Source organism: Streptomyces sp. NPDC001970, assembly GCF_053594115.1.
This window is the reverse complement of the sequence record NZ_JBSFDW010000041.1, coordinates 1-54,042: the sequence shown is the minus strand read 5'-3', so window position 1 is coordinate 54,042 and position 54,042 is coordinate 1. Positions and strand designations below refer to the sequence as shown.

General features: G+C 69.0%; 58 protein-coding genes and 10 pseudogenes. 32 read left to right on the top strand and 36 right to left on the bottom strand.

Annotation, left to right across the window (positions count from 1 at the left end):
* Positions 1-193: 193 nt before the first annotated feature.
* The 8 genes and pseudogenes from ACWCP0_RS35000 to ACWCP0_RS34965 form a co-directional block, all read right to left on the bottom strand.
* On the bottom strand, positions 194-817 hold the full coding sequence (locus ACWCP0_RS35000) for a TetR/AcrR family transcriptional regulator (protein WP_451082779.1): 624 nt from the start codon (positions 815-817) through the stop codon (positions 194-196).
* Positions 818-875: 58 nt separating this feature from the next.
* Positions 876-988 (bottom strand): annotated as a pseudogene (locus ACWCP0_RS34995) (oxidoreductase); the annotation flags it as partial.
* Positions 989-1,632: 644 nt separating this feature from the next.
* Positions 1,633-2,265 (bottom strand): hypothetical protein, encoded by a 633-nt coding sequence (locus ACWCP0_RS34990; RefSeq protein WP_451082778.1) that lies wholly within the window; start codon positions 2,263-2,265, stop codon positions 1,633-1,635.
* Between the two features lie 323 nt (positions 2,266-2,588).
* Complete coding sequence (locus tag ACWCP0_RS34985; RefSeq protein ID WP_451082777.1) at positions 2,589-3,011, bottom strand: nuclear transport factor 2 family protein; 423 nt, start codon at positions 3,009-3,011, stop codon at positions 2,589-2,591.
* Between the two features lie 511 nt (positions 3,012-3,522).
* Positions 3,523-4,182, bottom strand: a complete 660-nt coding sequence (locus ACWCP0_RS34980) for an alpha/beta hydrolase (RefSeq protein WP_451082776.1) — start codon at positions 4,180-4,182, stop codon at positions 3,523-3,525.
* A gap of 431 nt (positions 4,183-4,613) precedes the next feature.
* Positions 4,614-5,144 (bottom strand): AMP-binding enzyme, encoded by a 531-nt coding sequence (locus ACWCP0_RS34975; RefSeq protein WP_451082797.1) that lies wholly within the window; start codon positions 5,142-5,144, stop codon positions 4,614-4,616.
* The gene (locus ACWCP0_RS34970; RefSeq protein ID WP_451082796.1) at positions 5,144-5,530 is read right to left on the bottom strand and encodes an AMP-binding protein; all 387 of its coding nucleotides are present in this window, start codon (positions 5,528-5,530) and stop codon (positions 5,144-5,146) included. The genes ACWCP0_RS34975 and ACWCP0_RS34970 overlap by 1 nt, the downstream gene beginning before the upstream one ends.
* Positions 5,531-5,614: 84 nt before the next feature.
* A complete protein-coding gene (locus ACWCP0_RS34965; protein ID WP_451082775.1) occupies positions 5,615-6,850 on the bottom strand; it encodes an acyl-CoA dehydrogenase family protein in 1,236 nt (411 codons plus the stop codon).
* 110 nt (positions 6,851-6,960) lie between these two features.
* Between ACWCP0_RS34965 and ACWCP0_RS34960 the strand changes: the two genes are divergently transcribed.
* The 6 genes and pseudogenes from ACWCP0_RS34960 (at position 6,961) to ACWCP0_RS34935 (ending at position 11,330) form a co-directional block, all read left to right on the top strand.
* The gene (locus ACWCP0_RS34960) at positions 6,961-8,058 is read left to right on the top strand and encodes an acyl-CoA dehydrogenase family protein (RefSeq protein ID WP_451082774.1); all 1,098 of its coding nucleotides are present in this window, start codon (positions 6,961-6,963) and stop codon (positions 8,056-8,058) included.
* Positions 8,059-8,239: 181 nt separating this feature from the next.
* Positions 8,240-8,764, top strand: a complete 525-nt coding sequence (locus ACWCP0_RS34955) for an SRPBCC family protein (RefSeq protein WP_451082773.1) — start codon at positions 8,240-8,242, stop codon at positions 8,762-8,764.
* On the top strand, positions 8,764-9,825 hold the full coding sequence (locus ACWCP0_RS34950) for an LLM class flavin-dependent oxidoreductase (RefSeq protein ID WP_451082772.1): 1,062 nt from the start codon (positions 8,764-8,766) through the stop codon (positions 9,823-9,825). The genes ACWCP0_RS34955 and ACWCP0_RS34950 overlap by 1 nt, the downstream gene beginning before the upstream one ends.
* A gap of 141 nt (positions 9,826-9,966) precedes the next feature.
* Positions 9,967-10,110, top strand: a pseudogene (locus ACWCP0_RS34945) (hypothetical protein); the annotation flags it as partial.
* Between the two features lie 67 nt (positions 10,111-10,177).
* Positions 10,178-10,324: a hypothetical protein gene (locus ACWCP0_RS34940; RefSeq protein WP_451082800.1), complete on the top strand. Its 147-nt coding sequence runs from the start codon at positions 10,178-10,180 to the stop codon at positions 10,322-10,324.
* A gap of 508 nt (positions 10,325-10,832) precedes the next feature.
* Complete coding sequence (locus tag ACWCP0_RS34935) at positions 10,833-11,330, top strand: winged helix-turn-helix transcriptional regulator (RefSeq protein ID WP_451082771.1); 498 nt, start codon at positions 10,833-10,835, stop codon at positions 11,328-11,330.
* 95 nt (positions 11,331-11,425) lie between these two features.
* Here ACWCP0_RS34935 and ACWCP0_RS34930 read toward each other — a convergent pair whose 3' ends face one another.
* The 3 genes from ACWCP0_RS34930 to ACWCP0_RS34920 form a co-directional block, all read right to left on the bottom strand.
* Positions 11,426-11,560 (bottom strand): hypothetical protein, encoded by a 135-nt coding sequence (locus ACWCP0_RS34930; RefSeq protein WP_451082770.1) that lies wholly within the window; start codon positions 11,558-11,560, stop codon positions 11,426-11,428.
* Between the two features lie 466 nt (positions 11,561-12,026).
* A complete protein-coding gene (locus ACWCP0_RS34925) occupies positions 12,027-12,542 on the bottom strand; it encodes a tetratricopeptide repeat protein (protein ID WP_451082769.1) in 516 nt (171 codons plus the stop codon).
* A 105-nt stretch (positions 12,543-12,647) separates the two neighbouring features.
* Entirely contained in the window at positions 12,648-12,905 is a 258-nt protein-coding gene (locus ACWCP0_RS34920; protein WP_451082768.1) for a hypothetical protein, read from the bottom strand.
* A 1,328-nt stretch (positions 12,906-14,233) separates the two neighbouring features.
* Here ACWCP0_RS34920 and ACWCP0_RS34915 point away from each other — a divergent pair.
* Positions 14,234-15,376, top strand: coding sequence for a phosphatidylinositol-specific phospholipase C1-like protein (locus ACWCP0_RS34915; protein WP_451082767.1), 1,143 nt, complete (start codon positions 14,234-14,236; stop codon positions 15,374-15,376).
* A 189-nt stretch (positions 15,377-15,565) separates the two neighbouring features.
* On the opposite strand, the pseudogene ACWCP0_RS34910 reads toward ACWCP0_RS34915, so the two are convergent.
* A pseudogene (locus ACWCP0_RS34910) lies at positions 15,566-15,755 on the bottom strand (tetratricopeptide repeat protein); the annotation flags it as partial.
* A gap of 317 nt (positions 15,756-16,072) precedes the next feature.
* Here ACWCP0_RS34910 and ACWCP0_RS34905 point away from each other — a divergent pair.
* Positions 16,073-16,654 carry a hypothetical protein gene (locus ACWCP0_RS34905; protein ID WP_451082766.1) on the top strand — a complete coding sequence of 194 codons (582 nt, stop codon included), beginning with the start codon at positions 16,073-16,075 and terminating at the stop codon, positions 16,652-16,654.
* A gap of 249 nt (positions 16,655-16,903) precedes the next feature.
* On the opposite strand, the gene ACWCP0_RS34900 is transcribed toward ACWCP0_RS34905, so the two are convergent.
* Positions 16,904-17,392, bottom strand: a complete 489-nt coding sequence (locus ACWCP0_RS34900; protein ID WP_451082765.1) for a hypothetical protein — start codon at positions 17,390-17,392, stop codon at positions 16,904-16,906.
* A 61-nt stretch (positions 17,393-17,453) separates the two neighbouring features.
* Positions 17,454-17,579: pseudogene (locus ACWCP0_RS34895) on the bottom strand (DUF6191 domain-containing protein); the annotation flags it as partial.
* Between the two features lie 772 nt (positions 17,580-18,351).
* Between ACWCP0_RS34895 and ACWCP0_RS34890 the strand changes: the two are divergent.
* From ACWCP0_RS34890 to ACWCP0_RS34880, 3 genes are all read left to right on the top strand, one after another.
* Positions 18,352-18,678 carry a WhiB family transcriptional regulator gene (locus ACWCP0_RS34890; protein WP_451082764.1) on the top strand — a complete coding sequence of 109 codons (327 nt, stop codon included), beginning with the start codon at positions 18,352-18,354 and terminating at the stop codon, positions 18,676-18,678.
* 219 nt (positions 18,679-18,897) lie between these two features.
* Positions 18,898-19,200 (top strand): ArsR/SmtB family transcription factor, encoded by a 303-nt coding sequence (locus tag ACWCP0_RS34885; RefSeq protein WP_451082763.1) that lies wholly within the window; start codon positions 18,898-18,900, stop codon positions 19,198-19,200.
* A complete protein-coding gene (locus ACWCP0_RS34880) occupies positions 19,197-19,589 on the top strand; it encodes a VOC family protein (RefSeq protein ID WP_451082762.1) in 393 nt (130 codons plus the stop codon). Before ACWCP0_RS34885 ends, ACWCP0_RS34880 begins: the two co-directional genes overlap by 4 nt.
* Before the next feature lie 39 nt (positions 19,590-19,628).
* On the opposite strand, the pseudogene ACWCP0_RS34875 reads toward ACWCP0_RS34880, so the two are convergent.
* The 6 genes and pseudogenes from ACWCP0_RS34875 to ACWCP0_RS34850 form a co-directional block, all read right to left on the bottom strand.
* Positions 19,629-19,832 (bottom strand): annotated as a pseudogene (locus ACWCP0_RS34875) (IS630 family transposase); the annotation flags it as partial.
* A gap of 444 nt (positions 19,833-20,276) precedes the next feature.
* Positions 20,277-21,908, bottom strand: coding sequence for an IS200/IS605 family accessory protein TnpB-related protein (locus ACWCP0_RS34870; RefSeq protein ID WP_451082761.1), 1,632 nt, complete (start codon positions 21,906-21,908; stop codon positions 20,277-20,279).
* Positions 21,901-22,476 (bottom strand): IS607 family transposase, encoded by a 576-nt coding sequence (locus ACWCP0_RS34865; protein WP_451082760.1) that lies wholly within the window; start codon positions 22,474-22,476, stop codon positions 21,901-21,903. Before ACWCP0_RS34865 ends, ACWCP0_RS34870 begins: the two co-directional genes overlap by 8 nt.
* A gap of 161 nt (positions 22,477-22,637) precedes the next feature.
* A complete protein-coding gene (locus tag ACWCP0_RS34860; RefSeq protein WP_451082759.1) occupies positions 22,638-22,778 on the bottom strand; it encodes a hypothetical protein in 141 nt (46 codons plus the stop codon).
* Between the two features lie 977 nt (positions 22,779-23,755).
* A pseudogene (locus ACWCP0_RS34855) lies at positions 23,756-23,909 on the bottom strand (transposase); the annotation flags it as partial.
* A gap of 3 nt (positions 23,910-23,912) precedes the next feature.
* The gene (locus tag ACWCP0_RS34850) at positions 23,913-24,407 is read right to left on the bottom strand and encodes a PaaI family thioesterase (protein WP_451082758.1); all 495 of its coding nucleotides are present in this window, start codon (positions 24,405-24,407) and stop codon (positions 23,913-23,915) included.
* Positions 24,408-24,500: 93 nt separating this feature from the next.
* On the opposite strand from ACWCP0_RS34850, the gene ACWCP0_RS34845 reads away from it, so the two are divergent.
* On the top strand, positions 24,501-24,968 hold the full coding sequence (locus ACWCP0_RS34845) for a winged helix-turn-helix transcriptional regulator (protein ID WP_385427318.1): 468 nt from the start codon (positions 24,501-24,503) through the stop codon (positions 24,966-24,968).
* 1,002 nt (positions 24,969-25,970) lie between these two features.
* Positions 25,971-26,582, top strand: a complete 612-nt coding sequence (locus tag ACWCP0_RS34840; RefSeq protein ID WP_451082757.1) for a dihydrofolate reductase family protein — start codon at positions 25,971-25,973, stop codon at positions 26,580-26,582.
* A gap of 67 nt (positions 26,583-26,649) precedes the next feature.
* On the opposite strand, the gene ACWCP0_RS34835 is transcribed toward ACWCP0_RS34840, so the two are convergent.
* Positions 26,650-26,856, bottom strand: coding sequence for an STAS domain-containing protein (locus ACWCP0_RS34835; protein WP_451082795.1), 207 nt, complete (start codon positions 26,854-26,856; stop codon positions 26,650-26,652).
* Positions 26,857-27,088: 232 nt separating this feature from the next.
* Here ACWCP0_RS34835 and ACWCP0_RS34830 point away from each other — a divergent pair, with 232 nt between their 5' ends.
* Positions 27,089-27,382, top strand: coding sequence for a YhjD/YihY/BrkB family envelope integrity protein (locus tag ACWCP0_RS34830; RefSeq protein WP_451082756.1), 294 nt, complete (start codon positions 27,089-27,091; stop codon positions 27,380-27,382).
* 5 nt (positions 27,383-27,387) lie between these two features.
* On the opposite strand, the gene ACWCP0_RS34825 is transcribed toward ACWCP0_RS34830, so the two are convergent.
* Positions 27,388-28,044 carry a pyridoxamine 5'-phosphate oxidase family protein gene (locus ACWCP0_RS34825; protein WP_451082755.1) on the bottom strand — a complete coding sequence of 219 codons (657 nt, stop codon included), beginning with the start codon at positions 28,042-28,044 and terminating at the stop codon, positions 27,388-27,390.
* A gap of 255 nt (positions 28,045-28,299) precedes the next feature.
* Here ACWCP0_RS34825 and ACWCP0_RS34820 point away from each other — a divergent pair, with 255 nt between their 5' ends.
* The 3 genes from ACWCP0_RS34820 to ACWCP0_RS34810 all read left to right on the top strand — a co-directional run bounded on the left by ACWCP0_RS34820 (position 28,300) and on the right by ACWCP0_RS34810 (position 29,609).
* Positions 28,300-28,572 carry a DUF5133 domain-containing protein gene (locus tag ACWCP0_RS34820; RefSeq protein WP_451082754.1) on the top strand — a complete coding sequence of 91 codons (273 nt, stop codon included), beginning with the start codon at positions 28,300-28,302 and terminating at the stop codon, positions 28,570-28,572.
* A gap of 615 nt (positions 28,573-29,187) precedes the next feature.
* The gene (locus tag ACWCP0_RS34815; protein ID WP_451082753.1) at positions 29,188-29,388 is read left to right on the top strand and encodes a hypothetical protein; all 201 of its coding nucleotides are present in this window, start codon (positions 29,188-29,190) and stop codon (positions 29,386-29,388) included.
* A gap of 14 nt (positions 29,389-29,402) precedes the next feature.
* Entirely contained in the window at positions 29,403-29,609 is a 207-nt protein-coding gene (locus ACWCP0_RS34810; protein ID WP_451082752.1) for a YbdD/YjiX family protein, read from the top strand.
* 148 nt (positions 29,610-29,757) lie between these two features.
* Here the strand turns inward: ACWCP0_RS34810 and ACWCP0_RS34805 are convergent, their stop codons facing one another.
* A complete protein-coding gene (locus ACWCP0_RS34805) occupies positions 29,758-30,042 on the bottom strand; it encodes a hypothetical protein (RefSeq protein WP_451082751.1) in 285 nt (94 codons plus the stop codon).
* 421 nt (positions 30,043-30,463) lie between these two features.
* Here ACWCP0_RS34805 and ACWCP0_RS34800 point away from each other — a divergent pair, with 421 nt between their 5' ends.
* Positions 30,464-30,787 carry a hypothetical protein gene (locus tag ACWCP0_RS34800; RefSeq protein ID WP_451082750.1) on the top strand — a complete coding sequence of 108 codons (324 nt, stop codon included), beginning with the start codon at positions 30,464-30,466 and terminating at the stop codon, positions 30,785-30,787.
* Between the two features lie 547 nt (positions 30,788-31,334).
* On the opposite strand, the gene ACWCP0_RS34795 is transcribed toward ACWCP0_RS34800, so the two are convergent.
* On the bottom strand, positions 31,335-32,903 hold the full coding sequence (locus ACWCP0_RS34795) for a glycoside hydrolase family 10 protein (protein ID WP_451082749.1): 1,569 nt from the start codon (positions 32,901-32,903) through the stop codon (positions 31,335-31,337).
* A 71-nt stretch (positions 32,904-32,974) separates the two neighbouring features.
* Complete coding sequence (locus ACWCP0_RS34790) at positions 32,975-33,715, bottom strand: peptidoglycan recognition protein family protein (protein WP_451082748.1); 741 nt, start codon at positions 33,713-33,715, stop codon at positions 32,975-32,977.
* Between the two features lie 440 nt (positions 33,716-34,155).
* Here ACWCP0_RS34790 and ACWCP0_RS34785 point away from each other — a divergent pair, with 440 nt between their 5' ends.
* From ACWCP0_RS34785 to ACWCP0_RS34770, 4 genes and pseudogenes are all read left to right on the top strand, one after another.
* A complete protein-coding gene (locus tag ACWCP0_RS34785; RefSeq protein WP_451082747.1) occupies positions 34,156-34,953 on the top strand; it encodes an aquaporin in 798 nt (265 codons plus the stop codon).
* Positions 34,954-34,997: 44 nt separating this feature from the next.
* Positions 34,998-35,198, top strand: a complete 201-nt coding sequence (locus tag ACWCP0_RS34780; RefSeq protein WP_451082746.1) for a PAS domain S-box protein — start codon at positions 34,998-35,000, stop codon at positions 35,196-35,198.
* A gap of 28 nt (positions 35,199-35,226) precedes the next feature.
* Positions 35,227-35,360 (top strand): annotated as a pseudogene (locus tag ACWCP0_RS34775) (IS110 family transposase); the annotation flags it as partial.
* Positions 35,361-35,532: 172 nt separating this feature from the next.
* Positions 35,533-36,069: a hypothetical protein gene (locus ACWCP0_RS34770; protein ID WP_451082745.1), complete on the top strand. Its 537-nt coding sequence runs from the start codon at positions 35,533-35,535 to the stop codon at positions 36,067-36,069.
* A gap of 171 nt (positions 36,070-36,240) precedes the next feature.
* On the opposite strand, the gene ACWCP0_RS34765 is transcribed toward ACWCP0_RS34770, so the two are convergent.
* Positions 36,241-36,582 carry a hypothetical protein gene (locus tag ACWCP0_RS34765; protein WP_451082744.1) on the bottom strand — a complete coding sequence of 114 codons (342 nt, stop codon included), beginning with the start codon at positions 36,580-36,582 and terminating at the stop codon, positions 36,241-36,243.
* Positions 36,583-36,999: 417 nt separating this feature from the next.
* Here ACWCP0_RS34765 and ACWCP0_RS34760 point away from each other — a divergent pair, with 417 nt between their 5' ends.
* From ACWCP0_RS34760 to ACWCP0_RS34735, 6 genes are all read left to right on the top strand, one after another.
* Entirely contained in the window at positions 37,000-37,683 is a 684-nt protein-coding gene (locus ACWCP0_RS34760; protein ID WP_451082743.1) for a hydrolase, read from the top strand.
* A gap of 158 nt (positions 37,684-37,841) precedes the next feature.
* Positions 37,842-38,552, top strand: coding sequence for a YoaK family protein (locus ACWCP0_RS34755; RefSeq protein ID WP_451082742.1), 711 nt, complete (start codon positions 37,842-37,844; stop codon positions 38,550-38,552).
* Between the two features lie 99 nt (positions 38,553-38,651).
* Positions 38,652-40,538, top strand: a complete 1,887-nt coding sequence (locus tag ACWCP0_RS34750) for an amidohydrolase (protein ID WP_451082741.1) — start codon at positions 38,652-38,654, stop codon at positions 40,536-40,538.
* A gap of 283 nt (positions 40,539-40,821) precedes the next feature.
* Positions 40,822-40,995 (top strand): hypothetical protein, encoded by a 174-nt coding sequence (locus ACWCP0_RS34745; protein ID WP_451082740.1) that lies wholly within the window; start codon positions 40,822-40,824, stop codon positions 40,993-40,995.
* A 92-nt stretch (positions 40,996-41,087) separates the two neighbouring features.
* Entirely contained in the window at positions 41,088-41,876 is a 789-nt protein-coding gene (locus ACWCP0_RS34740; RefSeq protein WP_451082739.1) for an MIP/aquaporin family protein, read from the top strand.
* Between the two features lie 78 nt (positions 41,877-41,954).
* Entirely contained in the window at positions 41,955-42,479 is a 525-nt protein-coding gene (locus ACWCP0_RS34735) for a hypothetical protein (protein WP_451082738.1), read from the top strand.
* 42 nt (positions 42,480-42,521) lie between these two features.
* Here ACWCP0_RS34735 and ACWCP0_RS34730 read toward each other — a convergent pair whose 3' ends face one another.
* The 3 genes from ACWCP0_RS34730 to ACWCP0_RS34720 all read right to left on the bottom strand — a co-directional run bounded on the left by ACWCP0_RS34730 (position 42,522) and on the right by ACWCP0_RS34720 (position 45,742).
* Positions 42,522-43,550: a S66 family peptidase gene (locus tag ACWCP0_RS34730; protein ID WP_451082737.1), complete on the bottom strand. Its 1,029-nt coding sequence runs from the start codon at positions 43,548-43,550 to the stop codon at positions 42,522-42,524.
* A 176-nt stretch (positions 43,551-43,726) separates the two neighbouring features.
* Positions 43,727-44,536 carry an SMI1/KNR4 family protein gene (locus ACWCP0_RS34725; protein ID WP_451082736.1) on the bottom strand — a complete coding sequence of 270 codons (810 nt, stop codon included), beginning with the start codon at positions 44,534-44,536 and terminating at the stop codon, positions 43,727-43,729.
* Between the two features lie 186 nt (positions 44,537-44,722).
* Positions 44,723-45,742 (bottom strand): hypothetical protein, encoded by a 1,020-nt coding sequence (locus ACWCP0_RS34720; RefSeq protein WP_451082735.1) that lies wholly within the window; start codon positions 45,740-45,742, stop codon positions 44,723-44,725.
* A gap of 307 nt (positions 45,743-46,049) precedes the next feature.
* Here ACWCP0_RS34720 and ACWCP0_RS34715 point away from each other — a divergent pair, with 307 nt between their 5' ends.
* Entirely contained in the window at positions 46,050-46,823 is a 774-nt protein-coding gene (locus tag ACWCP0_RS34715) for a YrhB domain-containing protein (RefSeq protein WP_451082734.1), read from the top strand.
* On the opposite strand, the gene ACWCP0_RS34710 is transcribed toward ACWCP0_RS34715, so the two are convergent.
* A complete protein-coding gene (locus ACWCP0_RS34710; RefSeq protein ID WP_451082733.1) occupies positions 46,814-47,362 on the bottom strand; it encodes a hypothetical protein in 549 nt (182 codons plus the stop codon). The genes ACWCP0_RS34715 and ACWCP0_RS34710 overlap by 10 nt on opposite strands.
* A 599-nt stretch (positions 47,363-47,961) precedes the next feature.
* On the opposite strand from ACWCP0_RS34710, the pseudogene ACWCP0_RS34705 reads away from it, so the two are divergent.
* Both ACWCP0_RS34705 and ACWCP0_RS34700 read left to right on the top strand, forming a co-directional pair.
* Positions 47,962-48,192, top strand: a pseudogene (locus tag ACWCP0_RS34705) (IS110 family transposase); the annotation flags it as partial.
* A pseudogene (locus tag ACWCP0_RS34700) lies at positions 48,168-48,654 on the top strand (Tn3 family transposase). The pseudogenes ACWCP0_RS34705 and ACWCP0_RS34700, both read left to right, overlap by 25 nt.
* A gap of 93 nt (positions 48,655-48,747) precedes the next feature.
* Here the strand turns inward: ACWCP0_RS34700 and ACWCP0_RS34695 are convergent.
* Genes ACWCP0_RS34695 through ACWCP0_RS34685 form a run of 3 tightly spaced genes read right to left on the bottom strand, consistent with a single transcriptional unit; the run spans position 48,748 to position 51,049 of the window.
* Complete coding sequence (locus ACWCP0_RS34695; protein ID WP_451082732.1) at positions 48,748-49,755, bottom strand: transporter; 1,008 nt, start codon at positions 49,753-49,755, stop codon at positions 48,748-48,750.
* Positions 49,752-50,648 carry an ABC transporter ATP-binding protein gene (locus ACWCP0_RS34690; RefSeq protein WP_451082731.1) on the bottom strand — a complete coding sequence of 299 codons (897 nt, stop codon included), beginning with the start codon at positions 50,646-50,648 and terminating at the stop codon, positions 49,752-49,754. The genes ACWCP0_RS34695 and ACWCP0_RS34690 overlap by 4 nt, the downstream gene beginning before the upstream one ends.
* Positions 50,645-51,049: a GntR family transcriptional regulator gene (locus ACWCP0_RS34685; RefSeq protein ID WP_451082730.1), complete on the bottom strand. Its 405-nt coding sequence runs from the start codon at positions 51,047-51,049 to the stop codon at positions 50,645-50,647. The genes ACWCP0_RS34690 and ACWCP0_RS34685 overlap by 4 nt, the downstream gene beginning before the upstream one ends.
* A 163-nt stretch (positions 51,050-51,212) precedes the next feature.
* Here ACWCP0_RS34685 and ACWCP0_RS34680 point away from each other — a divergent pair, with 163 nt between their 5' ends.
* Positions 51,213-52,034 carry a recombinase family protein gene (locus ACWCP0_RS34680; protein WP_451082729.1) on the top strand — a complete coding sequence of 274 codons (822 nt, stop codon included), beginning with the start codon at positions 51,213-51,215 and terminating at the stop codon, positions 52,032-52,034.
* Positions 52,035-52,244: 210 nt separating this feature from the next.
* Here ACWCP0_RS34680 and ACWCP0_RS34675 read toward each other — a convergent pair whose 3' ends face one another.
* From ACWCP0_RS34675 to ACWCP0_RS34665, 3 genes and pseudogenes are all read right to left on the bottom strand, one after another.
* Entirely contained in the window at positions 52,245-52,862 is a 618-nt protein-coding gene (locus ACWCP0_RS34675; RefSeq protein ID WP_451082728.1) for a TOPRIM nucleotidyl transferase/hydrolase domain-containing protein, read from the bottom strand.
* Positions 52,863-52,914: 52 nt separating this feature from the next.
* Positions 52,915-53,166, bottom strand: a pseudogene (locus ACWCP0_RS34670) (transposase); the annotation flags it as partial.
* Positions 53,167-53,177: 11 nt separating this feature from the next.
* Positions 53,178-53,384, bottom strand: a complete 207-nt coding sequence (locus ACWCP0_RS34665; protein ID WP_451082727.1) for a hypothetical protein — start codon at positions 53,382-53,384, stop codon at positions 53,178-53,180.
* Between the last annotated feature and the right edge of the window lie 658 nt (positions 53,385-54,042).

Here is a 54,042-nt window from a genome sequence, read left to right as displayed (position 1 = left end):
CATCGACACCGGACTCGGACTGGCGGGCACCGCCTGGATCGGCGCAGCCTTCGCAGTAACCGCCATGGGCAGCACGCTGCTGGACCGCCACCTCGCCCGGCGCCACCAGACCGTTCTTCGCGGATGGTCCACCCGGTCAACAATCGGAGGGCGCGGACGCAGTCGGCAGCCGACCCGGGCGCTTCGACGGTGGTCAGACCTCCGAACGAGGTGGGTCCGCCCTCGGAATCAGGGCCACGGCGGATCGCGCCGCCTGCTCGAGCGTCGCCGCGTCGACATCCGCCTTGGCGATGGAATCGATGCCCCTGATGACGCTCAGCAGCAGATACCCCAGAGCCGAGGAGTCGACATGGTCGGCCACTTCCCCTGCGTCCTGGGCGTCGCGGATCGCGGCCGCGAGGACGCCGGCGAGGTCGTCGAACGCGCGGCGGGCCGTCTGCGCCACCTCCTCGTCCTCACCGGCGCGGTCCGCGGTGACCTTGGTGAGGAAGCATCCGCGGTGGGGCGACTCGCCCGCGAAGGCGCTGGCGAGGGAGACGAGGTAGCGCTCGAGTCGCGCCATCGGCGAGGGAAGCACCGCTTCCGGGCCGCCCTGCAACTGCTCGCGGGCCTGGGCGACGAGGTCCTGGCAGTAGTCGGAGAAGACACGCACGTACAGGTCGTGCTTGTTGCCGAACGCCTTGTAGATGCTGCCCTTGCCCAGCCCGGTTGCTTCCATGAGGTCATAGGTGGACGTGCCGGCAAATCCGGTCGTCCAGAACCGGTCGCGTACGACATTCAGTACAGCGGCCTCGTCGAAGCCTCGCTTTCTTCCCATGCCCCAAGGGTACGCCATTGTGGTCCGTCTGGACCACAACGACTGGTGACCCGCTCACGACGCACGGCCCCGTCAGCTGCATCGCACCGTAGCCGAGCCGGATGACGGGCAGTTCGCCGCCGAGGCGGTAGACCCGGAGGCGTCGGCGGGGCGTGCGGTTTCCTGTGCCATGGTCTGTACTCCCTCATTGAATGAATGCCCGGCGCGAGTGCTTGCGCGGACCGGTCGGTGGGGCGGCGCTGGCCGGCATGGGAGCGATCCGGTGGTCGGACTCACGCGCACCTGGGAGCAGCGCGAGCCGGCCCCGTTTTGATCGTCTTGGGGTTGACCCGTGGATGAGCTGTTCGGGCGGGGCGAGGAACGCGATCGGCTGACGGCATTCCCTTCCCTGAGGAGCCCTCATCGCCGAAACGAAATGTCGCGACGAGTTCACCTGACAAGGGGTCGCCACGGTAAAGCGCCGGCTTCACGGAAAAGAATCCGGCTGCCTGGACGGGGGAATTAACGGGGACCGCCACTCGGAGCAACCTATGTGGCACGGTCCGCCGCAGGCGCGTATACGCCAGCTCGGACATGAGATCTCGCGGACAGCCCAATCGGGTGCGGCAACCACAAAAGGGCGTCGCGAGCCGTCGCCATGAGACGGGTCTTGGGGTCAGCGCGGCCAGGCCGGGGGCAATGTCGTTCTTCCCGTCGGGCGCCGCTCAGCCCCTCCCCCTCCCCCGCCGCCGCCGAGGGAACACGTGCCAGGTTGGCGATGAACGGCTGCCCGTGGGCGACGGCGACGCTGGCGCGGGGGTGTACTCGTGTCGTGGTCAGGTAACGGAAACCTCGGCGAGGTCGATGGTGACAAGGATTGGTTCCGGCAAGGCGCGCGCATCTTCCTGAATGGGCACGACGTACCGGTGGGTGGGAAAGACCAGTCCCGACGCTGTTACGTGCCTGTCCGTGAAGTGCGCGGCCGGGGTGCCGCCGAGTACGTCGGCTGCGTAGTCATGGCGTCGCAGCAGCCCGGCGGTGTTGTAATAGAAGACCTGTTCCGTGGCGTGCGTGGCTATGTCATTGGGGAATCTGGCCCGCAGCCGTCGCCAGTCTTCGCCGGCCTCCTGCCACGCTTCCAGTTCCTCCACCACGACGCCGGGGCGCGTCAGCAGGTAGGGGGCCGTGAGGTAATTCCACAGTGCGTAGCCCGCGAAGTACAGCACATGGAGCTCGTCCCAGGGGGTGTCCGGGCCGTGGCCGGCGAAGGCTTCACGTGGAGTGGTCCGCTCGGCCACGACCTCGCCGTCCCGCCTCTCGATCGCGACACGGTCGGGCGTGAACACGCCGCGCAGCCCCAAGCCGGTGAAGCCCTCGAAGACCACGCGCTGCTGCTGCACGTCAACGGTGATGTCGACCGCAGCAAGGATTCCCTCCTGTCCGCGGAGGGTCCACAGGAGCCCGCCCACGGATCCCTTGGCATGGACGGTTCTTGCTTCTTGCCACCGCTGGAGGCCGCCATGGGCCTCGAGAACAAGATCCAATAGGTTCGTCATGGGTAGGCCTCCGTGGTGAATGACGCCGCCTGTGTGTCGATGTTCCCGCGCCGTTCGCCTGTGGCGCGCGTTCGGCGTCAGGCGGCGGGAGCCTCCGCAGAAGCAGCGTGGACGCCGCGCCCCGTCGGCATCAGGTTGGCGTGCCGTGGGGTCGGCGGGGTCCGGCCGGGGTCTGCGTCGGGTCTTCGCGTCGGGCGCCGCCGCGGAGTGCGTGCCCGAGCCGTCGCGTCGCCCGGTCAGGCCTGCCGGTCGGCCGAGCCGGCCTGCGGGTTGGTGAACATGGGATTGCCTGCCACGGTGTCCTCCACGGCCACCTCGTCCTGCAGGACGTCCCAGTGCTCCACCACCAGGCCGTCTTCGAAGCGGAAGATGTCGATCCCGAGGAGGGGCTTGCCGGGCCCGCCGGAGTACCGGCCGTGGACCATGACCAGGTCTCCCTCGGCGATGATCGCTCCCGGCTCGTAGCGGGTGTCGTCGGGCATGTCGGCGACGAACCCGCGCAGCCCGGCCTTGGCCGGCGGGATGAACGGGTTGTGCTGCACGTAGTCCGGGTGCAGGTACCGGTCCAGCGCGGTGAAGTCCTTGGAGCTGAACGCGGTCGTCAGGACTTCGAGGATGACGGCCTTGTTCCGCTCCGTCTGGGTCTGAGTCTGGTGCATCGGAATCCTCCACTAGGTTTGTTGACCGATTGGACCACTACAGAAACACGATGTGGTCCAATTAGTCAACAAATCGCCATGCTGGATCTCGGCGCATCACGGTCTCAGGCAGCCTCCGGAAAAGTGAAGATCCACATGAGGTCAGGAAGCGGGAGTTCGATCGTTCGCCCCGGCCCGGTCCTCCCGGTCTGTCTGGTCACCCCCCGTGCCGAGCTGCTCGAGCGCGGGATCGACCGGCATGTCTCGAGCAGGACATCGACACCGCCGCGGTGGGGCCGCGCGATGTTCGGCATGCTCTCCGCCCTCGCGAGTTCCATCGCGAACCCATCGTGGCTGGACGGCCTCGCGGCAGCCCGAGCCCGCAGCCAAGTGGGCGGCCGACGCCCCTCGTAAGTGACTCGCACACGCACTCCGCAGGCGGGACGCGGAGCGGTCCACCCGGCGCCCGGCATCCCAGGAAACTCCGGCTGAATCGATCAGACTCCCCAGCATCGCAATGGGGCTGGCGCTATCAAGCTCCGTGAGGCGTCCGAGTACCGGCCTGCTCGCCGATCCATGCCTCGGCGAAGCGTGTCCATGTCGATGCCTCTCCAGCCCCATGGGCAAGGCCCAGGCTGTGGGGACCGTGGGGGAAGACGTGCACCGTGTGGGGCACATTGTCGGCGGCCAACGCCGCAGCCAGGCGATAGGTGTGCTCCGGCGGAACGTAAGAATCCTCCGCCGTGTGCCAGAGGAAGAACGGAGGAGCCGACGAAGTGACCAGCGCGTCGAGCGAGGTCGAACGACGCAACTCCGGCGACGCGTCCGCACCCAGCAGAATGAGCTGAGAAGGGCGGTACGTCTCGGTCTCCATCGACGTGATCGCGTAGCCGAGGACAGCGAACTGAACCGATGTCCGCTCGTCAGCGTTCGGAGCGAGGGCTGCCAGGCCCGCGAGGTGCCCACCGGCCGAGAAGCCCACGACCCCGATCGTGTCGGCCCCCTTGTCCCGTAGGCGCCGGATCTCGGTCTGAAGTGCCGCGAGCGGCGCTGGATGCCGTGTGTTGAGCGGATACCGGAAAACGCTCGCCTCCAAGCCCAATCCTTCGAGCCAATCGACGATCGGCTGGGCCTCGTGCTCGGCGTGCACCTCGTAGCCGCCTCCTGGCAACACGATCACATGCACAGACATCTCATCGTCCTCTTTCATTGACCGGGCAAACCGCTCGGACACACGGACCGAGTGAGCCTATCCACGGCTCACATGAAGCCGTCACAGTGACACGGTCGCACCCTGAGGCAGCGGTGACGCGGGACCACAAGTCCTTGCCGAGAAGTGCACCACGTGGCTGACGGTTTCGTCATAGGCGTGGGCGTGACCCCGATGCCCCACCCGCCGGACACCGCCTCGGTCAAGGTGGCCACGTGCGTTCGGCCAGCGAGGGATCGCCGGATGCTTCGGCGTGCCCGGTGCGCTCGGCTCGCACGGCGCCAGGTGTCTGACGAGCCGTTCGGCCAGGGAGACGGTGGCGCCGCCGGCCGGACCGGGTCTTCGCGAAGGCATCGTCCGCGGAGTCGAAGGGACCGGGTTTCGGCCCCCATTGTCGCGCCCTTCGCCGCCCGTCACATCGCCGACTCCCGTCGACGCAGGTCCTTGCGCAGTATCTTGCCGGCCGGGGACTTCGGGATCTGGTCCAGGAACTCGACCAGCCGGACCTTCTTGTACGGCGCGACCCGGGCCGCGACGAACGCCTGGACCTCCTCGGCATCCAGACCGGGGTGGGTGGCGCGGCGCACGACGAACGCCTTGGGCACTTCCCCTCCATCGTGGTGCACCCCTACCACAGCGGCGTCGGCGATCCCGCCGTGGGTGAGCAGCACGGCCTCCAACTCGGCGGGGGCGACCTGGTGACCCCGGTATTTGATCAGCTCCTTGAGCCGGTCCACGACGTGGAAGACGCCGTCGGCATCAACGGTCACCATGTCGCCGGTGTGCAGGAAGCCGTCGGCGTCGACGGTGGCGGCGGTCGCCTGGGGGTTGTTGAGATGGCCGCGCATGATGTTGGGGCCGCGGCACCACAGCTCGCCCTGACCTCCGGGCGCGGTGTCTTCTCCGTTGACGGGGTCCACCACTCGGGCTTCCAGGTCGGGCATCAGCACGCCGACCGATCCCCGGTCTCCTCCACCCGGACCTTGTCCTCGGCCACCGCTGCGCGCGCCCGGTGCAGGGAGTCGGCGGAGGCGAACAGTACCCGGGCGCCGGAATCGCGGAGTTGATGGGCCAGTTCGGCCGGCGTGTAGAGCGCATTGGCCGGTGAGCAGACGGCGCCGGCGCTCAGCACACCATGGAAGACCGCGGGGTAGTCCGGGCAGTTGGGGGAGAAGATGACGGCCACGTCGTAACGGCCCAGACCGCGCTCGGCCAAACCGGCCGCGCCCCGGCCGATTGCGGCGGTCAACTGACCGTAGGTGTAGCCGCGATGGGAGGTGTCGATGACGGCAGGGCGGTCGGCGTCATCGGTGCCGGGTTCGGAGAACAGGAACTCCGGCAGGGCAGACCTCCGGGATGGCGATGTCCGGGTAGGGACTGCGGATGATCACCGATACTCCTCGGCTCTCGGCAGTCAGCGTGCGGCAGTGGGCGCAGGTCGGGGCTCCTTCGGCAGGCCGAGCACCAGCTCCCCGACGATGCCGCGTTGGATCTGGGAGGAGCCGGCGTAGATCGTGCCGGCGCGGGCGTTGAGGTAGACGCTGGTCCAGGACGCGGACGAGTTCGGCGCGCCGGGGTCGTCGGTGTGGAACCAGTTCGGCGAGGGCCGCCCGGTCGGGGTCAGGGCGTCCAGGCCGAGGACGTCCACGGCCAGCTCGGTGGCCCGCTGGTGGTACTCGCTCCAGAGCAGCTTGAACGCGGCGGCGGCGGGGCCGGGTTCCTCTCCGGCGATCAGTGTGGCGGCGGTGCGCAGCCCATGGCAGCGCAGTTGCTCGACTTGGACATGGCACCAGGCGATCCGGCGGCGGATGTCGGGGTCGCGGTGCAGCCCGCGTTCGCGGACCAGTTCGATCAGCCGTTCCAGCTCGTTGCGGAAGCGGATCGGCGCCTTGAGCGCGGTCGCGCCGCGCTCGAAGCCCAGCAGCGTCATCGCAACCGTCCAGCCGCGGTCGACCTCTCCCACGACCAGGCCGAGTTCGGTCGTCGCGTTGTCGAAGAAGATCTCGTTGAAGTCCGCCTCGCCGGTGAGGTTGCGGATCGGGCGGATGTCGATGCCGGGTTGGTCCAAGGGGACCAGGAGCATGCTGATGCCGCGGTGCGCCGGGGCGTCGGGGTTGGTCCGGGCCAGGACGAACGTCCAGTTCGCCTTGTGTGCGCCGGAGGACCACAGCTTCTGCCCGTTCAGTACCCACTGGTCGCCGTGCGGTTCGGCCCGCAGGGAGAGCGAGGCCAGGTCCGAGCCGGCGCCCGGCTCGGAGAAGCTCTGCGCGAAGACATACTCACCGGAGGCAATCCTTGGCAGAAACCGGCGCAGCAGGGTCGGGTCGCTCCAGCGCAGCATGGTGTTGCCCAGCATGGTGATGCCGAACTCGTCGTTGTCCGAGCCGGAAGGAATGCCGGCTGCGGTCAGCTCCTCAATGACGACGGCCAGTTCCGCCGGTCCGAGGCCGGCGCCGCCGTACTCCCGCGGCCAAGCCGGGGCAACCCAGCCGCGCTCGGCGAGCGCGGCCCGCGTCTTCTCCTGGAACGTCTCGCGCTCGATCGGGTCGAGGGCGCCGATGCCCTGCCAGTCCGGCGGGACCAGGTCCGCCACGAATGCCTGCACCGAAGCGCGGAAGCGCTCGGCCGGCTCGCTGCCCTGCGGTTCCACCAAGACCTCCTGGTGTCTTCGGTAAGCGAATGAGCAGAACAGTTGCGTAGATAGACTCACTAGTCAATGCTGGGCGCCGTGGATTTCCCCCCGACGTGAGGAGGACCCCGATGCGCTTCGCGCCAACCGACGAACAGCTCGAACTGGGCCGAACCGCAGAACGGTTGCTCGCCGCCCACGCCCGCAGGAACACCCTTCCTCCGCCTTGGGGCGCCATCCCCCAGACCCTCAACCGTGAGCTACGGGACTCGCTCGCCGAACTCGGACTGCTCGGCCTGGGCGTGCCCGAGAGACTGGGCGGCTCGGGTGGCGGTGTTGCGGACCTGTGTGTGCTGGCCGAGCGGGTGGGGTCGGCCCTGCCAACCCTCCCGTTCGCCGCCACCGCGACCGTCGCCGCAGTGCTGGCCGAGCACCCCGACAGTCCCGGCACGCGGGCCGCGCTGGCCGGCGTCGTGGACGGCTCCACCGTCGCCGTACCGGCCTGGGAGACCTTCCCCGCCGACATGGTGCCCGGCCGGGGGGCGGGCTCGCTGACGCTGAACGGCGCGGCGGTGAACGGCGTGCTGGCAGCGGTGCCGTTCGGCCTCGACGCCGAACTGCTGCTGGCCTTCGCCGACGAGGGCAGCGCCCCGGCGCGGCCGGTCCTCGTGGAACTCGCCGAACCGACCACCGCGCGGACCTCCGTGGAGTCGCTGGACGTCACCGAGCCGATGGCGAGCCTGCAGCTGACCGGCGCGCCCGCCGTACCGCTCGGCGCGCACACGGTCGCCCGCCTGCTCACCGTGCTGGCAGCCGAGCTCATCGGCACCGGACGACGCGCGCTGGAGGGTGCCGTTGAGTATGCCGGGCAGCGTCGGCAGTTCGGCCGGCCGATCGGATCGTTCCAGGCCATCAAGCACGTACTCGCGGACCGGTCCGTCCAGCTCGACGCCGCCTGGATGCTCGTCCAGGGGGCGGCCCACGCCGTCGACGGCGAGCGTGCCGACGCCGACGTGGCGGCTCGTACCGCGCTCGCGGCGGCGGCCGACGCGGTCGAGGCGGTAACGGCCGACGCCCTGCAGACCCATGGGGGCATCGGCTTCACCTGGGAGCACCGGTCCCACGTACTGCTCAGGCGCGCCCGTGCGCGGCGCTCACTTCTGGGCTCGCCGGCCCACCGGCTCGACGTACTCGCCGACCGTCTCCTCGGATCGGCATATCTGTCCTGACGTCGGCCTAACGGGCTGTCACATCGCGGCGGACGGCCTGCGCCTGCGTAGTTCGTGGGCTGCGGCAGTCTCCCGGTAGCGCCGCAGCCCACGCTTGACTCATAAGTCTATCTACACAACTTTACCGTTCAGACCCTTCTATACGGGGATCTTCACTACTGAATGAGGAGGCTGCCGGGCCATGGAGTGGACGGGCGCGCGCTACGCGGACAAGCCGACGGTCGAGGTGCCGATCTGGATCGCCGCCCCGCCGGAACGGGTATGGGGGCTGGTGACCGACATCGAGCTGATGCCTCGCCTGAGCGCGGAGTTGCAGTCGGTGGAGTGGCTGGACGGGGGAACACGACCCGCGCCGGGGGCCCGCTTCATGGGCCGGAGCAGGCACGAGGCGCTGGGTGAGTGGGCCACCACCTCCCACGTTGTGGAGTACGAGCCGCCCAGGGTGTTCACCTGGGCGGTTGAGGACCCCAAGCAACCCGCGGCGCTCTGGCGATTCACCCTCGAACCCAAGGACGGCGGGACGCTGTTGCGGCAGTGGATGCAGCTGGGACCGGGCCGCTCCGGTCTTTCCGTCGCCATCGACCGCATGCCGGAGAAGGAACAGAAGATCGTCTTCGTGCGGATGCGGGAGTTCGAGACCAACATCAGCGCCACACTCACGGCGATCAAGAAGCTTGCGGAAGAGTCCGGAAAGGCGAGTGTGTGATGCGTACGTCGACCACGATCGAGGCATCCGGGGGCAGCTGGCCGGAGACGGTGGACTTCGTCATCGAGGCGGAGAAGCTGGGCCTGAACATCTGCTGGGTGGCGGAGGCTTGGGGCTCCGAGGCACCGTCGCCGCTGGGGTATCTCGCCGCACGGACGGAGCGCATGCTGCTCGGCTCCGGGATCATCCAGCTCGCCACCCGCACGCCGATGGCCATCGCCCGAGCGGCGATCACCCTGTCGCAGATCTCCCAGGGGCGCTTCCTGCTCGGACTCGGCCCATCCGGCCCGCAGGTGATCGAAGGACTGCACGGCGTACCCTTCGACCGGCCGTTGTCACGGATGCGGGAGACCGTCGAGATCGTGCGGCAGGCCGCCGCGGGTGAGAAGGTCTTCCACGCCGGGCGGGAGTTCCAGATCCCGCTGCCCGGTGGGGATGCCAAACCCATGCGCCTGTCGATGCGCGCCGAGCACGACATCCCGATCTACCTGGCGACCCTCTCGCCGAAGATGCTGCAACTGACCGGCGAGATCGCCGACGGCTGGCTCGGCACCAGCTTCGTGCCCGAGGGCGCCAAAGAGGCCTACTTCGACCACCTGGACGCGGGCCTCACCGCTTCCGGCCGCTCACGCGCAGACTTCGACATTTGCCAGGGCGCCGAGGTGGCCTTCGCCGAGGACGAGGACGCACTGCGGGCGATGGTGGCCGGCCGGAAGAAGGAACTGGCCTTCAGCCTGGGCGGCATGGGCTCCGCGAGCACCAACTTCTACAACAACGCATACAGCCGCCAGGGCTGGACCGATGTCGCCGCCGAGGTCCGCGAGCGCTGGCAGGCCGGCGACCGGGACGGCGCGGCCGAACTGGTCACCGACGAGATGGTCCTGGGCACCACGCTCATCGGCACCGAGGACATGGTGCGGGACCGGCTGCGGGTGTGGCGCGACGCCGGCGTCGACACCGTTCGCTTCTACCCCGCCGGCGAGACGCTGGACGCCCGGCTCACCACCCTGGGCCGGGCCCTCGACCTGGTCCGCGCCATGGAGCGCGAGCCGGGCCGGTAACCCGAGCGCTCGAAGACGCCGCCCGTCAGGCCGGCGCTCGAGCCGGACCGGGCGCGGCACGGCGGCGGCCGGTGCCCAGGACCTGGCGCATCGTGGGTTGCTCTCCTTCAGCACCTTCGGCATCACAGCGGCGAACCCACGGTGCCGCCTCCTGCCGCAACCCGGTTTCTCCCCTTGTCGTCCCCATGCTCAAGGAGCAGATTGACCAGCTACAAGGTCGCCGGCGTCGGTGGCACAGGCAGGGGCCCGGCCTACCGTTTCGCCAAGGCCGGTCACACGGTCGTCATCGGGTCGCGATCGCCGGAACGGGCAGAGCAGACGGCGACCGACATCGCCAGGCGGGTCGGCGACGTTGTCCCAGATCAGCGGAGCGGACAACGCCAACGCGGCCGGCTCTGCCGACGCAGTGCTGCTCACGGTGCCGTACGACGGCCACGCGGAGCTGGTCGCGTCGCTGGGCGCCCAACCTGCGGGCAAGGTGGTGCTCGTATCTGCGTGAACCCGCTCGGCTTCGACAAGCGGGGTCTCTACGGCCCGAACGTCGGCGATGGCAGCACTACCGAGAAGACGCAACGGATGGCGCCGGCGCCCGACCGATGGGTGCGTTCACCACCTGTCCGCCCTCAGTCTCCGGAGCGAGATGGAGCTGCTCGGCTACGAAGACGTCCTGGTCCGCAGCGACGACGTGCCGGCAAAGACCATCGCCATCGATCTGACGCTCGATCACCGGTCGCGATGGCATCGACGCCGGCGCGCTTCGGCCGGCCCGGAAGCTGGAACCACTCACCGCCGTGCTGATCAGCATCAACAAACGGCACAAGGTCCGGTCCGGCACTCGCATCCCCGGCCTGGGGCACGCTGGATGACCACCGACACGGGCACCGGAAGCACGACCACCGTTGCGTGTCGCCGCGGCGGCAACCACCACTGCGGCTACCTAGCGCTCGGCTTGCGGTTCCACAGGTCCGAAATGCTGAGTCCTATGGTGAGACCTATATGCTGAGGTCATGAGGCGGACCTCTTTCGCGAACTGGCCGTGCTCAGTCGCGCGCACCATGGACATGCTCGGGGACTGGTGGACGCCGCTGGTCCTGCGGGAGGCCTTCTATGGGATCAAGCGGTTCGACGCGTTCCAGCAGGAGCTCGGCATCGCTCGCAACACCTTGGCCGACCGTCTCCGCCGCCTGGTCGATGAGGGCCTCATGGAGAAGCAGGCCTACCAGCACGAGCCGGTGCGCTACGACTACGTGCTCACGGAGAAGGGGCGCGACTTCTTCGGCGTGTTGGCTGCCATGAACACCTGGGGCAACCGCTGGCTCAGCGGTGAGCAGGGACCGCCGGTGGTCTTCCACCACGACCGCTGCGGTCACCAGAGCGACGCCGAGGTCGTTTGCGCCTCTTGCAAGGAACCGATGACAGCCGAAGACACCCACCCGCGCCTCGGCCCTGGCTATCCCCAGCACCTCGCCGAGCGCCCGGACATCCAGAGCCGCTTCACCGCCTGAGAGGGGCCCAGGACCTCATCGACGCCGAGGCGGCCGCGCGCGTCTGGGTGCGTTCCCTGGCAGACCGCGCGTCTTTTCACGGCGGAGCGCCTCGCTCAGGGTGCGGGCTCGTAGACGACGGTTGTGGTCAGGCAGGCCTCGGCGAACTGGGTCAGCACGGCCGCCTCGTCGGTCCCGACGGTCAGGCCCCATCGCTCTTGGTGCCGGCCCACTCCGGCAGATAGCGGCACGTCACTTCCGGGCTCGGCAGCTACTCTGCCGGGTCTTTGTCGGCCTTGCCGCGGTTCGATGCGGCCGTCACCGCGACCAGCGATTTTGGCCTGCCCCGCCACCGCGCAGGGCAGACGACGAACCGCCCCGACGGCGATTCGTCATCCCCATGTCCTGCTCCGCAGGAGCCCGATTCCTCCCCCGCCTCAAGGTCGAGGCATCCTCGGATGAATCAGGTGACGATCTCCACGAAGGCCGGACCTGCGCCGTGGCACCGTTTCGCGGCCAGACCAGTCCGTACTCGATGGGGGGCGGAACGCACGGAGACCATGCCGGAAGCGCGTGGTACGGCGCGGCGGGCAGTGCGGCGATCGATACGCCGCAACCGGCTGCGAAGAGCGAGAGCACCTCCAGAGCCGAGCAGGCAAACCGATACCGACCGCCTGCCGGCGATCGGCACCGCATCTCGATTGCCGGAGCCCTTCGTCATGAGCCTTCGGGCTCGACCAGCTCCCGCGCATAGTTCCTCATCGACCGCTGGTAGCGCGGGAGGTGGCGAGCCAGCGCCCCAAGGACCAGTGACAGACCCTCGCGTTCCCGGCCGAGGCTGGCAAGACACAGCGCGAGGACCGCGCGTACGGCGTCGTCCAACTCGTCGGAGGGCGCGTCCAACTCCGGCGTGAGCAGCACGACACCCTCCTCGGCACGGCCGGTGTTACGCAGTGAACTGGCCAGCTGGATCTTGGTGCGCCGTGCGCGATAGCCATCAAGGCCGCGCGCCAGCGCCTCCTGATAGAGCGGCACTGCCTTGTCGGAGTGCCCGGTCGAGTCGAAGGCACATGCCCGCTCGAACGCGACGACCGGGTTGTCGTCGGGTAGCTCCGCCACGAGTTCATCGACTACGGCCCTGAACTCCGCCTCACGCCCCCCGTCGTAGCCGTCGAACGACGCCCAGACGACTGCCAGGCGCTCCTCGAAGTCAGGGGTGATCTTCTGGTTCATGCGGGCCACTTTGCGCACCCCACCCATGTCTGTCAAACACCTTTGCGACCATCAGCCGGGAACGAGCAAGTCGGGCGACCGAGGAAAGGCATGGGCTCTGGGCCGTCACGCTGCGCGCCTCTGCCGGAGCGAGCCGCCCGAGTACGGCCCGGGCTCCCGCCCCGCGTCGAGGAGGACCTGGCGCATGTGGTGTTCGGTGGTGACTCGGCGGGTTGCGGCCCGGGAGGCGTCCTGGTGGTAGGCGTGAGAGTCGCCGCACCAGGCGATCTGCAGGGGTTCGCCGGGGTTGCGGACGGCAACGAAGGCGACGGCTGCTGGCGTGTACTGCGCCCGCCACCCGCTGCGGCAGTTCGCCCCGCTCAACGCTACAGGGCTCCAGCCTGGCGGAGGAGATGAACCAACTGTCCGGCGAGCTCATCAGCTGGTTGATCTCCGAGGGAGACACATACCTGATGCCAGAGGCGCCGACCGAGGCACTGATGCCGCTGCGGCTCGCGAAGTACGGCGTGCCGCCGGCCAAGACGGCACCCGCGGGGCTCACTGCCGCCGGGATCGAGCCGGCCCTGCTGCCGCCGAACCCGACCATAGCCACGAAACCGACAGAGTCGGAGCCACCCACAGCCCCACCCCCAACCGCGGAGCATACGATGCTCATCGAGCAGGAGTGGCCCCAGCCGCACCCCGACGAGCAACAACCGCCGCAGGACAGCCACGGCCCCAGCGCGAGCCCGTGCTCCGTCGCGCCTCGGGTCCCGTCCAAGGCGCATGGGAGCGCCTACGACCGTACGTACGTGCAGGGTCATGAACCCATCCCCGTCACCGCTCCTGCCGCGCGGCAGCTCTCTGGGCACCGACGCACCACGGTCAAGCTCCCGGCACCCAGCCCCGAACCGGCAAGCAACGCAGGCACGGAGGACCCCGGGGGCTCGGCCAAAGCGTCGTCCGACCGGCAACCGTCCGCTAGTGAGCAACCGACCACGGTGGACCGCTACTACCAAGCATGGACGGAATACATCCACCAGAACGGGACAGAGCCGAAGGACACAGACTTCTCCCGGTTCCTTGCAGATCGCGGCATGAGCGGCGCACCGGCAATGCCGTCAGCCCATCCACCCTGCGCCGCCATTTCCCCGAATTCCGCAGCTACGCCGAGTGGAGACGACACCCGGAGGAACACGGCGTGGAGCCCACAGCGGAGCAACCGGACCTGCTCCTGGCCGACTGCGGCATCACCGGGAAGCCGTACGTCGCGAAGATGTTGAAGACCCCCACAGTGAATTTCCGCGGCGTCGTGCAGCTCTCGGCCCCGACCGGTTGGGGACCGCTGTCTGGCCGCCTTGGCGCGAAACGGAAGTCGGCGGGTCGCGTGGTGGCCGGACGGCGTTCCTCATCGAGGACCGACAAGACGAATGCTGTGCGCACCGGGATTGGGCAGTGCGCGCAGGTACGCATCCCCGCCCTGCCGGACCCCAGCCCGCCCGTACGCCGGGACATCCTGCCGTTCCCCACGACCTGACCGTGACTTTGCCAACCACCAGGCCGAGCTGGGACGGGGAGGCAACCCGCTCGGACCACCAAGATTCACTTTCGAGATGGTTGATCAACGAACTGACGACACGGCAGGTCCATCCTTCCTTCCGAGCGTGGACGAGTCGTCGTACCCACCCCCCTCTTGGCTGTAAAGGATCCGCATGCCCCTCCCCCGCTGGTTGGCTGTCGCCGCAGCTCTCACCGCACTCGCCACGCAGACGGTATTGACCGGTTCATCGCAGGCGGCCGCCAACAAGGGCGGCACACGCATCAACGAAATCCAGGTGGTGGCCACACACAACAGCTACCACCGTGAGCTCTCTGGCGTCGAACAGCGCGCCCAGTTGGAGGTAGACCCTGGAGCGAACCCGAACCTGTTCTATTCGCACTCACCGCTGGCCGAGCAGTTGGACGAGCAGGAGGTCCGCTCAGTCGAACTCGACGTCCTGCCCGATCCGAAGGGCGGCCTGTACCGCTGGCCGCTGGTCCGCAAGAACGCGGGCCTTCCTCCACTCGAGGATGCTGCTTGGGGGGAACCCGGCACGAAGGTCTTCCACATCGTCGACGCCGACTACAACACCACCTGCGTCCAGTTGACCGAGTGCCTGAAGCAGATCCGTGGCTGGTCGCAGAACAACCCCGGACATGTCCCGCTGCTCATCATGCTGGAGTTCAAGGCCAGCGAAGACCGCTTCGAGCGCCTCGGCGGCGTCGAAAGCCCCGCGTGGGAGGAGTCGACCTTCCGGACCCTTGAGGACGAGATCCGCTCGGTCTTCGACACCAACCAGCTGATCACGCCAGACGACGTCAGGCGGCCCGGCTTGACACTCGAGCAGTCCGTTCTGCAGCACGGTTGGCCCACAGTGGCCAAGTCGGCCGGCAAGGTGATGTTCGCGATGGACAACACCAACCAGGTTCGCACCTCCTACCTGGCCGGCCACCCGAACCTCGAGGGCCGCGTGCTGTTCACCGACTCCGCACCCGGCACCCCCTCGGCAGCGTTCATGAAGCGTAACGACCCGAACGGGACGAACGCCGCGCAGATCGCGGACCTCGTCAAGCGCGGGTACATCGTCCGGACCCGCTCCGACGTCCCGATGAGCACCGTGCTCAACCGCGACACCACCATGCGCGAGTCGGCACTGGGCAGCGGCGCCCAGATCGTCTCCACCGACTTCCCGGCAGCCGGCATGTCCGCCCGCTACGACCGGGACTTCTTCGTCTCACTGCCCGGCCCGGACGCCGCCCGCTGCAACCCGGTGTCCGCACCGACAGACTGCCGCGACAACAAGCTCGATCACTGAGCTGGTACCTGACGACAGCCACGAGTAAGGGCGGGCAGGGCCGGCTCAGCGTTCCCAAGGCGGTTGCTGCCGACGACGGCAAGGAGCCGGTCCACGGCGTCGACGGCGACGGGCGGAACAGTCGATCCCGGCCATGCAACGCTGGCCCGGCTCCGCAGGGGAGCCGGGCCAGCGTCGGCCCGTCGTACGCTCCTCGGTGCGCCCCTGGCGCTCCAGGGTGCGGCCCAGCATCAGCCGGGGCGCAGTGCTCGACCGGGTCGCGCTCTACGATGATCCGCAACTCGGCCTCCGTACACCGCAGTTGGTCCGAGTGGTAGTAGGCGCGCGCCAGCAGCAGCCGCGGCCCCATCTGCTCGGGTACCTCCTCGACCAGCCCGCCTCGGTCGGGTGGTCGGGTGGTCAGGCGGTCAGCTGACCTGTCAGCAACAGCCCCGTGGCCTTGTCTACGAGAACGGGCAGCAGATGTTCAGCTCCCTGGGCGGCATCTGGATTTGAAGCGAAGTCGATATTCACGAGAACCGACAGCACCCCCTGCAGGCGGCAGTAGCAGCACGGGCAAGTGCTCCACCTTCCGGCCCTGCGCTTCGGTGAGTGGAGCTGGCCTCACCTGGCGCCCGTGATGCCGTGAGAGTCCACGGTTCGTCACGGGGCACTCGCCGTCGACGGGCTGCCGAGCATGCTGGATATTCTCCCTGTGTGAAGATCATGGTGGGAGGCCTTGCGGCCGGGTTGGGATTCGGGGCGGCTACCTCGCTCGTCAACGCCCTTTCGTCGCCGTATGGCGACCTCGGAATGCCGCTCACGGGCACCGTCTGGGCCAAGGGTGCCAAGGTGCTCAGCCTGCTGATGGACGCCGGCTGGTCATGGGCCGCGCTGGCGGTGGTGATGGGCTGGCTGGCCGGGACACGTGCCCGAGGCGCGCTGGTCGGGGCCCTGGCGCTGGTCGCGGCCACGGTGGCGTACTACGTGACGGACGCCTTCGTCTGGGGGGCCGGCACGGATATGGTCGCGTGGCTGGTGGTGGGGCTGCCGTTCGGGTTGGTCCTGGGCGCGGTCGGTGCAGCCATCAGGCGGCCTGGGCTGATCGGCCTGCTTGCCGCGTTGACCGTGCCGGTGGGTGCTGCCGTTCAGATGGTCGTGCTACCGCCTCGCCCGCATCTCACTTTGACCCCGGCAATTATTCTTGCCGAGGGCATCGTCTGGACGGCCGCTGTGCTCGGTGCCAGCTGGGCTGTCTACCGCTTCTGGGCCGCGCGGCGTTCAGCCGAGGCCGGATAGCGAAGCCATCAGGGATACCCCGTGCTCGTCCTGGGCGAGCAGACCGCCGCACCTCTCAGGATCTCGGCTCACTGCTGCCGAAACTCGTGAACAATCCGATGCCTCGTCAGCGTCTGGGTGACTTCCGAACCGGTGTCGAGGTGCTGCTCGATCTCGTGGACAGAGCCAGCCCCGTGATCTGGAACCGAACACCACTCACGTGGTGAGGCAAGGCATCAAGACGGGCTCACGAGGCGGACTGAGCCGGCGTCACCACCTCAGGTTCAGCGAACCTCCGACCGGCAGCATCTGCCAGCGGTCGGCGTAGTCGTCGAACCGGGACACGATCCGGTCGACCACTGGGGGGATCTCCCCCGCCGTCACATACGCCGGCAGCTGCCGCGCGTGGCCGTGCCGCACCTCCCACACGGGTACAGCGATGCCCGCCAGCTCCTCCGACCTGGCCATGTCGGCCTTCGCCCGGGGGGACGACTTCACTCGCTTCGACTTGCGGCGCCGGGCGGCCTTGGCGCGCTCGGCGGGGTCGGCGGGCCAGAACAGGCCGTTGTCACCGGCGGCCAGCCGCCCGTAGACCCCGAGCTTGATGCCCGCCTCCGCCTCGACGAGGAAGTGCACCAGGTCGTGCGGGAGATACAGATGCCCGCCGGGCCCGTTGCGCGGGGCAAGCGCGGCACCGGTCTCACGGTGCACGGCGATGTCGTAGCTCGTACCGGGACCTTTGGTGAAGACGACACGCATGACCGGCACGATAGGCGACGGTCGCGACCGCACGCACCCGGATTTCCGGCGCGCGCAGCAGTCACACCACCCGGATTGCGGCAGTCGCGGCGCCTCGAGGGAGACGCACCACCGCCGTGCCTCCGTCCAGGTCGATACTGGTGCGGCGCAGCGGGGCCCCGCCCTCCTCGTCGTCACGCGGGACGAACGAGCTGCGCCGGCGCCAACGAAGTGAGGCGAGGAGCGTCGCTGGCCGTTTCCAAGAATCCCCATCCCCTGTCTCGGCAGGGAATGGCTACGCAGCGTTCGCAGATCGTAAACTTCTTGATGCCGATTGCGGGCGTGGCTCCCTTCGTTGCCCCGTGGGTGGTCGGCCATCCCGATAGGGCCAAGAACGCCCACCGCAACGAGCTCGTTGTCGGCTTGGCGGGATGGTGAGGCGGCCACTCTTCCGTCGGCGATTCCTCCCCATTCGCCACGCTTCAAGGTGGTCACTCGCCTGGCGAGATGAGGCGTGTCGTGCCCGGGCGACAAGGTGATGGAGCTCGGGGCGCGGGGAGTCCCACGGCGATGCTGCACCGGTGCGGGCAGTGCGGCGTGATGGCGCGTGAACTGACCCGCCGAGTCGCCAAGTCACCGAGTCACCGAGTCCCCGAGTGACCGATGACCACGACAGGCCGGGCTGTTGCCGCCCGTGCCCCGCGCTGATCACGGTGATCGAGGGGCACCCCTACTGCGTCACGCCCACACCTGCGACAGCCCGCCTCCGCCCTCGGCCTCGCCCACTGCGCGGATGCAGCGCCGGCTACACCGGCCCGTGGAAGCGTCTTCCTTCAACGCCTCACGTCTCCTGACCCACACCCACCTACCAACCTCGCAGCCCGGATGAGGCACGGGGGGGGTCAGCGGCGCGACTTCCCGGCAGGCCGGGAACCGACAGCGGCAGCGGGGCGTTGCGGGCATTGAGGAGGAGGGAAGACATGACCAGCGGAAGCGCCCACTGGCACACGGACGCTGCCTGCCGGACGACCGACTCGGAGGAGCTGTTCGCCGAGGCCGCGGAGCAGAAGCGCGCCAAAGCCCTCTGCGTCGGGTGCCCGGTACGCACCGAGTGCCTGGCCGAAGCCCTCGACAACCGGATCGAGTTCGGCGTGTGGGGCGGCATGACGGAACGCGAGCGCAGAGCGCTGCTACGCCGCCGACCCGGCGTCGACTCCTGGCGCGACGTGCTGGAGGGGCTCGCCGCGGGCACGAGCAGCCGCGGGCGAGCTGATCCCACCGGTCAGGCGCCTCCTACGCGTCCTTGAGATGCCGATGACCGTCGCCGGTGGGCCGGTCGGCCACGACCACGCGTGCCGCCCTGTCCTGGGCACCGGGTCAGCCTCCCGCCGCCTCCATCCGCGCCCCGGGCGAGACCACACAGCGTCCTCGCTGCCCGCGGGCCTGCGCCCGCCGACGGCGGGCCGACTCGCGACGCGGTGCGCCTCGACTTGATAGGCAAGTGAGCATTTGCCTATCCTGTGGTCGTGGCCGACGAACTTTTCAAAGCCTTGGCCGACCCCACCCGCCGCACCATCCTCGACGAGCTCGCGGAGAAGTCCGGACAGACACTGTTCGAGATCTGCTCGCGACTGAGCATGAAGCATCAGCTCGGCATCTCGCGCCAGGCGGTCTCCCAGCACCTCGCCGTGCTGGAGACCGCCGGGCTCGTCGAGACCAGGCGGGAGGGCCGCTACAAGTTCCACGACCTCAACACAGCCCCGCTGCGGCAGATCGCCGAGCGATGGCTCGTGCCCGACACATACGGACCGGAGGAGAGCACCCCATGAAGATCCATCTGACCAGCGTCTTCGTCGACGACCAAGCCAAGGCCCTGCGCTTCTACACCGAGATCCTCGGCTTCGTGAAGAAGCACGACGTCCCGGTGGGCGAGAAGGACAGGTGGCTGACCGTCGTCTCGCCCGACGAGCCCGGCGGCACCGAACTCCTCCTGGAGCCCGCCGGCCACCCGGTCGTCAAGACCTACCGCGACACGCTCGTCAAGGACGGCATCCCGCTCGCCCAGTTCGCCGTCGACGACGTGAAGGCGGAGTACGAGCGCCTGCGCGGCCTCGGCGTCCGCTTCACCCAGGAGCCCCTGGAGATGGGCGCCGTCACCACCGCCGTCTTCGACGACACCTGCGGCAACCTGATCCAGATCGCGACACAGCCGCAGTAGGCGGGCGGCCGGGTGCGGGGCTCGGCCGCGGCGGCGTCTGCGCCAGGTACGGACCGCGTCTGGAGCCACCCGCAGCCGACGTGACACCTCCATGATCGAGTAGCCTTCGGCACACTCCAACACGATCCGCGACCGCAAAGCCGACGCCTGAGCCGTCGACCGCCGACGCACCCATCCCTCAAGCACGGCCCGCTGGACGAGAGTTACCGACAACGACGGGATCTTCGGTCCAGGACGGCTCATGCCGGACTAACGACAAATCTCCGACTCAGGTCAATAGAGGCGCTGTTGAGGGTTCGGCGCGTCAGCACATCTTGTAGTCGGCTCGGGTGGAGTTGTCCGAGCACGTGGCGGCCTTGGTGCCGTTCGCGCTCTTCAGCGTGGCGGTGTCCTGTCGCTGTTCCACACGTACGCAGCCCGCCCCCGGTAGCGGTTCGTGCTGGTATTTGCCGACCTACACGCGCCGTTCTCACCTGTGGTGGCTGTCGGCCTGGTCCGCTGGGCCGCTCGGTCAGACCCGAACCCGGGCTGAGACCAGTGGCTGTGCTCGGTGTGGCAGATCAAGTTTGACCACACCGAGCGTCAACAGGGTGGTCACCTGATGTGGTAGCTCGCACCGATGAGGAAGCTATTGCTCGAACACGAGGCGTAGGAAGGGTAGGGCTCGTAGGTCTTCCTCCACCGTTCCTAATCAGTGAGCAGGAGTGAGTCTTGGACCCAAACCTGTTCAACTGGCGCATCCCGAACGGTTGTGGATGCACTGGTCACCCGCGTTCTCGCCGCGTCCGGCGACACGGATCGTGTCCGTGGTCCGGGGATGCGGGGGCGGGTTTCCTCACGCCCGCGGGTGCCGTGTCCGGCCTGGGCGGTCCGATGCCCCACACGATCGCTCTGGTCGTGTGGGGGCGGTGCCGTCCGTCGCCGGACGCGGTGCCCGAGAGCGCGTCGCCCGATCGCGACGCCAGCGGCGTCGTGGCGGGTGGTCTTGCGGTTCTTGCTGCTGAGGGGCTTCTGCCAGTGCTCGGCGCCCCAGCGGGAGGTGTAGGCGGGGTCGACGACGACGATGCTGATGCCGAGTTCGGCGGCCATGGACACGAGCCGTGCCCGCAGTTTGGCGACGGGCATGCCGGAGATCAGCTTGCGGAACCGCTTCCTGCGGCCGTGCTTCTCCCGCGTCTTCTCCGCGCCGAAGTCCAGGTCCTCGATCGCGATGGAGACGTCTTCACGCCGTGCCCAGTGAAGGAGGCGGGTGAGGGCGTGCCTCACCTGGGCGTCCCGGTACGTGGCCGGCCCGTCGAGGTCGTAGAAGAATCGGCGGGGCTCACCCATCGGGTTGCCGTGCTCATCCAGACGCCATGCTGCGAAGTGGTCGGCGTTGGTGTCCACACCGATGAGTCCGTTTGCCCTGGCCACGGCCAGGGGAACGGTCTGGACCGGGGGAATCGTCCACGATGCGGTGAGATACCAGCGGCCCCGGTCCACGTCCAGGTGGATGCGGTAGGCGATAGCACGGTTCGCCGCTACGCGGTCGGCCCACTCTTCATCGCGGTGCCAAAAGTCGATCCGGCCGTCGAGCACGTACCGGCCGCGCGGGGCGTTGGCCAGGTACGCCAGAGGAGCCGGGAGCTTGATGCCGACCTCGCCGTCCAAGCTGACGCGGATGGTCTCGTTCCCGAAACGCTTCCCTGACTCCCCGTCTGCCTGGAGGAACCAGCGTTCGGCATCCCAGCGCTCGCGCCACTCGTGCTCGGTGAGCTGGGCAGCTTCCAGATTATGCCGGCCTCGAGCCAGTCGCTTCCCGCCCCGCACCACGTGCACGACACCGGCCTCACGGTCGGACCGCTCGCGTTCCAGCCGGTCTTCCAGCACATGCAGGCGCCGGGTCTTTTGGAACCACTCCTGCTTCGTGCGGTAGCCACCCGGCGCCCGCTTCGTGCCCTTCTGTCCGACCGGCTGGGAGAGGCGGTGCGCGATCGTGCGCACCCCGGCCTCAAGGTTGTGGATATGGGCGAGGTGGGCACGGCGCGCCAGGCCCCACTGGTCGTGGGTGGCCTTCGTGATACTCCCGGCCCAGCGGGAGGACGACTCCTCGGTCAGGGCCCGCTTGCGCTCCGCCCACTGGTCGCTGTCGTGATCGGTACCCGCCCGGCAACGTGCCTTGAGGTCGGCACAAGCCAGCGAACTCAAGTGTGCGCCCACCAGGGGCAGCACCTCACGGTCCCGCTGGGACATGCCCTTGATGCTGGTGCGGGTCGCCACCCCGGACGGGCCTGGCGCGACGAACGGCGCCTCGATCGTGCGCAGTGTGGAGTCAGCCATGCTCGGCGGCCTCCAAAGCCTTGCGGGCACGCATCTTCGCCGACCGGCGACCGTACAGGCGAGCACAGAACGAGGTCAGCACCTCCACCATGTCGCGCACCAGGTCGTCTTGGACCTCGCCGTCATCAAGGACCACGAGGCGGCGCCCATGCGCGGACAGGGCGGCTTCCACAAGTTCGGTGTTCATCCGGCCCAGCCGGTCCTTGTGCTCGACCACCACCGCGGTCACGTCCGGATCGGCCAGCAGCCGCTCGACTTTGGGGCGGGCACCGTTCATACCGGATGCGATCTCGGCCTCCACGCGCACCACCCGGTGGCCGGCCTGCGCCGCCCACCGGGACAGCCGGGCGACCTGCCGTTCCAGGTCGGTCTTCTGGTCATGGGAGGAGACACGGGCATACAAGCCCAGCCCGCCGATCGCCTCGGGCGCCGCGTTGACCTCCACGTTCACGAGGATTGTTCGCGGGCCGACCCGCTGAGCCGGTACCGGCAACGTCCCTTCGCGGAACCAGCGATACGCGGTCTGCGGATGCACGCCCTGCGTCTTCGCCCATTCCGTGAGATTCATACTCTGACAACGACACTCACTCATACATGGTTACGCTCACTCACCCGACTTTGAAGAGCAGCAGTTGAAGACCCCCCATAGAAGTAGTAGACGTGGTCTGGGTTCAGGTCATCCTGGCAGATGGCCACCGCTCGGAACTCTTTGTGGCCGTAGTTGGAATTTCAGTAGGCGACAGTGGTGTCCACGTCGTACGGACCCCAAGAGCATTCGCCGTTGCTCTGGGCGGCAGCGGGTGCCGCACCCAGGCCGACCAGCATGACAGGTACGGCGATGGCCAGGGCGGCGAACTTCTTGTATGCCAAAACGACCCCTCTCTCTCGTGGTGCTTCGACAGCGCCGCGGACTCACCAGGCGGTGAAGGCGATCGGTTTGGGAGAGACCAGCCATCGCCGAGCGTGCCGCATAGGGAGCTGCATTGCCCTTTGTCCTGCCGATGTTGACGCACTCTCGGAAAAGGCTTGGCATACGTCGAGCAGCTTCACGACCTCGATGGCCCGAGAGCCAGAGTCAGTCAGAACTGTGGTGTGCGGCAGGTCCTCGCAGACCAGCAAGGACGACGCACTCATCGTGTCCGGTCCCTCCACCAGTCCGCAGATGGTCGGCAGCATATGGCGAGGCTCGGCAATCACGTCCTGAGGAGATCGAGTCCGGCTCGGGCGGCATTTCCGGTCGGCGTCGCCTTGGTGCCATCGGCTGAGCTGGGTTCCCCAGGGCGGCAGTGGGCCAACGACCGGAGAGCATGCCGGATGCTCCCCACGGATACTGTCGCGGATGGCGTCGGTCGGTGTGCGGCACCTGCCCGCCGGCGGCCCGCCTGCTTGCGGGCGAGACATCGTGCTCTGCCCGGGCCGCCTTTTCTGAGGCTCGAGACCGGGCAGCGCTGAGCTGGTGCTGCGATCAGGGCCGCCCAGGGCACCACCCGGCCCGGAGGAGGCCTTCCTCCCCGGTGATGATCTGCACCGCAGTGCGCTGCCTCCGGTTGGTCAGCACGTTGGCCGACAGAGCTGAGGCGCGCCCCACTCGCTCGGTCCACCGACCACCGCTTCGGCGACGTCCTCCATCCGTGCGTCACGAGGCCCCGCTCCCGCGCCGAGCTGTCGCGGGCCTCGCGAGGCGACGAGTCGACGTCCTCTTCGCGATGCTCCGCGACGGCACGTTCTACGACCCGCAACCTGCCCCACCAACTTGGCCAAACCCATAGAGGCACCTCTTCGCCGCCCTGCGGCGTGCGCCTTCGCGTCCGCCTCGGCCTGAAGCTGGGTGAGGATCCTCGCTGGGTCCCGTCCCGCTGCCAGCGCCGGAACAGGGCATAGACCCGCCCACGGCCCGTACCTCTCGGGCACGTCCCGCCAGGGTGCACCGGTCCGGGCTCGCCACCGTACGCCGTCCATCAGCTGCCGCCGCGTCCACACCTGCGGACAGCCCGGCTTGATGGCCTAGCGGGCGGGGACGGGGAAGAGCATGCAGCTGCTCGTGGCGTGGGCGAGCAGGCGGTCCTGGGAGTCGACCAGCTCGGCCTGGGCGAGGGCGGTGCGGCGGCCCTGGTTGAGGACGGTGCCAACGGCGCGGACCTTGCCGGTGTCGACGGTGATGGGGCGCAAGAATTTCAGGTTCAGGTCGAGCGAGGTGTAGCCCATGCCGACCGGGAGGACGGACTGCACGGCGCAGCCGGCGGCGGAGTCGAGCAGGGTGGCGTAGACGCCGCCGTGGACGCTGCCGATGGGGTTGTAGTGCTCCTCCCCCGGTTCCATCACAAAGACCGCGCGGCCCGGCTCGACCTCCTCCAGGGTGAATCCGAGGGTCGCGGCGATGGGCGGCGCGGGGAGGCGCCCGGCCAGCACGTCCCGGAGGAACTCCAGACCGCTCGCCCGGCCGACCGCAGCCGCGGAAACCTTCGGGTCTCCCCACTCGAACGTGCGTGACCTCGCCATTGGACGTTCCTCCCAGACTCACTGACTTCGTCATTCGAAGCTAGCCAGCCGCACCTCTGGCTGTCAATGCCAAAGCCAGCCTACGATGACCACATGACCTGGCTGGAGACCAGCACCGAGAACTGCACGGTGCAGCGCACCCTCGACCTCATCGGCGAGAAGTGGTCGCTGCTGGTGCTGCGCGATGCCATGAACGGCGTACGCCGCTTCGACGACTTCCGCCGCCACATGGGACTGTCCGAGGCGGTGCTGGCGGACCGGCTGCGCAAGCTGGTCGCCGCCGGGATCCTGGACACCGTCCCCTACCGCGAGCCCGGCAGCCGTACCCGCAACGAGTACCGGCTCACGCCCAAGGGCTGGGACCTGTGGCCCGCGATGATCGCCCTCAAGCAGTGGGGCGACCGCTACACCGCGGACCCCGAGGGCCCGCCCCTGGAGGTCCGCCACCGCGACTGCGGCGAACCCGTCGAGACCGTAGCCGTCTGCACCGGCGGGCACGACGCGCTCACCCCCCAGCAGGCCTACACCCGCCCCGGGGCCTCGGCCCGCACCGCGCGCTGACCCACGCCCCGGCCCCGGCCCCGGCCGCAGGCCGCCTGCGCCTCCTCCCAGCGGGTGGCCTGGGCGCCGGTCATAGCGCCGCGCGGTTGCCCCCGAAGGCACGGCAACCGAAGGCTGACCATGTCCGTGCGGGCTGCCTTCGGCTCAACCATGGCCGGTGTGGTGGATGTGGTGCGGGTCGGCGTCAGGGAAGGCTCGCACATGCTGGCCGGTGAGGATGCGTGCAGATCTGCGAGGCTGCAGGCGGGTGGAGCGCTCTCATGCCCTCGCGCATGCCCGTCACCCAGGGGTCGTCCGTGCTCCGCGACGGGCCTGGCCGGCTTGACGCACACCCGGACAGGCGGATGCGCCCCGCATGGAGTCTGGCGGGGCCGCGTGGCCCAGCTGGCCACAGCAGTCGGGCAGTGTGCCGAAGGCGGGTGGGAACCGGCCGACGAACCGGTCACCAGTGGCGGCGGGGTCGAATTCCTGCAGCCATGCGGCGCCGAGGTGACGTTGAGCGCACTGCACGGCCGAGCGGCCCCGCTGGTAGGCGAAGCTGGCCTGGTGAGGAGTGAGCCGACCGAAGATGTGGATCAGGAGCCAGCGTTGGACGTCCATCAGAACTGGGGTCGGGGGCGACGACAGTGCGTGGCCTAGCGGTCTCACGCTCGGGTCGGGAGAACTCCGAGCAGGGGTCGCGTCGGCGCTGGACGACTTCCCGCAGGTACAGGTAGGGCACGCCGGTCAGATGCGCGACGTGGGCCAGGGTCAGAACGGGCGTCAGGACTTTGCCGTGCAGGCGCCGCATCTGGGACAGGGCCTCGTCGATGACGTCCACCGATAGGTGGCCATGCGCAACGATATGGCCATGTGCTCCTCGCCGGCCATCCGACCTGCGAGTCTGGTGACGGATCCGCTCGGGCTCGCGCAGGCGGCCACGGGCATCAGAAATGGGGATGGTCGCCTCTGACCGCCGAAGCGGCTGATCGGCCATCGAGGTCGAGGAGAGAGTGGTGCGCGATGAAGCTGGTTGTGCAGGAATTCCTCACGCTCGACGGTGTCTCCCAGGGGCCGGGGTCCCCGGACGAGGACACCAGCGACGGGTTCACGCGGGGTGGCTGGTTCGTGCCGCACCTGGACGAGGAGTTCGACAGGCTCGCCGACACCTGGCTCGGCGAGGCGGACGCGTTCCTGTTCGGCCGCCGTACCTACCAGAACTTCGCGCGGGACTGGCCGAAGATGACCGACCACCCCTTCGCCGGCATCCTGAACGGCCTGCCGAAGTACGTCGCCTCCCAAAGCCTGACCAAGGCCGAGTGGAACCCGACCACCATCCTGTCCGGCGACATCCCCGCCCAGGTGGCCGAGCTGAAGCGGCAACCCGGCCGGGAACTGCAGATCCACGGCAGCGCCCAGCTGGCCCAGTCCCTGCTGGCCGCCGGGCTGATCGACACCCTGCGGCTCGTGATCGCCCCGGTCGTGGTGGGCCAGGGACGACGCCTGTTCCCGGACGGCGGAGCACCGGCCGGCCTGCGGCTCGTCAGCCATCACACGACACCGCGCGGCCTCTCGGTGCACATCTTCGAATCCACGGGGCTTCCGCAGTACGGGACCTACGGGTCCGACGCGTAGACCCCTGGTGCCACACCGGAACCAACGATAGTGATCGCCGGACGAACTCCCCCGCCTCGACCGGCGATCACTGACGATCCCATCTACACGTTCCGCTGGAGTGACCGACTCCACGGCCCAGGCTGAGCCGGACGTCGAGAACCTTGTCCGCGCCGGTGATCTCGAACAGCCACCTCAGCTGCGGCTGTGGCATCGCGATGCGCAGTTCGGTGGTCCGATGGACACGCAGCAGCAGATTGAGGAACGCGGAGTCTCCGAAGGTGACTCCTGACACATCCAGGACCACGGTCGGGTGATTGGCCGACGCCGCGGTCAGCGCATCGGCCAGCGGAAGGACCAGCGCTCCGCCTGGCGGACGGTGCCACGCGGCGTCGTCACGGCCTGCGTACTGCTTGTCGCTCTGGTCCTGAGCGCCTGGTGCTCACGCTCAGCGGGGAGTTCGCCGCCGCCCTGGGCGGGGCCCTGGGCCTCGGCGGTGCGGCGGCCGCCACCTGGGACGTGCTGAAGTGGCCGCTGCTGCTCCGCCTCGCGGCCACGATGGTGCTGGTGCTGTTCCGCTCCGGACCTGCCCCGGTACGAGCAGCCCGGCAGCGGGCGATCGGAGGCGGCCTTCCGTCGTCCTGTGGCTCACCGCCTCCGTCGCCTTCGCGTCGTACACCGCGCACGTCGGCACCTATGACCGGCTGTACGGACCGCTCGCCGGCTTCATCGTGTTCCTGGTCTGGCTGTGGGTGTCGAACCTCGCGCTGCTGACCGGTGCGCAGTTCAACGCCGAGCTCGCCAGGACGCGGGCCCGGTGACCCGTTCAGGTCAGGCCCGGCGGCGGGCCGGTGGGCGTCGAAGTCCGCACCCCCTCGCACTGCGCGGGCAGGAGCGGGGAGCGGGGGGCGAAGTAGTCGCCGTCCTTCGGCCGGTCGGCCTGCGGGCGCGGACGCGGCGCGGGCTCCAGGTGCGGGATGTGCTTGGAGCAGTGCACGTACGCCTCCTCCACCGTGATGTGCACCCAGAGTTCGGGCCGTCTCCCCGGAGCGGTGTCCACGGGCAGGCGAGGGTGGGCCCGCCTCTGGTCCTCGTCCCGGTGCAGCCGCGCCGTGCCGTTGACGTGCAGGCCGATGTGGTCATGGGTGAAGTCGACGAAGAGCAGGCCGATGTGCGGGTTCTCGGTGATGTTCCCGGCGCTGGCGAGCACGCCGTTGCCGCGGTATTCGGGGTAGGTGAGGGTGCGGTCGTCCAGGACGGTGACGAAGCCCGGGGGGCCGGCGCGGAAGGTGACATCGCAGGCTCCGGCGGCGTCCGCCGTGGACAGGAACGCCATCGTCTGCCGTCCGATGAAATCGGCCATCTGCGGGGTGAGGCGGGGCTGCACCTGGCGGTCGTAGAAGGTGCCGGCCTGGTCGGTGGTGCCGAGCAGCTGCTGCAGGCGGCGTTCGCCTGCGGAGCCGGAGGACTGGATGGAGTTCACGGAATGCACTGTTTTCCTGTGGGCCGTCGGTCGGGGGGAGGGGGAGGCTCCGGCACTCTAACGCCGCGTCAAACATGTTGTCCTTGTTGGTGCAGATGTACGGCGGGACGGTGGACCCCGATCACGTCCGGGCAGCGGCCACCGGCGCGGCAGTTGCACGTCCGCCCTGTGAGGGGCATTTGATGTATGCGGCACGGCTCGGTGAATGCGGGGCACATGGTGAACACATCAGAAGAAGGAGTGGGCGCTGTGTTGATGCCGGACCCCAAGGCGCTGCGGAGCCTCCTGGCGCGTTACGCGGACCTGCGCATTGCCGCACCGAAGAACGAGGAGAGCGGTCTCGCCCTCGACGACGTGACCTACACGTTGTGTGTGATGACGGCCACGAGCGCCATCGAGGACGCGCTCGAGAAGGCCGATGCGCTCCTCCAGGGTGCGCGGACCGCGACGCCGTGGCCCCCGCCCTCGACCGGCTCCACCACGCCCGAGCCGCACTCGGACGACCACGACGTCACCCTGGTCGCCTGACGGAACACGTGAGAACGCCTCCGGGCGTGCGGCTCGTCGAGGACACCGCGGTCTCGGTGGGCCCACAGGGTGCCGACGTCGTGCCCGGAGACGGCCTCGATGCGGTGGTCGAGCGGGGAAACGCGCGCCGGGCTGCTGTCGGCCCGGGATCAGGGGGCGCAGGCGCGTATTCCTTGTGCTCAGCGGGCTTGGCGGTGCGAGGGGTTGTGCGCCGCGCGGGGTAGGTACCGCGGAGGGCAGCGCACCCGGCCTCGGCACCGAACCGCAGGTCGTGAGCTGCGGGAAGTGAGATCGCGCCCCATGGGTGCGAGCGCTGAGCGGTCGGCTGGGCGGGCCAGGGCACCCGCTGCGCGCCGCCATCGTGTCAGCCGGAAGCTGCTCGGTGCCGCACTCACGGCCGAGGGCCTGGTGAACTGCCCCACGAAATAGTGGCATTGGTCCTTCGGCGACCGCTACTGGGCTCTGTCCGCCGGCGAGGCCGCCGCCCGCTACGGCCCGAAGGAGATCGCTCCTCGCGGGTGACGGGCCGGCTGTGCCGGACCCGTGGATCACACGACGGGGGGCGGCCTCCCCGGCGGATGCCCTTCTCGCTGCGGACTCGCCATCCTCATCCTGGTGGTCATCGCCGATGCGGCCAGGGTCTGTGTGAAGTCGATCCGCTCCCCGGAGACCATCCGTCTCGCCGAGGTGCCGTACGTGGAGTCGAAGCTGGCGGCGCCGGCCGGGCTGATTCCCACCAAGGCGGAGAAGGCGGAGTTGGGAGCGGCCGGCACCGGTGGTGCGGACCACGAGGCGGCGGGATGCGGGAAGGCGTGAGGACGGTGGCGGGTATGGCGGCGGTGAGTGGCGTGCGACGCGCGGTGGGCTGGATCCGCTGGTACGTGCGCGAGGTGTCGGGCGAGTCCGGGTACGACCGGTACGTCGCCCATGCCAGGTCCCACGACCCGGGCGCGAAGGTGATGACGCGCCGCGAGTTCGAGCGCAGCCGCATGGACGCCAGGGAGGCCGATCCGCGCGAGGGGTTCCGCTGCTGCTGAGCCGTACATCGCCGGGCCGGCGCCCGTCCGGCCCCACGGCGGAGCCCGGTCCGGCTGCGGTGCGCGCGCAGTGGGCACAGTCGAACGGCCGCTCGGTCGTGCGACGAAAAGGCCGTCAAGCGGGGCGTACGACGCCCCGCCTGCGCCGCTATGCAGAAGCCACCACCTCCCCGGCCATGACCTGGGGAGGGTTGGGGAGCAGTGACGCGAGGTTGTCCCGCACGAAGTCCGACGCCCTCGCGATCGATTCCTCGGCACCGGCCTGGTCCTGGAAGACGCTGGTCGAGACCATCATTCCGTTCCCGGCATCGATCCAGTAGTAGGCCACGAAGCCGGGGACCTGGCGCATGAGCGGCACGAACCCCTCTTTCACGATGCGTGCCGCCTCGGCCGTATCGGTCACCCCTTCGTACCGCCGAACTGCTGCGTACATGGCCAATCTCCTCGCGGGTTCCGGGTTCGTCCATGGCTGAGACGCCGTACCCCTGTGACAGCTGCCTCGCTCGCGAGGCGTCCGGCATTCACCGGAAGGGCCGCCTTGCGTGATCCGAACGGCGGCTTCGGTCCCGGACACACGACCCTGCGCGGGTCCGCCACGGCCGGTGTCCGGCAGGCCGCATCACAGATGCGCGTGGCGCAGGATCGTCCACACCTCCACCAGCGTCAGCTCCGGGGCCTCCGCGGAGCGGGAGCTCCAGCCAGGCCCAGGACTGGCACAAGGACTCTGACCGGCCACCAGGCAGGCCTCGCAACCGCATGCCCGCCGCGATGGCGGTCGCCATCACGCCGCCTGGAGGCGTCACCGTGATCGCCCCCGGCGCGGACGAGGTTGCCGCGTTCCTGCGCCCCAGCCGGTGAGCGCCCTGCTGGGGGTCGGCCCGGCCACCGCCACGACTTCACCCGCTAGGGCCGGACGACGATCGGCGGCCTCGCCGACGCGCCCCTGCCAGGCCGTTCAGCGCGTCCTCGGCGCCAAGGCCGGCCGAACGCTCCACGCCCGCGCGCACGGCGTCGACGACCGTCCCGCCATCCACCAGGCCGCACCCCCTCCACCGCTGCCGACCACCGCTTCACCGGCGACGAACTCGACCCCCGCCCAGCACCGACGCGCCCTCCTGGTCCTCTCGGAGCAGCTCGGCGAGCGGCTGCGCAATCGCGGGCAGGCGGCAAGGCCGTGACGATGACCGCGGCCTTCGCCGACCGAACCCGGCTTCACCGCAGCCGCCGGCCGGCCGATGGGCCGTCCGCGCACACCGACGCCCTGCCCCCGCACGGGTTCACCTGGCGCCAGACGGCCGGCTGGTGGAGCAAGGACCATCAGCCCGACGCCGACGAGAAGGCCGCGGCCGACGCCCTGTACCGGCGCCTGAACAAGTCACCGGACTCCCGCCCCGAGCAGCTGGTGCTGCGCACGCACTGCGCCCGCCGGGCCGAGCCTGACGGCTTCGAGCTGCCCGCTCCGGTCCCCCACCCCCAGGTCTACCTCCACCACGACCCGTACACCCGCAGGAGCGGCAATCAGTCCGGCACACTGCACTGGCAGCGCATGGACTTCCTCCTCTTGGCCCCGGACCGCTCCCGCATCGTCATCGAAATCGACGGCGTCCAGCACTACAGCCGCAGGAACCCCCCGATGAGAAGGGCCGGACGGCTCGCTCCTTGCCGGCCGGTCGACCACGTGAAGCCGACCGGCCGGCTGCTTCCCCGACGGGTTACGGCACTTCGTTACGGCACTTCGAGGAACAGCGGGAACGCCGCTTTCGCGATCTGGCCCTTCGTCACCCTCACCACGGTCGCCGGAGAGCCGATCACACCCTCCGGCAGGTCCAGGGTGAGCAGATACACGCCCGGTTCCATATGGGCGAAGCCGAACCAGCCCGAGCCGTCACTGGGCCGGGTGGTCTTCTTTCCGCCGGTGGTGAGCGGGTGGAGCGTCACCGGCACCTGATCCAGCGGGCCGCCGCCCCGGAGCGCCAGCCTGCCCGTCACATGCCCGTCCTGGGGCGCCGCCTTCCAGGGCATGCCGGGCACCGCCGCCTCGTCCTTGAACGGCGCGTCCTCGCCCTGCGTCAGCGCCAGCACCAGCTTGGCCCGCTCGACCGCCAGGCCGTTGGCCGCCACATCCATGCTGGGACTGGCGTACGCGTAGCCGCTCCAGCCTGCCGCGGTATTGCCTGCCGCGCTGGGCCGCAGCGCCTCCCTGACCTGGCTGAGCGAGTCCGCGACGCCGTTCAAGTACAGCGCGGGTCCGTTGACCGCCTGCCGCTCGCCTTGGTGGTCGGCCAGGAACTCGGACCACTCGGAGAACATCAGCGCCTGGTCCGGGTTCCAGTTGCGCTTGTAGTTCATGGTCACCGCGGTGTCCATGATCCCTTCGTCCAACCACCCCGCCCAGTCCTGCAGGACCTCGGCGTAGGTACGGGTGGCCTGCCAGCCGCCGACCGCCTGCGGCCCGTGCCCGTAGGTGATGGCGTCCATCGACAGGCGGGCCTGCGGGTCGACCTCCCAGATACCGAGATAGATCTTGCGCACCAGATTGGTGACCTGGCTGCGCCGCCAGTCACCCCAGGCGGCGTCGGACGGGAGGGGTATGTCGGTACGGCCTGTCGCCTGTTGGAAGCGGGCGACGGACACGTCGTTGTAACCCCAGTCGCTGTGGGTGGTCGTGGAGCTTCCGTCCGGGTAGCGGACGTAGTCGAGGTTGATGCCGTCCACGTCGTAGTTGCGGACAATGCTCTGGATGCCGCGGACGATGTAGTCGACGGCCGCCGGATGGCCGGGGTCGACATAGGCGTTGGCGCCCACCAGTTCCTGGCCGTTGGCCTTCTTGTTGAGCCAGCGGTCGGCGCCGGTGACGCCCGGGCCGTGCCGGTTGAAGACATGGTCCGGGGAGCGGGGCGGGGTAGTGCTGTTCCACATGGTGTTGACGTTGACCCAGGCGTGCACCTGCAGTCCGGCCGCATGCCCCTGCCGGACTATCTCCTCCAGCGGATCGTAGGGCTCCGGGGCGATCGCGGCGTCGGTGCGCGGGTACAGGGCGTTGTTGCAGAAGCAGTCGTAACGGCGGGCGGTCTGGACGATCAGAGCGTTGGCGTTGACGTCCAACGCGTCCTTGACCAGGGTCGTGACCTGCGCGGGTGTGTAGATGCCCGGGTTGAAGGCGTCCACCCAGTAGCTGCGCCACTGGGCCGGCGCCGCCGCGCCGTCATCGGCGTGGGCGGGCAGCGCGGTGACCGCGCCGAAGAGCAGGCCGAGGACCGCCGCCAGGGTTATGAGTACGCGAGGCAAACGCATGTGATGTGTCCCCTGTGAAGTTCGTCGGTTACGGGCATACGTCGTGAGATGGTGGCGGGCCCCAGCTGGTCCTAGGCGAACGTGGCGCCCCAGGTGGCCGGCCCGACGATGCCGTCCACGCTCAGGCCCTTGCTCGACTGGAAGGTGCGGCAGGCGGAGTCGGAGCCCGGTCCGTACTGGCCGTCCACGGTGAGGGAGTAGCCGTGCGCGCTGTTCATCCGGTACTGCCAGGTCGCCACGCTGGCGTGCACGAAGGTCGGCGGCTGGCGGAAACTGACCCCGGGGTGGGGCAGTGGCCCGCCACCGGGGTTGACCTCGCCGCTGAGCACCCGGGAGTACAGGTTGCCTGGGCAGTCGGTGGCGTGGTGGTCGCGGTGGCCACTGATGGCCTGCGCGGCGCCGCCCGACACCCGCAGGCGGTTGATCCCGAAGCGGACGGCGTCGATCAGCTGGGCGGTGATGGTGTCGTAGTTGCCGCTGGTGCCGCCGGTCAGCGCACAGACCGCGTACCAGTCGTCATTGCCCTGCGTGGTGCCCTGGGCGGCGGTACGGACGTTCTCGCCGCGGCCCTGGAAGAGGTAGCCGTGGACGCAGGCGAGGTGGCTGTAGGCGATGTCCGACCAGCCGTTGGAGTCCATGTGGAAGTTCTGGATGCCCCGCACCTGTCCGGCGCAGTCGGCGTGGTTGGCCTTGGCCACCTTCACGGCGTCGACGTGATGGACGACCACGCCGCCCTGTGCCGGGGTGATGTTGCTGCTGACGCTCTTGGGCGCCCGGGCACCCCACTGGGTGCGGGTGACGAACGTGGCCATCAGCTCCGCCCTCCTCGGCCCAGGGCACAGCTGACGGTGGCGTTCAACGGCTCGACGTGGGCGTTGCGCGCTGCGTCGGGGCCATAGACGGCGCCGGGATGGCGGGGGTGCGTGACGATGGGGAGCTCGCGGCTCCCCGGCGGGTTGGGGGTGGCGGCACGCACGGGTCCGGAACATATGACGGGCAGCGCGAGCGCACCGCCGGCTGCCGCCAGCAGCGCGGCGCGGCGAGATGGGCCGTGAGTCAACGGTCCTCCAGGTGGGCGTGAAGTGGGTGCGATTGTCCGGACGTTGACAGGGCCCAGTCAAGGCATCGGCAAGCAGGAGCAACCGGCGTGCAACCTCAAGGAGTTGGACGGGCCGACGTGGCGGGTTCCATCCGGGATGGCTGCCGGGGGATCCCCGGGGGACGGCGCCGGGCCGGACGGCCCCTCGAGCTGATGCGGCCGCAGCACCCGCCGCTCCGGATGACGGGGTGGTGTGTTGCTGTTCGTCGGCCGGCTGGTGGTGCTGGGGTTCGTCCTCGGCGGCCAGGCGCACGCGAGAGTCGCCTCCGGCCGACAAAGGTTCGTCGCCGTTCTCCGGCACGGCCAGCGAGGAGGGGGAGCGGGTTACCGCCCTGCTCGAGGTCGGCGGGCTGGTGCATCACCGGCGGCAGCGCGTTCCCAGGTCGCGACGTCGTGCCCTATGTGCTGGCCCAACTCGCGGGGTCCGCGGCGGGGACAGGGTTGGCGCGCCTGGCGTGGGGGCGCTCGGTCTCCCTCCCGTCGGTCGACTACGCCGCGATCATGCCCGCGCCCACCTGGCAGCCCGTGTCCGTCTTTCTCGCCGAGGCGCGAAGCATGGCGGCCATCGTCCTCGTCGTCGGGTTCCTCCTGGCCCATACCCGCTTTGCACGCCTCCTGCCCTATGCCATCGGACTGTCCGTCGCGTTGGTGATCGCCCTCCTCGGTACCCGTAGCGGGGGCTCGATCAACCCGGCCCGACAACTCGGTCCTGCCGCGTTCGCCGGGCAGACCACGGATCTGTGGATCTATCCGGTGGCGCCGATTCTTGGTGAGGTCCTCGGGGCCTGGCTCGACCACGTCCTCAGGCGGAGCCGGCTGCCGGCACGAGAGGTGCGGGCGGCAGTGAGCGCCGACTTGTCGCGGGATGGCAATGTCCCGGCCGTGGGCGTGAGCCGAGGCTCCGCCCGCCACACACCGGCCTCGACGGTGGCCACGACCGAACACATCTGAGGGGCGAGGGACCGAGCCCGGGGGAAGCACGGAAGGGATGACCGATGAGCAAGTCCACGGAAACGGCAATCTCCGAACCGCTGACGGACTCCGAGACGGTCGGTACCGCGATAGCGCTGCTCCATGCGGAGGGAACGGTGTTGGGGTGGTCCCGGGCCGCCCAGCAGCTCGTCGGCTACTCGGCCGCCGATCTGGTGGGGCGATCCGCCGACGTCCTGCTGGTGGCTTCGGACGACCGGGCCTAGGCCGCGGCAGAGGCTGCCTCTGGTCCTTGCCACTATCACCGGATCACCTGGTGCCAAAGCACACTACCGGCGACGGCGCGACGACCACGGAGACTGGCACGCAGCCGCCCGGAGTAGCGGCTTCAACCGCATGACCTCCAGCTCCACCAGTGCCCCGACACCGCAAGCTGTTCGACGAGCGCTGGCCTTCCCAGCCGCAGTCGTCACCGTAGCCTGACGTGGGAGAGCGCACGTCCGTCAGTCCTTCCCACCAACGCTGGGCCGTGTCCGACAATGATCACATTGCCGCACGTCGCCGAGGCGAAGGCGAACCCGATAGGGAAAGGTTCTGCGTGTGATCGACCAACAAGACACTCCACGGGGTGAGTTCGTGCTCGCAGACGGATTGAGTCTGACGGCAGTCCAGCATGTGCACCGCGAGGCACTCCATGTCCTGCGCTCCGACATCGACGCAGCCCACCTCGACGCCTACAGCGACGGCGCTTGGCCGCCTGCTGTACTGAGCTCCTATGAATACGCGCTGTCCCTCGCCCGTGAGGAGGTCGCAAGCGGCACTCGCTCCCAGCGAGACGACCTCGGGATGGGTATCGACATCGACGTCCGCGACGACAAGCAGTTCGGTGCACTCGCGGATCTTGCTCCCTACACGATCAACGCTGAAGGCCGGCAAGGCGACTGCTTGATTTTCAGCGCGAACGACACGGGAACCTCCCTGTGCATCGCCGTCACCCAGGAGCAGGAGACAGCGCTTCTTTCCCGATTGGACGCGCTGGGGGTCTCGTCGACGGCCCTTGCTCCGCTCCAACCCCGAGGGCGACGCCTGGGCACCCTCATGGCTCGGATGCGCGGAGCCAAAGCATCAGCGAGGTGAGGTGCAGTCCGACCTGACATGGCGCCTGCCAACGCCTGCACCGACGCGACGAACGCGAGGCCGAGCACTACCTCGCGTTCGTCGCCATATCCGCGGCCCTCAGCGTCCACCGCCGCCTCGCGGCCCATTCCCACCACTGTTGCGACTCAGCAGGCCGGTGTGTCGCTTCAGTCACCCCCTGCGTGGCTGGTTGTCCCTGTCGATCAGGAAACGCGCTGTCTGTAGTGGGTCACGCGGGGGCTGACCTACCTGATGGAGTTGCCAGTAGCGGGCCACTCTCTGCTCCAGATCGGCCAGGTCAGCTCCGTCGGTCCTGGTCAGAACGACCGGGCCTTCCCACGCTTCGGGGGCAGCGAGTGCCAACACGCGGCCGTCAGGGGTGTAAGCAGCCGTGTACTCACCCTCGGACACATCGATCGCCTCCAGGTAGTTCGTGGCGTGCACGAAGGAGTCGAAGACGACGAGGTCTTCGTCTTGGTCAAAGACGAGCACGGTGTCGGGAGGGAAATCCATACCGATCACTGTGACAGCCGCTTTCGCAGTGCGTCCACGAAGAAGTCGAGGTTCGCGGCCCCGGGACGGGATCCGATGGCCTGCAGGAACACGTCGTGCACACCGCTGGGACACCTCGATGTGTTCCGCGGTGATGCTCAGCGATTGCGTCCCACTGAAGCCAAGGCGGCCAATTCGCCGTTAACTTCCGGGCTCGGGCTCGGGGAGCATCTGCATGCGGAGTGGTCCGGCCGGGCTCCTGCTTCGTTGATCCCTGGTGTCCCCGCTGTGTGCAGGGCCGATCCGAGCCGGACCCACTGGCATCCCGTGTCACAACATCCTGCTCTGTCCTGTCCATTCACTGACAGACAAAAACAGAGGCGACAGGTGACGCGCTACGCACGTCATCCGCCGACGTCAAGAAACGAGGACATCCCCATGGGTCTGAATCGCGAGCTCACCGACGCCGAGATCGTGGCCACCCCCGCCCCCAGCCCGGACCTGCTGACCCCGGACAACGCGGTGTTCCTGTTCGTCGACCACCAGCCGCAGATGTTCTTCGGCGTCGGCAGCGGCGACCGGACGGCGATCGTCAACGCCACCGTCGGGCTGGCCAAGTCCGCCAAGGCGTTCAACGTCCCGGTCGTCCTGAGCACCGTCGCGGCGGAGACCTTCTCCGGCCCCGTCCTTCCTCAGCTCGCCGAGGTCTTCCCCAAGGAGCCGGTCATCGACCGCAGCACGATGAACCCCTGGGAGGACAGCGCCGTCATCGAGGCGATCAAGGCCACCGGCCGCAAGAAGATCGTCCTGTCCGGTCTGTGGACCGAGGTGTGCGTCGTCCTGCCCGCGCTCTCCGCGCTCGCCCAGGGCTACGAGGTGTACGTCGTCGCCGACACCTGCGGCGGTCTGACCCCCGAGGCCCATGAGCACGCGATGCAGCGCATGATCAAGGCCGGCGCTGTCCCGGTCACCTGGCTCCAGGTGCTGCTGGAGCTGCAGCGCGACTGGGCCCGCACCGAGACCTACAACGCCGTCGCCACCATCGCCAAGGAGCACGACGGCTCCTACGGCCTCGGCTTCGTCTACGCGGAGAAGTTCATCGGCGCCAACGCCGCCGGCTGATCCACCCCCACCTGGCAGGCCGGGGCCGGACATCCTCCGTCCCCGGCCTGCCGGCCGGAACCGCCGACCGAGTCCGACGGGCCCTCACCAGGCAGCCCACCGGGGCCTCATGTCCCGGGCAGCGGCACAGCGCACCGCTCGAAGGAGCCCCACCCGCCGTGAACGGCAGCACCCCCGACAACCACGGTCCCCGGCACGCACCGGCCCACGGCGATCGACTGCGCGTCCCACTCACCGCGCTCACCGTCGTCACCGGACTCGTCGACGCGATCAGCTACCTGGGACTCGGCCAGGTCTTCACCGCGAACATGACCGGCAACGTCGTCATCATCGCGTTCGCCGCGGCCGGGGCTCCGGGCTTCTCGCTTCTCGCGTCCCTGGTCTCCCTCGCGGCGTTCCTCGGTGGAGCGGTCGTCGCGGGACGCCTGACACTGGCATTGCGTCAGTATCCGCCCCACCGCTGGCTCTGCATCTCCCTGGCCGTCGAGGCGGTGCTCCTGCTCGTTGCCGCGGCCGTGGCGTTCGCCGTCCCGCACCAGGCGCGCTACCCGCTGATCGTCCTGACGGCGGTGGCCATGGGCATACGCAACGGCACCATACGCAAGCTGGCGGTGCCCGACATGACCACCACCGTGCTCACCCTCACCGTCACCGGGCTGGCCTTCGACTCCTCGCTCGCGGGCGGCACCAACCGCGGGGCCGCCCGCCGCATCATCGCGGTCCTCGCCATGCTCGCCGGTGCCCTGCTGGGAGCCTCGCTCGTGCTGCACCACGGACTGGGCTGGCCCTTGCTCATCAGCGCCGTGAGCGTCGCGGCCACGGCCCTCGTACTCCTCCGCATCCCCGCGGCGGAGTCCCGCAGCGCGTGAGCGGACCGAACGCCGCAGGCGACCGTCCAGGCCCCGCGGCCGCAAAGCGCCCACCGCAACCCCACCCCACACCCCTTGACCTACTTTCGGGAGATTCCCATGGCTACGATTCCCGTCGGCGGGCTGGTCCCCGTCGCCACCGACGACCCTGCGGACATAGTGGTCCGCAATGCGAAGGTCCACACCGCCGATCCCGCCCGCCCGCAGGCCGGCGCGGTCGCCATCCGGGACGGCCGCATCACCGCCGTCGGCGACGACGCCGATGTCGCACCGCTTGTCGGGCCGCGGACCCGGGTGGTCGACGCACTCGGCCGCAGGGTCGTCCCCGGCCTCAACGACGCACACCTGCACGTCATCCGCGGCGGACTCAACTACGTCCTGGAACTGCGCTGGGACGGCGTGCCGTCGCTGCGGCAGGGGCTGGCGATGCTGCGCGAGCAGGCGGGCCGTACCCCCAAGGGGCAGTGGGTGCGGGTGGTGGGCGGCTGGACCGCGGACCAGTTCGCCGAACGCCGCCTGCCCACGGTCGCGGAGTTGAACGCGGCGGCCCCGGACACCCCCGTCTTCGTGCTGCACCTGTACCAGTCCGCGATCCTCAACCGCGCCGCGCTGAAGGCCGCCGGGTTCACCAAGGACACCCCCGACCCCAAGGGCGGGCAGATCGTCCGCGGCCACGACGGTGAACCCACCGGGCTCCTGCTGGCCGCGCCCAGCGCAATGCTCCTGTACTCGACGCTGGCCAAGGCCCCGATGCTGGAGGGCGAGGACAGGAAGACCTCCACGCTGCACTTCCTGCGCGAGCTCAACCGGTTCGGCCTGACCTCGGCCATCGACGCCGCAGGCGGCTTCCAGAACTTCCCCGACAACTACGGCACCGTCACCGACCTGGCCAAGGAGGGCAGGCTGTCCCTGCGGATCGCCTACCACCTCTTCCCCCAGACCGTGGGCCAGGAAATCGACGACCTCAAGCGCTGGATCGAGATGGTCCCGCCCGGCGACGGCGACGAGTGGCTGCGCCTCAACGGCGCGGGCGAGAACCTCACCTGGGCGGCGGCCGACTTCGAGAACTTCACCGAACCCCGCCCCCAGCTCGCCACCTACGAAGCCGAGTTCGAGGAGGCCGTCCGCCTGCTGTCGCAGAACGGCTGGGGCTTCCGCCTGCACGCCACCTACGACGAGACCATCCGGCGCGACCTGGCGGTCTTCGAGAAGCTCGCCGCCGAGGGGCTGTTCCCGGCCGGCAACCGCTGGCTGTTCGACCACGCCGAGACCGTCACCCCGGAGAGTCTGGACCGCATCGCCGCGCTCGGCGGGGCACTGTCCATCCAGAACCGGCTGTCCTTCCAGGGCGAGGCGTTCGTCCGCCGCTACGGCGCCGCCGCTGCCGAGCAGGCCCCACCTGTACGGGCCATGCTGGAGCGCGGGCTGACCGTGGGAGCCGGCACGGACGCCACCCGCGTCTCCTCCTACAACCCCTGGGTCGCCCTGCACTGGCTCGTCTCCGGCAAGACCGTCGGCGACCTGACCATCCACTCCCCCGGCAACCGCGTCGACCGCGAGACCGCACTGGCCCTCTACACCCAGGGCGGCGCGAAGCTGACCGGCGAGGACGACGTCAAGGGCGTCCTGCGCCCGGGCTACTACGGCGACCTGGCCGTCCTCTCCGACGACTTCTTCACCGTGCCGGAGCAGGACATCCCGCACATCGAGTCGCTGCTGACCGTCGTCGGCGGCCGCATCGTCTACGCCGCCGGCGCATACGAGGGCCTGGAGGAGGAGCTCCCCGCGATCAGCCCGCAATGGAGCCCAGTCGCCCACTTCGGGGGCTACCAGGCCACCGTCAAGCCCAGCATCTCCGGCGCCCGCCAGGCCGAACTCCTCGGCCAGGCCGTCGCCGAATCCGAGCAGCACCGCCAGTGGCGCGCTCAGCGCGGATTCACCCCCGAAGAACCCACCGAGATCTTCGACACCTGCTTCGTCCTCTGATCCCGGGAATCCGCGCACAGCACATCAGGAGCACGTCGTGGGACACCGGACTGCTCATCGTCTGGCTCACGGTCGGACTGCCCATCGCCGGACACGGCATACAGAGAGTCAGTTTCCTGCTCGGCGGCCGCGGTCCGGAGGGAGGCGTCGAGGAGTTCCGCAATGACGGTTTCCGCGGCGGCCGCCTCACCGCGGTCGCCGCGGGCCGGGGCCTGATCGGCGGCGGCCTGCGGCTGCCGCCGGGACACTCAGCCCGCCGGCAGCCCTCATCACCGTCGGCGTGATGACCGTCGCCCTCACCGTCAAGGCCCACAACGGCGCGTGGGTGCAGAACGACGGCGACGGCCCTGGTAGCCCTCGTCCTCGGTACGGGCAGCGGCCTGCTCACCCGGAAGTTCCTGCACCGCGCTCCCGCGGCATCAGCGGGCCCGGCACCGCGCAGGGCGTGGAGACCTGACCCAGGCCCTCCACCTCTCGCGCCGGCGGGCACACACATTCCCGCCGGCGCGGAGCGCCTCCCTCCCAGCCCCCGTACAGGAAGCCACCGTCATGAACGACATCACCGCACCCTCCTCGGCCTTCCGGCACAGCGCCCAGGAGTTCCTACTGACCTTCGTCCTGCTGTTCGGCGTGACGACCCTCGTGCGCTGGGTCATCGGCCCGTCCGCCGTCTCCGACGCGATCCCCGGAATCCACCTGAAGCTGCTCGTCGTCGGTGTGGCCGTCGGCCTCCTCGTCACCGGGCTCATCCTCAGCCCTCCCGGCAAGCAGTCCGGCGGGCACATGAACCCGGCGATCTCCCTGGCCATGTGGCGCTTCGGGGTCTTCCCCGGCGCGGCCGTGACGCCCTACATCGTGGCCCAGCTCGCCGGATCCCTGCTCGGTGTGCTCGCGGCGCGGGGCGTGTGGGGCAGCGTCACCAGCGCTCCCCCGGTGGCCTACGCCGCCCTGCAGCCCGCCCCCGGCTGGTCGGCCACGGGGCTCTTCCTGGCGGAGACGGCGTCCATGGGTGTCATCGTGCTCCTGGTGGGACTGTTCCTGTCGGTGCACCGGCTGACGCGCTTCATCCCCTATCTGGTGGGCCTCCTCGTCGGCCTGTCCATCGTCCTGCTGGGCACGAGCACCGGCGGCAGCGTCAACCCCGCCCGCCAGTTCGGCCCGGCGCTGGCCGCCGGACAGTCCGGCTTCCTGTGGGTCTATCTACTGGCCCCCATGCTCGGCGCCGTCCTGGCACCGGTCGTACGGGATCTGCTCCTCGGACGCCGCCGGGTGCGCACCCACCGGCGGCACGGCGCCCACACCGACGGGTCGCCGGTGCACGACCCCGCGACCCCGTGAACCTCGCACACCCGGGTACGGGTCGATCGACCGGAGCACCTGCGGCTGCCCGTACGTGCGGGGATCGGTCCCGTCCGGGTGGACGGTGCGCCAACTGATCGTTTCAAGAATGAGCTCGGCAACGCCGCTGCGTTCATGGCTCGCAGATCAATGACCCGCAGTTTTGATCTCTTCGGGGATGCTGATTCCTGCGGTGCGCACGATGGCGTGCAGGCAGTCCAGGCCGGCGAGTTGGCGTTCGGCGGGTTCGATGGTTCGGCCGGACTGCTCGAGAAGGCGGCGGAGGACCTCACGCAGGCGTCTGTTGATCGTCTCTGGGCGGACGCCGAACAGGGTGGCGATGGCGACCTGCGGCAGGGCGAGGTGGTGGTGGAGGAACGCCGCCAAGAGCCGGTCGGCGAGGGTGGTCTGCGCGCGGCGCCCGGTGGTGACGTCGCCACCAGCCGAACTCGGCCCGGGCAGCCCTCAGCGAGCTGGTACAGAGAATCTTTGGCCCACCTGAACTGGGCACTTGTCACCATGATGACCCGGCGTCCGACCTGCAAAAGCCCCCGCGCCGACTGGACAAGGAAGCACACCGTGGAGGGGGAGACACGCAATTGAACCGCTCAAGTTCCGTCAGCGGTTGGCGACCGGCCTGGCGCGTCAGTCCAAGGTCTGCGTCAGTTCGCTCCGGCTCGATGAATGAACGATGCGGCCGTACGCTCCGTTGACGATCGGCATGTAGGGCGGGACATGGCCGCACTCGATGTCGGCGACGATCGGCACGTTGAGAGAACCGAGTGCGTCCAGGACGGCCTCGTGCTGGCTGAGGGAGCGGTTGTCCGGTGCGTTGGTTCGCCCGACGAGAATCGCGTTCGCCCGGTCGAAGAACCCAGCGAGCCTCAAGCCATGCAGGTTCCCGCAGATGGTAAAGGCGTCGTGACCGGCTGCCTCCACATACACGAGAAGCCCATCCGGGGACTCATTGCGAGCGAAGGCCGAGACGTCGAGGTAGGCCGTACCCGCAAGATTGCAGAGCGTTTCGATGCAGCCGCCGACCAGTCTCCCCTCGGCCTCCACGTCACCGCCGCCGTCGAGCCGGGTCCAGGCGCCCAGGGAGTCGAGCGTGTACTCACGTATGTCGGGGAAGGCGGCGAAGTCGTCGAAGCCGGTGGCCCGGTGGCGACCTGGCGGGATCTGGGTGAGCCGGTGCCCCGGAGGTGCGGCGACGATGTCGAGCCACGACAGCAGCCCCTCAGGCACGCGATAGGGCGTGTCCATGAGGTTGTTGCCGTGGACCGTCGCGGTCCCGGTGAGCAGAGTCAGCGGTGTGATAAGGGTCGAAATATCGGAGAACCCGACGAGCCAGGTCGGCTCTGCCTGCCGCAGCCGGTCCCAGTCGAGCAGCGGTATCAGGTCGATCGCGGTCTCTCCACCCCATGGCGGCACGATGGCTCTGATGGTGGGATCCGTCAGCATCGACATCAACTCGCTCGCGCGGTCGGCGGCCGAAGCGCTGACGTGCCCGGAGCCGTCAATGCACTGTCCGACGACGACCTCGTACCCGCGGTCCTGCACGTCACGAACTGCGACATGGAGTCGCTCACGTAGTTCCTTCGCGACTCCGCTCGACGGAGCGGTAACTCCGACACGGTCACCGGGACGCAGGGGCCGCGGGTATCGCACTGACATGCTCCGGATTCTGACATAACGCCGTGGCCGAACGACACCGAGTTCTGATGCACGCCAAACAGCTACGACCTCATATCATCTGGCGAGTCTGCGGTGGCAGATGCAGATCCGGGATGTTGCCCTGCTCCCCGTAGGCGCCGCCAACCGAGCTGCGGATGCCGTTGGCGGCGGGGGCGTCACTCGCTCTCCCGGTAGTTCATGAACCAGTGGGTGTCGAAGTAGTGGGCCATCGTGAACGGGTGGTGCGGGTCGAGGAGGATGCGACAGACGAACTCCGCGGCCGGGCAGTCGAAGGGGACGACCTGGCCGTCGAAGGTCTGGACCGCGACGGGCCAGCGGTCGGGGTCGCCGTCGTCGGTCCGCCAGCAGTACAGGTCCTCGTGCTCGGTGCCCGCCCAGATGAGCAGGCCGTCCTCCCTGAGGTCGGTCCACGGCTCCTGGTTCAGGGCGAGGTACGCGTCGAAGGCGCCGGTCCCGAACGTCTCCACCATGCGTTTGTAGTCGCCGGGAAGGCGCGTGCCCAGGCGCGCCTCGGTCTGCGCCCAGCAAACGTCCGGCCGTCGCGGGGGCGGGGTCCAGCCGGTGATGCCGATGAGCCGCTCGACCCAGTCCTCGTCCTGGTCGAGCGCCCCCATAGGCGCCCCCGCGGGCAGCGCCTGCGTCCGCCGCGGCGCGGTCGCCAGCACCGGCCGGACGACGCCTTCCGCGTCCCGCGCGGTCCCGGCGCCGATCCACTGATCCCCGTACGCCCATGCCCGTATTGTCACGCCCCGGCCTTCGAGGAGGGCTAGGAGAGCCGCGCCGCAGGACTCGTCCACGGTCGGATCCGAGAAGCCGTCCAGGGCGAGGGTGCGCGGGGCCCCGTGACGATCGGCCAGCGACTCGACGAGCATATGCGGGTCGATGTCCAGAGGCAGGTGCAGAGACCCGCCCGGGGCGGCGAGCCGGGCCAGCAGGTCGTTGAGCGTCGATTGCGTGAGCTCCATGGCGGACAGTGAAGCGCACCGCACTGACAATGGGTCTGCCCGCAGACGTATCTGACGTCGCTACGGGAGGTTGGCTCTGTCCACGAGTTGGACAGCAATTGCTCAGCATTTTGGGAGGCACCTGTGCGGCGTCCTGTTCGATGTTCACGGCAGGTGACAGCACCGGTCCGAGAAGCTCTGCCCCGCCTATTGGATGCTCCATCGGTTTGGGTGCCCGGGCTCGGTGGGGCAGGCGAAAATGTTCAGCAGACCGTCTCGGCCGATCGTGAGCTTCGTGGGGCAGCGGTCCCGCAGGTGCCCTGCGACGTCCCACTCCTCAGTAGGCATCCAGCTGCCGTTGGCGCCGTCCCACTCGCGGCTGTCGACGGTCAGCAGCAGGACCATCGGTGCAGCACAGGCTTCGCAGTTCATCGGGTAGGGGTCGGTCGTGTGCCAGGAGGGGAACCCACCCACCCGGCAACCCTGCGGAATCGACAGATCGTGGTGGTAGGTGACCAGCTCGTCGTCCAGGCCGTCCTTCTCTGCCTTCCGTTCCTGGGCCTCCTCCCAGGCGTCGATCCTGGCGCCCAGCCTGGCCGGCAGCGAGCCGGCGTACGGGTAGGTGACGACGTGCTCGGGGTGCAGCACGCATGGCTCGGCGATCGAGCCCTCGAAGCCGACCAGCGGCGGCTGCGGCGGAGCGTCCAGCGGCACGGCAACCTGGTCGGAACGGCGCCAGCGTACGTGCAGGGCCAGGCCGTAGCGGCTTGGGCCATGTGCCTCGAACGGGCACCAGAGCACCTGGAGCAGATCGCAGCCGTCCGGGCCCGGCGTGAGGCCGGGCACGTCCCGTCGGTACAGCTGGACCAGGCCGATCAGCGGGATCGGATCGGCGTCGGCGACGTCCGGGACGCGATGCTTGCGGCCGAGCTCCGTGAGCAGGACCCGTTCGTCGTCGGTGGGCTGGTCACGGGCCCAGGCGTCCGTGAGCAGCTGTCGCCTGCGATGGATGTCCGCGATGCGGTACCCACGGCTGCGTTTGTGCGGCTCGGTGCACACCGGCCACGGTTCGTCGGCCGGCCACAGCAGAGGACCGCCGACCGAGCTGACCGACGCGTCCGGACGCCCCGGCCGCGGGTGCAGTCGGGTCGTCACACCCCGGAACGCGCCCAGCTTCGGGAAGAGCTCCTCGACGTGCACCGGGCGCGGCGGCGTAGTTCTGGTCATGTCGGAGACCCTAAGCCACCGCGTCGGCCCGGCTCAGAAGTGCCTGTGCTGTCCGAACTCGTGAGTATTTCGATTCGAGAGAGCGGACCAGGTGACTCCCGATCTGGTGAACAAGTGCTGTCCGATCTCGGGTTCTGGCTCAACTTCTGTTTGCGCCGTGAGCCGCTGTTGGTTCGAGTGGAGGTGGAAGGCCCGCACCAACCCGCTGTCGCAGCAGCCGGGTTGAAGCTGAGGGCAGCCTGATCCGGGTAATACCAGTAAGGGCGAGAGCGGCCCTGACAAAGCCGGGACGTGTCCACTCGCCGCCGTGCTGATCAGACTCACTCAGATCATGCGCGGTTGGGCCAACTACTCGATACCGGGCCAGCGCGATCCCCAACCCATGGCAGCCTGCGAACCCCGTCCGACGGCAGAGACCGTGGAGAGCCCGTTTGCACGCGTGATTGAGCAAGATGCCGCGGTTCGGATCGTTGAAGAAGAGCTGGAACGCGACTATCAGAGGGAGTTGTCGGCGGGGCTGGACCCGATGCGCATGGCTGTGGCACATGTGGAGCAGCACGAGCTGGTGTGGATCGTCTCCTGGACGTCCGAGGAGTACCTGCGCACCCGGAATCCGGACTTCATGCTGGCCGGGAATGGGCCGTACCTGGTTGACCGCCTCGACGGGAGTCTGCACCAGATCGGTGTCATCTCCGCAGTAACGGACGCGTGGGAGGCGGACTACCGAGTCCGTATTCGAGGGCAGGTCATACGGACTGTGGTGAACGATCTGCACGATGAAGTCCGGGCGGTAGCGGCCGATCGCGGACGGATTCATGCCATGCACACCCTGCGCCAAAGGGTTCCCGTGCTCTCCCACGCCCAGGTCATCGAGTACGTGACTGCCTTGAAAGCCGTCAACGCTCCGGCACACCTCGTAGAAGTCGCCACCGCAGAGCTGGTGCCGCCTGTCGATCCGGTTCTGTCGGTGCGGACCATCCGTAGAGCTGGGCACCGTCGAGCACACCCTGACCTTGGCGGCGGTCCTTCAGATGTGCTTGCGGGACGCGATGCAGTTGAACCAGACCCGCTTCATCGCTGATCTTGGAGCAGCACTCCAGCAGCGACCGACAGGTTATGAAGCGAGGAGCACCCGCTTGCGCAGGAGCGAGAATCCGGCGCCGCCAGGACAACGTCCGCACGCAGGCTCCCCCTCGCCGAAGCGGTGAACGTGCCCGCAACCGGTAACGCCACCTCCTTCTTCCAGCCGCGCAGATGCCCCACATCGCGCAGCCTCACCGGCAGCACCCGCTGCTTGGGCGGGCGGCCGCGCGGCGGGCGACCGGCTCCGTCGGCAAAGGTGGTGACTGACGCCCGCGTTACGGAGGTCTGCGCATCCGCCCTCCCCGCCAGCACCAGCTGCCGCAGCTGCTCAGCCGTGGCGACCTTCGGGAAGCCCTCATCCGAGAGCCAGCGCGATACCCGAACATCACCCCGCGCCGGCTCCGGGTATTTCGTCGACCGCGCGATGCGCACCACCACCGGATGTGCCACGAGCCGGAACAGCGCGTTCTCACCCAGGCGGATCAGAGACGCGCCAACGCCGTCGAGGCCCGCATGTCGGCACGCCGCAGCCAACACCTTCTTGGCCTCCGCTCCCCGCCCCTATGGGGCGGGAATTCCTACCACGGTCGTCTGACCGTCTCGGTGGGTTCCTCATGGGCAGCGGTGGGAGCCGGAGAAGCCTCGACATCACCCAAGCCGTGAGCGCTTCAAGATGGAGCGGCTCGATGGTTCCCACCCCGCTGGGTGGCAGGAGTTGATGTCGAACTCGTCGGTGGGTTCCGGGGCCTGGACCCCTTGAATGCAGAGTCGAGCCGACAGCATCTCCCGCTGTCCCCCGGCACGTTGCCGACGGCCGGCGTCAGTACGACGTCCTCCGTTGATCAGGGCAGAAGCCCTCAAAGAAGACTGGCGGGTGCTGGCGCTCGCCGTCGACAACGTGACCGATCACATGATCGGACCGTTGATCGTCGTGGTCCGAGCCGCTCGCAGGGGCCACCTCTGACATGTTCGCAAGCCACCGAGCTCTCTCCAAGACTGAGGACCTTGCGGGTCGCTGGGGTCACGAACGGCTGATCGGATGACGGGCCACCGAGCCCTGCCATGAGGGAGACGCGTGCCCCGCATGGCTGTGACCAGCCGAATCACGCTAACCAACCGAGAGGGCGTGAACCAGATTGAGTGTGTTCTGCGGCATCGACTGGGCAAGTGACCACCATGACGTCGTCGTGGTCGCCGACACCGGCTCCCTGCTGTCCAGAGCGAGGATCAACGACGACACTGAGGGTCTCGCCCAGCTCATGACGATCCTCGCCGAGCACGGCGACAGCGCCGACACCCCGACACCGGTGGCAATCAAAACGTCCCGGGGCCTGCTGGTCTCCTGTCTGTCGGCCGCGCCCAGAAGACCATCTTCGTCGCCCGCTACCTGCGGCTGCGCGACATCCAGCGCGAGATGGAGGAGGGCCTGAACGTCATGGAGTCCTCCAACGGCGCCAACAGCGTGATCGCCTACGGCAAGGGCGGCGAGATCGACTCGAACCGGCGCGGAACAGGAGATGTTCGTCCTGTGCCTGCGGATCCTTCAATCCGCCTTGGTCTATGTGAACACCCTGATGCTCCAGGACGTCCTCGGCGAGCCAGTGTGGGCCGACCTGCTCACACCTGCCGACCGGCGCGGGCTGACCTCGCTGTTCTGGTCCCACGTTCGCCCGTACGGAGAGGTGAAGCTCGGCATGGCCGCCCGCCTCAACTTCGCCGCGGCCACCCTGCCCGGCCCCCGGACACCACCGGACGACGCAGACGGCGCCCCAGGACCGGGCGGAAGACGGCCTTGGGGCCAACGGGACAGCCAATATCGGCGAGATTGATCTTGAATGGTGAGAGGACCCTGTCGACGCCGCGCGGGGCAGCCGGGACCCGGCTGCCCCGCGCGGTTGCTCCCATAGGGGGACTGGCGTCTGTCAGGTCAGTCGGCGGCGGATCCACCAGACGCAGAACCCGGTCAGGGCCAGGGCGAGGCCGAGGAAGAGCCCGGTCTCGGCCCATTGAAGGGCCCAGAAGTTGCCGGCGGGCTGGTACGTCACCTGCTGCTTGTAGCCCAGGGCGCCGAGGTCGGCGATGCAGCGCTCGAATTGCTGCAGGGTGGGCGGGCCCGACTCGGTGTGCAGGCAGTCGGCGAAGGACGACGGCACGGGGGCCGGCTGACCGGCGGCGTTCAGCGTCTGTTGGGAGGTGACCCAGGCACCGGGCACTTCGGGGTGCGCGACGATCTGTTTGGCGCCCTCCTGGATGCTGATGGGGGCGCCGCCGGGCTCGATCGGCACGGTGGTCCGGTCCGGGGCGGCCAGGTGGGGCCGGATCCACATCGGCGCGGAGATCTGGACGGCGGCGTAGACGGCGAGTGTGGTTGCCATCGCGGGCAGGGTGCGGCGGATGACGAGGCCGAGGGCGACGCCCAGGACGAAGGCGAAGGCGGCATGGGCCATGGGGACGACACCCCGTGCGGCGAAGGCGACGGGGTCGAGCCGCGGGAAGTACGTGTCTGTCGCGCCACCGCCGTTGACAGCCCGGTCGATGGGGCTGCTCCACCAGCTCACTGCGAGTGCGGCCAGTCCGGCAGCGGTCATGGCGGCCGCCGCACCAAGGCCCAGCTTGGTCGCCAGCCAGCGCGTGCGGGTGACGCCCTGGTTCCACGCGAGGTAGTGGGTGCCGGTCTCCAGTTCACGGGAGACCAGCGGCGCGCCCCAGAACATCCCGATGACCGCCGGCACGGCAAGCACAACCACCAGTCCGGCGTAGTAGACGGTCTGGTCCGAACTGGAGAGCCGGTCCACCAGGCTGCTGCCGGCAGCTCGGTAGAGGTCGGCCAGTTGTGGGCCGGTGACCGCGAGGGTGGTGGCGAGGGCAGCCACCGCGGCAAACATCACGGCGGCCTCGGTGCGGAACTGGCGCCAGGTCAGCCAGATCATCGGAGTACCTCCAGCGCGGGTCGGGTGTCACGAACCGCATCGGCGGGCCGGGTCATGTAGGCCAGCACGATGTCTTCCAGACCGAGCAGGCTGACGGTCCAGGACGGATCGTGGACCGCGGTGTCGGTGCGCACCAGGAGGGTGGTCTGCCGGTCGGTGTGGCTGGCGGTGATGACGTGCTGACCGGCCGGAAGCGTGTCCGGGTCCCGGCGCGGGCCGGTGAGCCGGTGGTGGCAGGCGACGAGGTCGTCGATGTCGCCGGCCACCTGCACCCGGGAGTCGACCAGCACGATGACGTAGTCGCAGGCCCGCTCCACATCGGAGACCAGGTGGGAGGAGAGCACGACGCTCAGCTCGTGCTCGGCGACGGCCTCCATCAGGTCCTGCATGAACTCCCGGCGGGCGAGCGGGTCCAGCGCCGCGACCGGCTCGTCCAGGATCAGCAACTCCGGGCGCTTGGCGATGCCCAGGGTGAGAGCGAGCTGCGCGCGCTGGCCGCCGGACAGCTTGCCGGCCCGCTGCTTGGGGTCCAGACCGAGGCGACGGATCCGGTCCCGCGCCAGGCCGTCGTCCCAGTTCGGGTTGAGGCGCTTGCCGAAGTCGAGGTGGTCGGCGACGCTCAGCGCGGCGTAGATCGGGGTGTCCTGGGCGACGAAACCGACCTTGGCCAGCTGTTCCACTCCCGCAGCAGGACGGCCACCGCACACCTCGATGGTGCCTGCTGTCGGGGTCAGCATGCCGGAGGCCAGGTTCAACAAGGTCGACTTGCCGGCGCCGTTGGGGCCGACCAGGCCGACCACCCGGCCGGCGGGGACATCCAGGTCGCAGTTCTGCAGCGCCCAGCGCTGCTTGTACCTCTTGCCCAGGCCCTGGGCTCGCAAGACAGCGCTCACGCTACGTCCTCTCCGGCGGCGTCACGAAAGGTGGTCATGAACAGCGCCTCGATGCTCTCCTCGTCGAGCCCGGCCAGGCGGGCCTTGGTCAGCCAGCGCTGCAGGTCCTTGCGGAGCGGTCCGTGCGCGGCGAGCGTGGCGTCGGCCAGCGTCCGGGTCACGAATGTCCCGACGCCGGGACGGGCGGCCACCAGACCGTCGTGCTCCAGCTCCCGGTAGGCCTTGAGCACCGTGTTCGGGTTGACCGCCATCTGCTTCGCCACGTCCTTGACCGTCGGCAGCCTGTCCCCCTCCTTCAGCAGGCCCAGGCGCAGTGCATGGCGCACCTGCTGGACCAGCTGCTGGTACGGGGACAGGCCGGACCGGCCGTTCAGGTGGAACTCAATCACCGGTTCCTCCATTTATCTAGTTGCCTAGCACTATAGCCCTCTACGTCGACCATTCGGCAAGGCATGCACTGCGGCGCCAGCAGCCCGACACCGAGAGGGGCCCAGCCGCGCAAGGTTGGCGCTCGCCAGACTCGCTCGGGTGTCGAGAAACGACCGTCTGCCGACACTCAGGCCCGTGATCACGAACCCGCAGGTGGGCAGCGTCGACAACCCGCGTCGGAAATCAACGTCGGTGAACGGTCCGGCCGATGGATTCCGACACGTGCTCATGGGCTACGCGCGTGTCTCCACCGCCGACCAGAATCATGATCATCAGATCGACGCCCTACTGCGGGCCGGCGTCGACCGCGACAACATCCACGTCGACACCGCGAGCGGCGCGAAGGCATCCCGCCCGAAGCTCGACCTCGTCCTGCAGCTGCTGCGCGAGGGCGACACACTGAAGGTCACCCGGCTCGACCGACTCTCCCGCTCCGTACTGCACCTGGTGCCCCTCGGCGCCGACCTGCGCGAGCGCGGGATCGGTCTGCACGTCATCGAGCAGGGCATCGACACCTCCACAATGGAGGGCCGGGCGATGTTCGGGATGCTGTCCGTGCTCGCCGAGCTCCAGCGTGAACTGATCGTGGCGAACACCAACGACGGGCTCGCCTCCGCACGGGCCCGCTGCCGGGTCGGCGGACGCCGGCCCAAGCTCACCAAGGACCAGGCGGCGCTCGCCCAGCAGCTCTACGACGCCCGGGAGAAGACCGTCCAGCAGATCGCGGAACGGGACGCGGCCAAACCCCCCGGGCAACGCGGCCAGTACCGGGTGCTTGAGGACACCCAGACCCTGACCGGTCCCCGCAAGCGGGACCCGCAGATCACCGTGCGCCTGTTCGGCGTGCCGAGGTCGCCGGTGTACGGGCACCTCGACAAGGCCAAAACCGTGCGGCGACAGCAGACGTCAGAGCAGCGGCACCTACAGGTGGCGGAGTCACACGGGGCCGGGGCGTGACGATCTGCCGCCCCTTGAGAGAACGATCACTGAGCCGTCGGTTGGCCTGCTGGTGTGAGGCGACAAAGAAGGACTAGGAACACCGATGGATCAACTGAACCCGTGCGGCAAATTCTGCTGGGCCTCATTGACCATGACGCAGCGCTCGTTGGAGCGCACACACTCCACGCACACCGTCTCACCTCTGCCGAAATCAACGTCGCCCAGCGGTCAGAGGCTGGTGAGCAGGCCGTCGAGTGGGGCGGGTATGCGGGCGGGGTCGAGGGCCTCGACGAGGACACGGCCGTAGCGGATCTTGCGCCCCTTTTTCGTGCCGAGGAAGCGCCGCAACTGCTGCTGCGAGGTGCGGCCCCGCTGTGCGGGTTGGCGCAGGAAGCTCTGCAGGGCGCGCAGGTCGCCCTCCGCCCGGACGAGCTCCTCCACCCGTGTCACGCCCAGCGCGCGGATGAGCTCGTCCTCCAGATCCGCCGCGCAGACGAAGAACCCTTGCTGTGCTGCCTTGGCCCGCTCCAAGCCGCGGGCGTAGTAGCGACGCTCCGCCTCGTCGCACAGTCCCGTGAGGCGGAGGCCCAGGCCGGGTGGCCCGAGGAGGCGGGCGAAGCGCCCGACGCTCATCGCACCGCCCATCGGCAGGACGCAGACTCCTTCGGCCTCCAGGTTCCGGTCGCGACTCGCGGCCAGCGCGCTGACCGCTGCAGCGTCGCTCGGCCCTTCGAGTAGGACGGCTGCCCGGACGGGCAGCCGCGCGGCCAGCTCGCGCGCGGGGTCGCCGGGGCCACCGGCCGCCCACGCGGCGACCGCCTCCCGGAACGACCCCATGTCAGCCATGAGACGAGTCTGCGCCCTTTCCGGCCACGACGGTAGGGAATTTCCGTCAGCGCGTCGATCGGCGGTGAGCAGTCGGATCCGACGGTCCGAACGGAGGAGGAAGCTGCCGACAGGAGCAGCCGGAGGTGGCGACGAAGATGATCGCCGCCAGCACCTCCCGGTCTGCGTACCGCCGTCGGCCGCCGCCCCGCGGCCGTGAAGGCAACTCGGGCACCACTCGCTGGAAGAGCTCCCACAACTCATGCGGCGCCATGGGCTCCACGATCCCCACAGCCGCAGACCACCGGTCGTCGTCAGCCCACATGAGAGGAGTTCTCAGTTCTTCGCCACGTCGTGGACGAGGTGCGTCACGCGGTCTCCGCAGATGACCTGCGAAGGGTTGTCGAGCAGGATCGGATGAGCCAACGCGCCCGTCGCGAAGAACGGGCGGCCCGAACCGAACACAACGGGGACGACATTGACGACGACCTGGTCGATGAGGCCGAGCCGCAGGGCCTGTCCACCGATCTGGCCGCCGGACACGTCAACGATCCGGTCCGTAGCGCTGGGCGGCGTCGATGGCCGCCTCGACGCTGTCGACGAACGTGAACGGCGGCGCCGGCATGCTCCCAGTTCGCCGACGGTTCGTGGGTGACCACAAAGACGTGCTCGCCTGCGGCGGGCTTGCCGTTCCATCCGTTCGTCAGGTCGAACAGCCGCCGGCCGACGACGACGCAGGCGACGTCGCGACAGTGGGTACGCCTGAAGTCGGCCGAAGCCTGAGTGGTCCGGCACTCCTCGTCACCGCCGGGGAAGGACCAGCTGACGTCTCCGTTGCCGTACCAGTCGCACAGTGGCCCGACCCCGTCGTGGTCGTCGGCCATGAAGCCGTCCAGCGAGACGACTGCACCCATGACTGCCTTGCCCATCTCGACTCTCCTCGTCCATCCGGATGCGTCCCACCCAGTACTGACGCAGGCCCACCCGGCAACCCAGCCAGGGTTCGATGAGATCGCTCAAGGTCGATGAGACGGGACATCCGCCACGGGCAGGCTGCCGACGACCGGACACCTCGTACATGATCACGAATTGCGGCTGGAGTACTCAGCGGTGGTCTCACGGAGGAAGGTGTTCCAGCCCCCCGCAGGGGACTGTCCGACCTCGAGCGTACGGAGCTTCGCGAGGATCTTCGGGTCCTGGA

What these genes read in the sequence shown, in the direction of transcription:
- ACWCP0_RS34845 (WP_385427318.1), top strand. Translation starts at nt 24,501, where the DNA reads ATGACCTGGCTGGAGACCAGCACCGAGAACTGCACGGTGCAGCGCACC.
- ACWCP0_RS34790 (WP_451082748.1), bottom strand. Translation starts at nt 33,715, where the DNA reads ATGGCCACGTTCGTCACCCGCACCCAGTGGGGTGCCCGGGCGCCCAAG.
- ACWCP0_RS34765 (WP_451082744.1), bottom strand. Translation starts at nt 36,582, where the DNA reads ATGGATTTCCCTCCCGACACCGTGCTCGTCTTTGACCAAGACGAAGAC.
- ACWCP0_RS34720 (WP_451082735.1), bottom strand. Translation starts at nt 45,742, where the DNA reads ATGACCAGAACTACGCCGCCGCGCCCGGTGCACGTCGAGGAGCTCTTC.
- ACWCP0_RS34890 (WP_451082764.1), top strand. Translation starts at nt 18,352, where the DNA reads ATGACCAGCGGAAGCGCCCACTGGCACACGGACGCTGCCTGCCGGACG.
- ACWCP0_RS34915 (WP_451082767.1), top strand. Translation starts at nt 14,234, where the DNA reads ATGCCCCTCCCCCGCTGGTTGGCTGTCGCCGCAGCTCTCACCGCACTC.
- ACWCP0_RS34740 (WP_451082739.1), top strand. Translation starts at nt 41,088, where the DNA reads ATGAACGACATCACCGCACCCTCCTCGGCCTTCCGGCACAGCGCCCAG.
- ACWCP0_RS34850 (WP_451082758.1), bottom strand. Translation starts at nt 24,407, where the DNA reads ATGGCGAGGTCACGCACGTTCGAGTGGGGAGACCCGAAGGTTTCCGCG.
- ACWCP0_RS34745 (WP_451082740.1), top strand. Translation starts at nt 40,822, where the DNA reads ATGACCGTCGCCCTCACCGTCAAGGCCCACAACGGCGCGTGGGTGCAG.
- ACWCP0_RS34780 (WP_451082746.1), top strand. Translation starts at nt 34,998, where the DNA reads ATGAGCAAGTCCACGGAAACGGCAATCTCCGAACCGCTGACGGACTCC.
- ACWCP0_RS34870 (WP_451082761.1), bottom strand. Translation starts at nt 21,908, where the DNA reads ATGGCTGACTCCACACTGCGCACGATCGAGGCGCCGTTCGTCGCGCCA.
- ACWCP0_RS34955 (WP_451082773.1), top strand. Translation starts at nt 8,240, where the DNA reads ATGGAGTGGACGGGCGCGCGCTACGCGGACAAGCCGACGGTCGAGGTG.
- ACWCP0_RS34925 (WP_451082769.1), bottom strand. Translation starts at nt 12,542, where the DNA reads ATGAACCAGAAGATCACCCCTGACTTCGAGGAGCGCCTGGCAGTCGTC.
- ACWCP0_RS34805 (WP_451082751.1), bottom strand. Translation starts at nt 30,042, where the DNA reads ATGTACGCAGCAGTTCGGCGGTACGAAGGGGTGACCGATACGGCCGAG.
- ACWCP0_RS35000 (WP_451082779.1), bottom strand. Translation starts at nt 817, where the DNA reads ATGGGAAGAAAGCGAGGCTTCGACGAGGCCGCTGTACTGAATGTCGTA.
- ACWCP0_RS34675 (WP_451082728.1), bottom strand. Translation starts at nt 52,862, where the DNA reads ATGGCTGACATGGGGTCGTTCCGGGAGGCGGTCGCCGCGTGGGCGGCC.
- ACWCP0_RS34760 (WP_451082743.1), top strand. Translation starts at nt 37,000, where the DNA reads ATGGGTCTGAATCGCGAGCTCACCGACGCCGAGATCGTGGCCACCCCC.
- ACWCP0_RS34960 (WP_451082774.1), top strand. Translation starts at nt 6,961, where the DNA reads ATGCGCTTCGCGCCAACCGACGAACAGCTCGAACTGGGCCGAACCGCA.
- ACWCP0_RS34950 (WP_451082772.1), top strand. Translation starts at nt 8,764, where the DNA reads ATGCGTACGTCGACCACGATCGAGGCATCCGGGGGCAGCTGGCCGGAG.
- ACWCP0_RS34985 (WP_451082777.1), bottom strand. Translation starts at nt 3,011, where the DNA reads ATGCACCAGACTCAGACCCAGACGGAGCGGAACAAGGCCGTCATCCTC.
- ACWCP0_RS34980 (WP_451082776.1), bottom strand. Translation starts at nt 4,182, where the DNA reads ATGTCTGTGCATGTGATCGTGTTGCCAGGAGGCGGCTACGAGGTGCAC.
- ACWCP0_RS34935 (WP_451082771.1), top strand. Translation starts at nt 10,833, where the DNA reads ATGAGGCGGACCTCTTTCGCGAACTGGCCGTGCTCAGTCGCGCGCACC.
- ACWCP0_RS34900 (WP_451082765.1), bottom strand. Translation starts at nt 17,392, where the DNA reads ATGCGTGTCGTCTTCACCAAAGGTCCCGGTACGAGCTACGACATCGCC.
- ACWCP0_RS34880 (WP_451082762.1), top strand. Translation starts at nt 19,197, where the DNA reads ATGAAGATCCATCTGACCAGCGTCTTCGTCGACGACCAAGCCAAGGCC.
- ACWCP0_RS34820 (WP_451082754.1), top strand. Translation starts at nt 28,300, where the DNA reads ATGCCGGACCCCAAGGCGCTGCGGAGCCTCCTGGCGCGTTACGCGGAC.
- ACWCP0_RS34695 (WP_451082732.1), bottom strand. Translation starts at nt 49,755, where the DNA reads ATGATCTGGCTGACCTGGCGCCAGTTCCGCACCGAGGCCGCCGTGATG.
- ACWCP0_RS34750 (WP_451082741.1), top strand. Translation starts at nt 38,652, where the DNA reads ATGGCTACGATTCCCGTCGGCGGGCTGGTCCCCGTCGCCACCGACGAC.
- ACWCP0_RS34730 (WP_451082737.1), bottom strand. Translation starts at nt 43,550, where the DNA reads ATGTCAGTGCGATACCCGCGGCCCCTGCGTCCCGGTGACCGTGTCGGA.
- ACWCP0_RS34975 (WP_451082797.1), bottom strand. Translation starts at nt 5,144, where the DNA reads ATGCCCGACCTGGAAGCCCGAGTGGTGGACCCCGTCAACGGAGAAGAC.
- ACWCP0_RS34725 (WP_451082736.1), bottom strand. Translation starts at nt 44,536, where the DNA reads ATGGAGCTCACGCAATCGACGCTCAACGACCTGCTGGCCCGGCTCGCC.
- ACWCP0_RS34785 (WP_451082747.1), top strand. Translation starts at nt 34,156, where the DNA reads ATGCGGCCGCAGCACCCGCCGCTCCGGATGACGGGGTGGTGTGTTGCT.
- ACWCP0_RS34865 (WP_451082760.1), bottom strand. Translation starts at nt 22,476, where the DNA reads ATGAATCTCACGGAATGGGCGAAGACGCAGGGCGTGCATCCGCAGACC.
- ACWCP0_RS34840 (WP_451082757.1), top strand. Translation starts at nt 25,971, where the DNA reads ATGAAGCTGGTTGTGCAGGAATTCCTCACGCTCGACGGTGTCTCCCAG.
- ACWCP0_RS34685 (WP_451082730.1), bottom strand. Translation starts at nt 51,049, where the DNA reads ATGGAGGAACCGGTGATTGAGTTCCACCTGAACGGCCGGTCCGGCCTG.
- ACWCP0_RS34810 (WP_451082752.1), top strand. Translation starts at nt 29,403, where the DNA reads ATGGCGGCGGTGAGTGGCGTGCGACGCGCGGTGGGCTGGATCCGCTGG.
- ACWCP0_RS34795 (WP_451082749.1), bottom strand. Translation starts at nt 32,903, where the DNA reads ATGCGTTTGCCTCGCGTACTCATAACCCTGGCGGCGGTCCTCGGCCTG.